The organism is Streptomyces sp. NPDC050560, from assembly GCF_044457285.1.
GTDB lineage: Bacteria > Actinomycetota > Actinomycetes > Streptomycetales > Streptomycetaceae > Streptomyces.
In genome coordinates, this window is the sequence record NZ_JBITGT010000017.1 from 115,344 (window position 1) to 173,014 (window position 57,671).

49 protein-coding genes (2 of these 49 cut by a window edge) are annotated in these 57,671 nt (G+C 73.0%); 40 read left to right on the forward strand and 9 right to left on the reverse strand.

Annotation, left to right across the window (positions count from 1 at the left end):
* The 5 genes from ACIBIW_RS31325 to ACIBIW_RS31345 form a co-directional block, all read left to right on the forward strand.
* Positions 1-393 carry the final stretch of an ABC transporter substrate-binding protein gene (locus tag ACIBIW_RS31325; RefSeq protein ID WP_399340977.1) on the forward strand. It extends 1,386 nt beyond the left edge of the window, so only the last 393 of its 1,779 coding nucleotides appear in the window; its start codon lies off the left edge, out of view; it ends in the stop codon at positions 391-393.
* Positions 394-530: 137 nt separating this feature from the next.
* Entirely contained in the window at positions 531-1,529 is a 999-nt protein-coding gene (locus ACIBIW_RS31330) for an ABC transporter permease (protein ID WP_399340979.1), read from the forward strand.
* Positions 1,526-2,626: an ABC transporter ATP-binding protein gene (locus ACIBIW_RS31335; protein ID WP_399340981.1), complete on the forward strand. Its 1,101-nt coding sequence runs from the start codon at positions 1,526-1,528 to the stop codon at positions 2,624-2,626. Before ACIBIW_RS31330 ends, ACIBIW_RS31335 begins: the two co-directional genes overlap by 4 nt.
* A gap of 224 nt (positions 2,627-2,850) precedes the next feature.
* A complete protein-coding gene (locus ACIBIW_RS31340) occupies positions 2,851-4,206 on the forward strand; it encodes an ABC transporter ATP-binding protein (protein ID WP_399341084.1) in 1,356 nt (451 codons plus the stop codon).
* A 403-nt stretch (positions 4,207-4,609) separates the two neighbouring features.
* Positions 4,610-5,488 carry a thioesterase family protein gene (locus ACIBIW_RS31345; RefSeq protein ID WP_399340982.1) on the forward strand — a complete coding sequence of 293 codons (879 nt, stop codon included), beginning with the start codon at positions 4,610-4,612 and terminating at the stop codon, positions 5,486-5,488.
* A gap of 57 nt (positions 5,489-5,545) precedes the next feature.
* On the opposite strand, the gene ACIBIW_RS31350 is transcribed toward ACIBIW_RS31345, so the two are convergent.
* Positions 5,546-6,490 carry a helix-turn-helix domain-containing protein gene (locus ACIBIW_RS31350; protein ID WP_399340984.1) on the reverse strand — a complete coding sequence of 315 codons (945 nt, stop codon included), beginning with the start codon at positions 6,488-6,490 and terminating at the stop codon, positions 5,546-5,548.
* Between the two features lie 130 nt (positions 6,491-6,620).
* On the opposite strand from ACIBIW_RS31350, the gene ACIBIW_RS31355 reads away from it, so the two are divergent.
* Entirely contained in the window at positions 6,621-7,427 is an 807-nt protein-coding gene (locus tag ACIBIW_RS31355) for an NAD(P)H-dependent oxidoreductase (protein WP_399340986.1), read from the forward strand.
* 78 nt (positions 7,428-7,505) lie between these two features.
* Here ACIBIW_RS31355 and ACIBIW_RS31360 read toward each other — a convergent pair whose 3' ends face one another.
* On the reverse strand, positions 7,506-8,150 hold the full coding sequence (locus tag ACIBIW_RS31360) for a TetR family transcriptional regulator (RefSeq protein WP_399340987.1): 645 nt from the start codon (positions 8,148-8,150) through the stop codon (positions 7,506-7,508).
* Positions 8,151-8,363: 213 nt separating this feature from the next.
* Between ACIBIW_RS31360 and ACIBIW_RS31365 the strand changes: the two genes are divergently transcribed.
* The 3 genes from ACIBIW_RS31365 (at position 8,364) to ACIBIW_RS31375 (ending at position 10,065) form a co-directional block, all read left to right on the forward strand.
* Complete coding sequence (locus ACIBIW_RS31365; RefSeq protein ID WP_399340988.1) at positions 8,364-8,513, forward strand: hypothetical protein; 150 nt, start codon at positions 8,364-8,366, stop codon at positions 8,511-8,513.
* Between the two features lie 61 nt (positions 8,514-8,574).
* Positions 8,575-8,853, forward strand: a complete 279-nt coding sequence (locus ACIBIW_RS31370; protein ID WP_399340991.1) for a DUF4190 domain-containing protein — start codon at positions 8,575-8,577, stop codon at positions 8,851-8,853.
* A gap of 48 nt (positions 8,854-8,901) precedes the next feature.
* On the forward strand, positions 8,902-10,065 hold the full coding sequence (locus ACIBIW_RS31375) for a cysteine desulfurase family protein (RefSeq protein WP_399340993.1): 1,164 nt from the start codon (positions 8,902-8,904) through the stop codon (positions 10,063-10,065).
* Positions 10,066-10,245: 180 nt separating this feature from the next.
* On the opposite strand, the gene ACIBIW_RS31380 is transcribed toward ACIBIW_RS31375, so the two are convergent.
* Positions 10,246-10,923: an N-acetylmuramoyl-L-alanine amidase gene (locus ACIBIW_RS31380; protein WP_399340994.1), complete on the reverse strand. Its 678-nt coding sequence runs from the start codon at positions 10,921-10,923 to the stop codon at positions 10,246-10,248.
* A gap of 194 nt (positions 10,924-11,117) precedes the next feature.
* Here ACIBIW_RS31380 and mnmA point away from each other — a divergent pair, with 194 nt between their 5' ends.
* Positions 11,118-12,257: a tRNA 2-thiouridine(34) synthase MnmA gene (mnmA, locus tag ACIBIW_RS31385; RefSeq protein WP_399340996.1), complete on the forward strand. Its 1,140-nt coding sequence runs from the start codon at positions 11,118-11,120 to the stop codon at positions 12,255-12,257.
* A 111-nt stretch (positions 12,258-12,368) separates the two neighbouring features.
* Here mnmA and ACIBIW_RS31390 read toward each other — a convergent pair whose 3' ends face one another.
* The gene (locus tag ACIBIW_RS31390; RefSeq protein WP_399340998.1) at positions 12,369-12,710 is read right to left on the reverse strand and encodes a DUF427 domain-containing protein; all 342 of its coding nucleotides are present in this window, start codon (positions 12,708-12,710) and stop codon (positions 12,369-12,371) included.
* Positions 12,711-12,761: 51 nt separating this feature from the next.
* Here ACIBIW_RS31390 and ACIBIW_RS31395 point away from each other — a divergent pair, with 51 nt between their 5' ends.
* The 9 genes from ACIBIW_RS31395 (at position 12,762) to gatB (ending at position 23,720) form a co-directional block, all read left to right on the forward strand.
* Positions 12,762-13,301: a TIGR00730 family Rossman fold protein gene (locus tag ACIBIW_RS31395; RefSeq protein WP_399340999.1), complete on the forward strand. Its 540-nt coding sequence runs from the start codon at positions 12,762-12,764 to the stop codon at positions 13,299-13,301.
* Positions 13,302-13,361: 60 nt separating this feature from the next.
* The gene (locus ACIBIW_RS31400) at positions 13,362-14,060 is read left to right on the forward strand and encodes an SDR family oxidoreductase (RefSeq protein WP_399341001.1); all 699 of its coding nucleotides are present in this window, start codon (positions 13,362-13,364) and stop codon (positions 14,058-14,060) included.
* Positions 14,061-14,106: 46 nt separating this feature from the next.
* Entirely contained in the window at positions 14,107-15,162 is a 1,056-nt protein-coding gene (locus tag ACIBIW_RS31405) for a methionine synthase (protein ID WP_399341003.1), read from the forward strand.
* Positions 15,163-15,176: 14 nt separating this feature from the next.
* Entirely contained in the window at positions 15,177-17,369 is a 2,193-nt protein-coding gene (ligA, locus tag ACIBIW_RS31410; protein WP_399341005.1) for an NAD-dependent DNA ligase LigA, read from the forward strand.
* A 226-nt stretch (positions 17,370-17,595) separates the two neighbouring features.
* Complete coding sequence (locus tag ACIBIW_RS31415) at positions 17,596-19,953, forward strand: putative bifunctional diguanylate cyclase/phosphodiesterase (RefSeq protein WP_399341007.1); 2,358 nt, start codon at positions 17,596-17,598, stop codon at positions 19,951-19,953.
* A gap of 206 nt (positions 19,954-20,159) precedes the next feature.
* The gene (gatC, locus tag ACIBIW_RS31420; protein WP_399341009.1) at positions 20,160-20,456 is read left to right on the forward strand and encodes an Asp-tRNA(Asn)/Glu-tRNA(Gln) amidotransferase subunit GatC; all 297 of its coding nucleotides are present in this window, start codon (positions 20,160-20,162) and stop codon (positions 20,454-20,456) included.
* Between the two features lie 4 nt (positions 20,457-20,460).
* Positions 20,461-21,954, forward strand: coding sequence for an Asp-tRNA(Asn)/Glu-tRNA(Gln) amidotransferase subunit GatA (gene gatA, locus ACIBIW_RS31425; RefSeq protein ID WP_399341011.1), 1,494 nt, complete (start codon positions 20,461-20,463; stop codon positions 21,952-21,954).
* A gap of 5 nt (positions 21,955-21,959) precedes the next feature.
* Positions 21,960-22,190 carry a hypothetical protein gene (locus tag ACIBIW_RS31430; protein WP_399341085.1) on the forward strand — a complete coding sequence of 77 codons (231 nt, stop codon included), beginning with the start codon at positions 21,960-21,962 and terminating at the stop codon, positions 22,188-22,190.
* Between the two features lie 15 nt (positions 22,191-22,205).
* The gene (gene gatB / locus ACIBIW_RS31435) at positions 22,206-23,720 is read left to right on the forward strand and encodes an Asp-tRNA(Asn)/Glu-tRNA(Gln) amidotransferase subunit GatB (RefSeq protein WP_399341014.1); all 1,515 of its coding nucleotides are present in this window, start codon (positions 22,206-22,208) and stop codon (positions 23,718-23,720) included.
* Between the two features lie 204 nt (positions 23,721-23,924).
* Here the strand turns inward: gatB and ACIBIW_RS31440 are convergent, their stop codons facing one another.
* Positions 23,925-24,770, reverse strand: a complete 846-nt coding sequence (locus tag ACIBIW_RS31440) for an oxidoreductase (RefSeq protein WP_399341016.1) — start codon at positions 24,768-24,770, stop codon at positions 23,925-23,927.
* A 232-nt stretch (positions 24,771-25,002) separates the two neighbouring features.
* Here ACIBIW_RS31440 and ACIBIW_RS31445 point away from each other — a divergent pair, with 232 nt between their 5' ends.
* From ACIBIW_RS31445 to ACIBIW_RS31465, 5 genes are all read left to right on the forward strand, one after another.
* Positions 25,003-25,608 (forward strand): TetR family transcriptional regulator, encoded by a 606-nt coding sequence (locus ACIBIW_RS31445; RefSeq protein WP_399341018.1) that lies wholly within the window; start codon positions 25,003-25,005, stop codon positions 25,606-25,608.
* Positions 25,609-25,723: 115 nt separating this feature from the next.
* A complete protein-coding gene (locus ACIBIW_RS31450; RefSeq protein WP_399341020.1) occupies positions 25,724-26,344 on the forward strand; it encodes a hypothetical protein in 621 nt (206 codons plus the stop codon).
* Between the two features lie 266 nt (positions 26,345-26,610).
* The gene (locus ACIBIW_RS31455; protein WP_399341022.1) at positions 26,611-26,784 is read left to right on the forward strand and encodes a hypothetical protein; all 174 of its coding nucleotides are present in this window, start codon (positions 26,611-26,613) and stop codon (positions 26,782-26,784) included.
* 126 nt (positions 26,785-26,910) lie between these two features.
* The gene (locus ACIBIW_RS31460) at positions 26,911-29,955 is read left to right on the forward strand and encodes an AAA family ATPase (RefSeq protein WP_399341024.1); all 3,045 of its coding nucleotides are present in this window, start codon (positions 26,911-26,913) and stop codon (positions 29,953-29,955) included.
* A gap of 89 nt (positions 29,956-30,044) precedes the next feature.
* Entirely contained in the window at positions 30,045-30,254 is a 210-nt protein-coding gene (locus ACIBIW_RS31465) for a DUF6191 domain-containing protein (protein WP_399341026.1), read from the forward strand.
* A 108-nt stretch (positions 30,255-30,362) separates the two neighbouring features.
* Here the strand turns inward: ACIBIW_RS31465 and ACIBIW_RS31470 are convergent, their stop codons facing one another.
* Positions 30,363-31,499: a PQQ-dependent sugar dehydrogenase gene (locus ACIBIW_RS31470; protein WP_399341028.1), complete on the reverse strand. Its 1,137-nt coding sequence runs from the start codon at positions 31,497-31,499 to the stop codon at positions 30,363-30,365.
* Positions 31,500-31,699: 200 nt separating this feature from the next.
* Between ACIBIW_RS31470 and ACIBIW_RS31475 the strand changes: the two genes are divergently transcribed.
* The 6 genes from ACIBIW_RS31475 (at position 31,700) to serA (ending at position 41,814) form a co-directional block, all read left to right on the forward strand.
* On the forward strand, positions 31,700-32,674 hold the full coding sequence (locus tag ACIBIW_RS31475; protein ID WP_399341030.1) for a 2-hydroxyacid dehydrogenase: 975 nt from the start codon (positions 31,700-31,702) through the stop codon (positions 32,672-32,674).
* Positions 32,675-33,168: 494 nt separating this feature from the next.
* On the forward strand, positions 33,169-36,021 hold the full coding sequence (locus ACIBIW_RS31480; protein WP_399341087.1) for a putative bifunctional diguanylate cyclase/phosphodiesterase: 2,853 nt from the start codon (positions 33,169-33,171) through the stop codon (positions 36,019-36,021).
* A gap of 229 nt (positions 36,022-36,250) precedes the next feature.
* Entirely contained in the window at positions 36,251-38,104 is a 1,854-nt protein-coding gene (locus ACIBIW_RS31485) for an acetolactate synthase large subunit (protein ID WP_399341032.1), read from the forward strand.
* 30 nt (positions 38,105-38,134) lie between these two features.
* On the forward strand, positions 38,135-38,659 hold the full coding sequence (gene ilvN / locus ACIBIW_RS31490; protein ID WP_399341034.1) for an acetolactate synthase small subunit: 525 nt from the start codon (positions 38,135-38,137) through the stop codon (positions 38,657-38,659).
* A gap of 243 nt (positions 38,660-38,902) precedes the next feature.
* Entirely contained in the window at positions 38,903-39,901 is a 999-nt protein-coding gene (ilvC, locus tag ACIBIW_RS31495) for a ketol-acid reductoisomerase (RefSeq protein ID WP_399341036.1), read from the forward strand.
* A 311-nt stretch (positions 39,902-40,212) separates the two neighbouring features.
* The gene (gene serA / locus ACIBIW_RS31500; protein WP_399341038.1) at positions 40,213-41,814 is read left to right on the forward strand and encodes a phosphoglycerate dehydrogenase; all 1,602 of its coding nucleotides are present in this window, start codon (positions 40,213-40,215) and stop codon (positions 41,812-41,814) included.
* A gap of 110 nt (positions 41,815-41,924) precedes the next feature.
* Here the strand turns inward: serA and ACIBIW_RS31505 are convergent, their stop codons facing one another.
* Positions 41,925-43,388 carry an MFS transporter gene (locus ACIBIW_RS31505; protein ID WP_399341089.1) on the reverse strand — a complete coding sequence of 488 codons (1,464 nt, stop codon included), beginning with the start codon at positions 43,386-43,388 and terminating at the stop codon, positions 41,925-41,927.
* Between the two features lie 249 nt (positions 43,389-43,637).
* Here ACIBIW_RS31505 and ACIBIW_RS31510 point away from each other — a divergent pair, with 249 nt between their 5' ends.
* Positions 43,638-44,231 carry a TetR/AcrR family transcriptional regulator gene (locus tag ACIBIW_RS31510; RefSeq protein ID WP_399341040.1) on the forward strand — a complete coding sequence of 198 codons (594 nt, stop codon included), beginning with the start codon at positions 43,638-43,640 and terminating at the stop codon, positions 44,229-44,231.
* Positions 44,232-44,443: 212 nt separating this feature from the next.
* Here the strand turns inward: ACIBIW_RS31510 and ACIBIW_RS31515 are convergent, their stop codons facing one another.
* Positions 44,444-45,625 carry a PucR family transcriptional regulator gene (locus ACIBIW_RS31515; protein WP_399341042.1) on the reverse strand — a complete coding sequence of 394 codons (1,182 nt, stop codon included), beginning with the start codon at positions 45,623-45,625 and terminating at the stop codon, positions 44,444-44,446.
* A 210-nt stretch (positions 45,626-45,835) separates the two neighbouring features.
* Here ACIBIW_RS31515 and ACIBIW_RS31520 point away from each other — a divergent pair, with 210 nt between their 5' ends.
* The 7 genes from ACIBIW_RS31520 (at position 45,836) to ACIBIW_RS31550 (ending at position 55,376) form a co-directional block, all read left to right on the forward strand.
* Positions 45,836-46,762 (forward strand): proline dehydrogenase family protein, encoded by a 927-nt coding sequence (locus ACIBIW_RS31520; RefSeq protein WP_399341044.1) that lies wholly within the window; start codon positions 45,836-45,838, stop codon positions 46,760-46,762.
* 28 nt (positions 46,763-46,790) lie between these two features.
* Positions 46,791-48,431, forward strand: a complete 1,641-nt coding sequence (gene pruA / locus ACIBIW_RS31525; protein WP_399341046.1) for an L-glutamate gamma-semialdehyde dehydrogenase — start codon at positions 46,791-46,793, stop codon at positions 48,429-48,431.
* A gap of 681 nt (positions 48,432-49,112) precedes the next feature.
* Positions 49,113-49,259, forward strand: a complete 147-nt coding sequence (locus ACIBIW_RS31530; RefSeq protein WP_399341047.1) for a hypothetical protein — start codon at positions 49,113-49,115, stop codon at positions 49,257-49,259.
* A 90-nt stretch (positions 49,260-49,349) separates the two neighbouring features.
* The gene (locus tag ACIBIW_RS31535; protein ID WP_399341049.1) at positions 49,350-50,387 is read left to right on the forward strand and encodes a 3-isopropylmalate dehydrogenase; all 1,038 of its coding nucleotides are present in this window, start codon (positions 49,350-49,352) and stop codon (positions 50,385-50,387) included.
* A gap of 272 nt (positions 50,388-50,659) precedes the next feature.
* A complete protein-coding gene (locus tag ACIBIW_RS31540) occupies positions 50,660-51,745 on the forward strand; it encodes a branched-chain amino acid aminotransferase (protein ID WP_399341051.1) in 1,086 nt (361 codons plus the stop codon).
* A 467-nt stretch (positions 51,746-52,212) separates the two neighbouring features.
* Positions 52,213-53,820, forward strand: coding sequence for a citramalate synthase (cimA, locus tag ACIBIW_RS31545; RefSeq protein WP_399341054.1), 1,608 nt, complete (start codon positions 52,213-52,215; stop codon positions 53,818-53,820).
* A 131-nt stretch (positions 53,821-53,951) separates the two neighbouring features.
* Complete coding sequence (locus ACIBIW_RS31550) at positions 53,952-55,376, forward strand: hypothetical protein (protein ID WP_399341056.1); 1,425 nt, start codon at positions 53,952-53,954, stop codon at positions 55,374-55,376.
* 276 nt (positions 55,377-55,652) lie between these two features.
* Here the strand turns inward: ACIBIW_RS31550 and ACIBIW_RS31555 are convergent, their stop codons facing one another.
* Complete coding sequence (locus ACIBIW_RS31555) at positions 55,653-56,267, reverse strand: YceI family protein (protein WP_399341058.1); 615 nt, start codon at positions 56,265-56,267, stop codon at positions 55,653-55,655.
* A gap of 244 nt (positions 56,268-56,511) precedes the next feature.
* On the opposite strand from ACIBIW_RS31555, the gene ACIBIW_RS31560 reads away from it, so the two are divergent.
* Together ACIBIW_RS31560 and ACIBIW_RS31565 are read left to right on the forward strand one after the other, a co-directional pair.
* Entirely contained in the window at positions 56,512-57,060 is a 549-nt protein-coding gene (locus ACIBIW_RS31560) for a hypothetical protein (protein WP_399341060.1), read from the forward strand.
* 250 nt (positions 57,061-57,310) lie between these two features.
* On the forward strand, positions 57,311-57,671 hold the 5' portion of the coding sequence (locus tag ACIBIW_RS31565; RefSeq protein WP_399341062.1) for an acyl-CoA carboxylase subunit beta. It continues 1,232 nt past the right edge of the window; only the first 361 of its 1,593 coding nucleotides appear in the window; its start codon is at positions 57,311-57,313; the stop codon falls past the right edge of the window.

The following is a 57,671-nucleotide window of genomic DNA, read 5'->3' on the forward strand; positions in this document are numbered from 1 at the left end:
CAGACGGCCGGCATCATCGGCAACCCGAAGGTCGTCAAGCAGAAGAACTACGGCATCATCATCATGGGCTGGGGCCCGGACTTCCCGTCCGTCCAGGGCTACGGGCTGCCGCTGTGGGGCAGCAAGTACATCCTCGACAGCGGCAACAACAACTACGCCATGATCAAGGACAAGACGATCGACAGCGCCTTCACGCAGTTCGTCGGCGAGCAGGACGACGCGAAGAAGGCCGAGATCGCCACGTCCATCAACCACAAGGTGATGGAGGGCGCGTACTACCTCCCCTTCACCTTCGAGCGGACCATCAACTGGCGTTCGGACCGGCTGACCAACGTGTACACGACCAACGCGTACTCGGGTCAGTACGACTTCATCAGCCTGGGTCTCAAGTAAACCGGCCCGGCGCACCCGCCATACGGCACGAAAGGCAGGTGAAGGCCGAGGCGGCGTGAACGCGGAAGGCACGGGGCCCTCCCGGCACAGGCCGGGAGGGCCCCGGGGCCCCGCGGGGCGCCGACGGGCCGTAAGCCGTGGTCACATTCCTCCTCAGGCGGCTGATGGCCGTCGTCGTGATGCTCGTGGTCATCGTCGTGGTGGTCTTCGGCATCTTCTTCCTCATCCCGAAGTGGACGGGCGTCGACGTCGCCACCATGTACGTCGGCAAGACGTCGAGCGCGGAGGCGCTCCAGGGCGTCCGGGAGAAGCTCCAGCTCGACGACCCGATCTGGACGCAGGTCCTGGAGTTCTTCAAGGGCATCTTCGCGGGCCGCACCTACTCGGGCGGCGGCGACGTCACCCACTGCGCCGCGCCCTGCTTCGGCTACTCGTTCAAGAACGAGCAGGCGATCTGGCCCGTGCTCACCGACCGCCTCCCGGTGACGGTGTCGCTGGCCGTCGGCGCGGCCATCCTGTGGCTGCTGTTCGGCGTCGCCGCCGGCGTCCTGTCCGCGCTCAGGCGCGGCAGCCTGTGGGACCGCTCCGCGATGGTGGTGGCGCTCTCCGGGGTGTCGCTGCCGATCTTCTTCACCGCGATGCTGTCGCTGGCGATCTTCGACTACGGGCTCGGGTGGATCAACTCCGGCTACCACTCCTTCGGCGACAGCCCGGGCGGCTGGTTCCAGGGCATGCTGCTGCCGTGGATCACCCTGGCGTTCCTGTACGCCGCGATGTACGCGCGCATCACCCGGGCCACCATGCTCGAAGTGCTCGGCGAGGACTACATCCGCACGGCCCGCGCCAAGGGCCTCGGCGAGCGCGTGGTGATCGGCAAGCACGCCATGCGCTCCACCATGACCCCCCTGCTGACCATGCTCGGCATGGACCTCGGCGCCCTCGTCGGCGGCGCGATCCTCACCGAGACCGCGTTCAGCCTCCCCGGCCTCGGCCAGGCGGTGCTGAAGGCGATCAGCGACCGCGACCTGCCCGTCATCCTCGGCGTCGTCATGATCACCTCGATCGCGGTGATCCTCGCCAACCTCGTCGTGGACATCCTGTACGCCGTGATCGACCCCCGAGTGAGGCTCGCATGACCGACCTCAGCAAGACCGGCGCGGCGCTGGGCGAGCCCGTACCGTCCCCCTCCACCGCCCCCTCCGCGTTCCTCGAAGTACGCGACCTCAAGGTGCACTTCCCCACCGACGACGGCCTGGTGAAGTCCGTCGACGGCCTCAGCTTCCAGTTGGAGAAGGGCCGCACCCTCGGCATCGTCGGCGAGTCGGGCTCCGGCAAGTCCGTCACCTCGCTCGGCATCATGGGCCTGCACAGCATCGGGCAGTACGGCAAGCGCAAGCCGCAGCTCTCCGGCGAGATCTGGCTGGACGGCAGGGAGCTGCTGAGCGCGCCCCAGGACGACGTGCGCCGGATGCGCGGCCGGGACATGGCCATGATCTTCCAGGACCCGCTGTCCGCACTGCACCCGTACTACACCGTCGGCAAGCAGATCGTGGAGGCGTACCAGGTCCACCACACCGTCGACAAGAAGACCGCCCGCCGCCGCGCGATCGAGATGCTCGACCGGGTGGGCATCCCGCAGCCTGACAGGCGGATCGACAGCTATCCGCACGAGTTCTCCGGCGGCATGCGCCAGCGCGTCATGATCGCGATGTCGCTGGTCAACAACCCCGAACTGCTCATCGCCGACGAGCCGACGACGGCCCTCGACGTCACCGTGCAGGCCCAGATCCTCGACCTGATCAGGGACCTCCAGAAGGAGTTCGGCTCCGCGGTCATCATCATCACCCACGACCTCGGGGTGGTGGCGGAGCTGGCCGACGACATCCTCGTGATGTACGGCGGGCGCTGCGTGGAGCGCGGCCCCGCGGAGAAGGTGTTCTACGAGCCGCGCCACCCCTACACCTGGGGCCTGCTGGGCTCCATGCCGCGCCTCGACCGGGAGCAGACCGACCGCCTCGTGCCGGTGAAGGGCTCCCCGCCCTCCCTGATCAACGTGCCGTCCGGCTGCGCCTTCAACCCGCGCTGCCCCTACGCGGACCTGCCGAAGGACAACCTCACGCGCACCGTGCGGCCCGAGCTGACGGAGATCACCGGCAGGCACTGGGCGGCCTGCCACCTGACGCAGGAGCAGCGGGAGCGTATCTGGACCGAAGAGATTGCGCCGAAGCTGTGAGCGACGACACCCAGAACACCCCAGACACCCCAGACACCCCGGACAGCCAGGACGGCCAGGCCGCTGACAGCCAGACCGCTCAGGGCCCTCAGGGCGCCCAGGGCGCCCAGGGCGCCCAGGGCGCCCAGGGCGCCCAGGACACAGGGAAGACCGGCAGGGCCGGGAAGGACGTCGGCGCCGCGGGCGCGGGGCGGGCCGGGAGCCTCCGGAAGGCGGAGGGCGCGGTGCGCGCCGCCGGGCACGGTGAGACCCTGCTGCGGGTCTCCGGGCTCCAGAAGCACTTCCCCATCAGGAAGGGCCTGTTGCAGCGCCAGGTCGGCGCCGTGAAGGCCGTCGACGGCATCGACTTCGAGGTGCGCGCGGGCGAGACCCTGGGCGTGGTCGGCGAGTCGGGCTGCGGCAAGTCCACCATGGGACGGCTGATCACCCGGCTGCTCGAACCCACCGCGGGCCGCGTCGAGTTCGAGGGCACGGACATCACCCACCTCGGGGTCGGCGGCATGCGCCCGCTGCGCCGCGACGTCCAGATGATCTTCCAGGACCCGTACTCGTCGCTGAACCCCCGGCATACCATCGGCACCATCGTGGGCGCCCCGTTCCGGCTCCAGGGGGTCACCCCCGAGGGCGGGATCAAGAAGGAGGTGCAGCGGCTGCTGGAGACCGTGGGGCTCAACCCCGAGCACTACAACCGGTATCCGCATGAGTTCTCCGGCGGCCAGCGCCAGCGCATCGGCATCGCCCGCGCGCTCGCCCTCAAGCCCCGCCTGGTGGTCGCCGACGAGCCGGTCTCCGCGCTCGACGTCTCCATCCAGGCCCAGGTCGTCAACCTCCTCGACGACCTCCAGGACGAACTCGGCCTCACCTACGTGATCATCGCCCACGACCTGTCGGTGGTACGGCACGTCTCGGACCGCATCGCGGTGATGTACCTGGGCAAGATCGTGGAGCTGGCCGACCGCAGCAGCCTCTACAACACGCCGCTGCACCCGTACACCAAGGCGCTGCTGTCCGCCGTGCCGATCCCCGACCCGCGGCGCCGCAACGCGCGCAGCGGGCGCATCCTGCTCAAGGGCGACGTGCCGTCGCCGATCGCCCCGCCGAGCGGCTGCCGCTTCCACACCCGGTGCTGGAAGGCGACCAAGATCTGCACCACACAGGAGCCCCCGCTGCTCGAACTGCGCCCGCACCAGGTCGTCGCCTGCCACCACCCGGAGAACGCGCCCGACCAGGCCCCCGAGGACACGGAGCTGCTCTCCGCGGCCGTCGAGGCGGTCGAACTGGTCACGGTCGGCGCGGACGAGTCGCCGGTCGGGGCATCGGCCCCGGAGAAGCCGGCCGCCGTGACTCCGGCGGGGACGCCGGGGGAGGCCGACGCCGCGGGGGAGCCCGATGCCGCGGGAAAGCCCGACGCCGCGGGGAAGGCCGACGCTGCGGGAAAGCCCGACGGCGCGGGAAAGGCCGCGGCTGCGGAGTCGGCCGAGGCTCCCGCGCGGGCCGACGCCGAGTCCCCGGCGGACGACGCCGAGCCCTCGGGGGACGGCGCGGGCAAGGGCGCTGCGGGGCCGTCGGGCGAGGAGTGACAGGCCCCCCTGGGCGGCGCCGCAACGGGGCGGCGCCCAGGGGTGTTTACGGCGTACGCGTGCGTGAAGGCGTACGCGTACGTGGGGCGCGAGGCGCGGGCAGGGGCGCGTTGCGCGCGTGCGCGCGTGGTGGGCGACTTGGGGCTACGTACTGGCTCGGGGGGCGCTACGTCCCCCCGGCGGCGGCGCTACGTCGCCTCCCCCCCGGCTACGTCCTGCCCCCACGTCGCGGCGACTTGCCCATGAGGCGCGCGTACGCGCATAGGCGTGTTTTTCAGGCGCCCGCGCGGCGCCCCGCCCCCGCGACCTCCCCGCCCCGGCGCCGTCCCGGCGCCCCCGGGCGTGATCCACACCGCACCGATGAAGCTACCGCTCAGTAGTCGGCGGGAGGTACGGTCGTGCCATGGCAGACGCGGCACCGCAGCGGGCCGCCGGGGGTCCTGAACCCCGGGGCGGCACCATCGGCGACAGCGAGTTCGACCGGGACACCGCCGTCACCCCACGCTCCCCGGGTGAGTACGGCGCCGAACTCTCCGGCAACTGGTCGGTGTTGGGAGCGGTCAACGGCGGCTACCTCCTCGCCGTCGCCGCCCGCGCCCTCGGCGACGCCCTGCCGCACCGGGACCCGTTCACCATCACCGCGCACTATCTGACCGCCTCGCGCCCCGGACCCGCCGTGATCCGCACGGAGCGGGTCCGCGCGGGCCGCACCCTCTCCACCGGCACCGCCTCGCTGCTCCAGTACGACGAGGGCGGAGCCGAGGTCGAGCGCATCAGGCTGCTCGCCTCCTACGGCGACCTCGACGCCCTCGGCCCCGACGTCGGCACCCTCGCCAAGCCGCCCACCCTGCCGCCCCCCGAACGGTGCGTGGGCCCCGACGACATGCCGGAGGAGTGGGCCGCGTTCGAGTCGACGATGGCGCAGCGGCTGTGGGCCAAGGCCGACCCCGCCACCCTCGGCTGGGTGCGCGGCGCCCCCTCGGGCCGCGCGGAGACGCGCGCCTGGATGGCGCTCGCCGACGGCCGCGCCCCCGACCCGCTCTCGCTGCTGCTCGCCGTCGACACCCTGCCGCCCACCGCCTTCGACCTCGGGCACCAGGGCTGGGTCCCCACCGTGGAACTCACCGTGCACGTACGGGCCCGCCCCGTCCCCGGGCCGCTGCGGGTCGCCATCCGCACCCTCAACCCCGCGGGCGGCTACCTGGAGGAGGACGCCGAGGTCTGGGACTCGGCCGACCGCCTGGTCGCGCAGTCCAGGCAACTGGCCCGTATGGAGCGCTGACCACACGTCGCCCCGGGGCCGCCTCCCGCGCGTGTGCGTGTCCGATGCCGCCCGGCGCTACGTGACGGGCGGCGCCGCCATGAGGCGTTCGATCGCCGCCGCCTCCGCGCTGCCCTCGACGGCGCTGAACACGTGCATCTGAAGCCCCGTCCCACCGGTCGCGGCCGGAACTCCCAGCGTCTGATAGTCCAGTTCGAGCACCCCCGCCACCGGGTGCCGCAGCCTCTTGCGCCCTGCCGCGCAGCGCAGCACCTCGCCGGTGGCCCAGATCGTACGGAACAGCTCGCTGTGCACGGACAGTTCGGCGACCAGCGCCTTCAGCGCGGCGTCGTCCGGATAGCGCCCCGCCGACACCCGCAACTGGCCCGCGGCCTCCGCCGCCCGCGTCTCCCGGTCGGGGAAGACGTCCTCCGCGGCGGGGTCGAGGAAGAGATAGCGCGCGTTGTTGAGGTCACGGCGCGACGGGTCGCCGAGGCCGCCGAGGAGTTCGGTGGCGGGCGCGTTCCACGCCACCACGTCGAGGCGGTGGTCGCAGGCGAACGCGGGGAAGGGCGCTGCGGCGTCCAGGATGCGCTGCAACAGCGGGCCGACGCGGACCCGGGGCGCGGGGGAGTGCCGGGGCGCGGCCAGCGTCGCCAGGTGCCCGCGCTCCGTCGCGCCGAGGCCGAGCGCCCCGGCCAGCGCGTCGAGCACCTCGGCGGACGGCTGTGTGGCACGCCCCTGTTCGAGGCGCACGTAGTAGTCCACGCTGATCCCGGCGAGCTGCGCCAGCTCCTCCCTGCGCAGCCCCCGCACCCGCCTGCGCCGCCCGCCGCTCAGCCCCACGTGTTCCGGCGCGACCCGCTCCCTGCGGGCCCGCAGAAAGCCTCCCAGGGCCCTGCGCGAGGCATCGTGGCCCGCGCCGCCGCCGGTCGTCCCCGCGTCGCCGCCAGGGCCCGCCGCGCCGCCGGCCGGCCCCGCCCCGGCACCGTCCACGCGCTCCGTGCTCCCCACGCCGTCCATGCGACCAGTATGCGGGCCGCCGACCGGCGCCACCCCGGCCCCGAGGCTGGTCCTCGCAGTACCAGGAACGCGGTGCCCACGGCAGAAGGGGGCACTGGCTGCGCGCCCGCGCGTGAGCGAGCGTTGCCGCATGAACGAAGCCACGCCCCCGGCGCGCAGCACCGTCCTCGTCGTCACCGCCCACCCCGAGCCCCGCTCCCTCAACGCCTCCCTGGCCGCCCTCGCGGTCGACGAGCTGCGCGCCGCCGGGCACGAGGTGCTGGTGTCCGACCTGTACGCGATGGGGTGGCGCGCCACCGTGGAGGCCGCCGACTTCCCCGACGAGGAGGACTGCTCCCGGCTCCATGTGATGGACGCCTCGCAGCGCGCCACCCTCGCGGGACGGCTCGCCCCGGAGATCGCCGCCGAGCAGGAGAAGATCCGCCGCTGCGACGCACTGATCCTGCACTTCCCGATGTGGTGGTTCTCGGTCCCCGCGATCCTCAAGGGCTGGATCGACCGCGTGTTCACCGCCGGGTTCGGCTACGGCCCCGAGGTGCCCCCGCCGTACGGCCCCGACGGTCCGCTCGCGGGACGCCGCGCGCTGCTGTCGGTGACGGTGGGCGCCCGCGCGGGCGCGTTCTCCGACCGGGGCGCCCACGGCAGCCTCGTCGACGTCCTGCACCCCTTGCAGCACGGGCTGTTCTGGTTCACCGGCATGGCACCGCTCGAACCCTTCGCGGTCCACGGCACGAACGGCGTGAGCGAGGAGCGCTTCGCGCAGGTGCGGGACGCGTACCGGAGCCGTCTCGCGGGCCTCTTCACGGACGAGCCGGTCCCGTACCGCTCCCTCACCGGCGGCGACTACGACCACGACATGCGCCTGCGCCCCGATGTCGCCCCCGGCGTCCAGGGCCTCGACATGCACCTGCGCCCCCGCGCGGCCCGCGACGCGTGACACCGCGCCGCCACCGCGCGGGCCCCCGCGCGCGTACCGCCGTCCCCGCACCCGCGCGTACGGCGCCCGCCGCCGGGGCTACCCCTCCAGCCAGTGGCGGCGCCCGAGCCTGATCAGCCGGAGCCTGCGGCGCGCCAGCTCCGCCACCTCCTCGCGGGACCTGGTGCCCGGTGCGCCGTCGCCGCCCGGCACCGTGTCGAGGAACGCCGCCGCGGTCACCACCATGTGCTCCACATAGAGCCCCGCCAGCATCAGCACGTCCTCCTGCGGCCACCCCGCCGACTCCGGCTGCCGCGCCAGCTCGGCGCCCACCTCCACCGCGAAGGTGTCCAACTGCCGCGCGATCTCCTCACGCACCGGCCGCACCCCGCCGTACCGCTCCCTCGCCAGGAACCGCACATGCGAGGGATGCCGCCTGACGTGCCCGGCTATCAGGTCCACGGCCGCCGTGATCCGGTCGTCGGGGCCGCCCGCGGCCGCCAGGGTGGTGCCGATCATGGCGTGCAGACTGCCGAGCGCCTCGTCCACCAGCGCCACGCCCAGCTCCTCCGTGCTGCCGAAGTGCCGGTAGAACGCGGTCGGCGCGAGGCCCACCGCGCGCGTGACCTCCCGCAGCCCGAGGCTGCTCAGGCTCTGGTCCTCAAGCAGCACCAGCGCGGCCTCCAGCAGCGCCCTGCGGGTCTTCTCCTTCTGCGCCTGCCGGGTGCCGACGGTGTGAGTCATGCCATGCAGTCAACAGCCCTTCCCGGCTCCGGCAAAGCGGGGACAGGCGCTAGACTCGATTTCAGTGAACAGTCGTACACGGAACTGCGGCGCGCCACGCCGCGGCCACCCGTACGGAACCCGCCAGGGACGGCGCCCCCACGGCGCCCCGTCCGAGCCCGGGCCCACCGCCCGGAACCGAACCGGAATGGAACCGGAAAGAAAGGTGAAGCCGTGCTCTTCCTCGTCGCGGCCCTGCTGCTCTTCGGCCTCGTCGTCGGCGCCGTGGCCCACGCGTCGGTCGCCGTCAGCGCCGTCGCCGCTGCGGTCATCGCGGTCTGGCTCGTGGTCTTCGCGGTACGGGAGCGCCACCGCGCCCGCTGACCGGCGCCCCCGCCCCCCCTCCCGCACACCGCCCGCCCATCCCCCCCCAAGGAGTGAACCCATGGACATCGCACCGCCCCGCCCCCTGCGGCACGGCATCGCCGCCCGGGACGCCGACGGCATGGCCGTCGCCTCCTTCGTCCTCGGACTGCCGGGGCTGCTGGTCCTCAACGTCTTCCTCGGCCCCCTCGCCATCGTGCTCGCCACGCTCGCCCTGGCCCGGGGCACCGCACGCCGCGGACGCGCCCTGCTCGGGCTCGCGCTCGGCGCCGCCGACCTGCTCGTCCTCCTCGTCGTCACGCTCCAGGACCACACCCTGTCGTGGAGCATGCCCGGCTGACCCCCGCGCCCCCGTACACCCCCGGCGGGGCCCGTAGAATCGGCACTCATGGTGTACCTCGACCACGCAGCGACCACGCCGATGCTCCCCGAAGCGGTCGAGGCGATGACCGCGCACCTCACGGCCACCGGCAACGCGTCCTCGCTGCACGCCGCCGGGCGCAGAGCGCGTCGCACCGTCGAGGAGGCCAGGGAGTCCCTCGCCGAGGCGCTCGGCGCCCGCCCGAGCGAGGTGGTGTTCACCGCGGGCGGCACCGAGGCGGACAACCTCGCCGTCAAGGGCCTGTACTGGGCCCGCCGCGAGGAGGACCCCGCCCGCACCCGGGTACTGGCCAGCCCCGTGGAGCACCACGCCGTCCTCGACACCGTCGACTGGCTCGGCGAGCACGAGGGCGCCACCGTCGAGTACCTGCCCGTCGACCGGTACGGCCGCGTCACCCCCGACGCCCTGCGCGCCGCCGTCGAGCGCGACCCGGACGACGTCGCCCTCGCCACCGTCATGTGGGCCAACAACGAGATCGGCACCGTGCTGCCGGTCCCCGAACTGGCCGCCGTCGCCGCCGAGTACGGCATCCCGCTGCACTCCGACGCGGTCCAGGCGTTCGGCCAGCTCCCGCTCGACTTCGGCGCCTCAGGGCTCGCCGCGATGACCGTGACGGGACACAAGATCGGCGGCCCCTACGGCGTCGGCGCGCTGCTGCTCTCCCGCGACCTCACCCCCGTGCCCGTGCTGCACGGCGGCGGCCAGGAGCGCCGGGTGCGCTCGGGCACCCTCGACGTCCCCGCGATCGCCGCCCTCGGCGTCGCGGGCCGGCTCGCGGCCGAGCGGCGCGCCGCGTTCGCGCGCGAGGCCGGAGCGCTGCGCGACGCCCTGATCGACGCCGTACGGGAGGCCGTGCCCGACGCCCTCCTCGGCGGCGACCCCGAGGACCGCCTGCCGGGCAACGCGCACTTCACCTTCCCCGGCTGCGAGGGCGACTCCCTGCTGCTGCTCCTCGACGCCCAGGGCATCGAGTGCTCCACCGGCTCCGCGTGCACCGCGGGCATCGCCCAGCCGAGCCACGTCCTGCTCGCCACCGGCGCCCCCGCCGACCTCGCCCGCGGCACCCTGCGCTTCTCCCTCGGACACACCTCGACCACCGACGACGTCACCGCCCTCGCCAAGGCGATAGGCCCTGCGGTGGAACGCGCCAGGGCAGCGGGCCTGAGCTGACCCGGCCCTGCCCGTCGGCGTGACCCCGGTCGATCCCGTCTGGGCGCCCCCTGGCGGCCCCGTCGGCGCTGCTCCCGCCCGTCGGTGGCCCGGAGCGCCCCCCGGCCACCTGAAGCCGCCTGACGGCCGTCAGCGGCCCCGCTCCCACCGCAAGCCGCCCGAGGGCCGTCACCGGCCCGCTCAGCCCTTCGGTCGGCCCCCGTGCGCCCCGTCCCCGTCGTGCTCCCCGGCCGCCTGCGCCGTCCGCGCGCGCCGTACGAGCGCGAGGTAGCGGGGCCAGTCCCAGAAGCGTCCCGGGTCGGTGTGGTCTGTGCCCGGCACCTCCACATGGCCGATGATGTGCTCCCGGTCCACCGGTATCCCGTAGCGCCCGCACACGCGCGCGGTCAGCCGCGCCGACGCCTCGTACATCGCCCGCGTGAACGACTCGGGGCGCTCCACCCAGCCCTCGTGCTCGATGCCGACACTGCGCTCGTTGTACGCGCGGTTGCCCGCGTGGAACGCGACGTCCAGCTCCCGGATCATCTGGGTGACCCGCCCGTCCTTGCCGACGACGTAGTGCGACGCGGCCCGGTGCTCCGGGTCCTTGAACAGCCGCACCGCCTCGTCGAAGGAGCACTGGGTGACATGGACGACGACCCGGTCGACCCGGTAGTCGTACGGGCGGTCGGCCCGCCGCCAGTTCGCCGGGGACGCCGCCGTCCGCCGCGCGCCCGCGAAGTCCACCGCGCCCGGCTCGCGGGGCCTGTCCACCCCCGGTGTGCGCCACCACAGCCGCGACAGCTCGTCCCAGGCCAGCCCCACGCCGCCGCCGACCACCGCCACCCCGCCGCCGACCAGCACCGCCCTCCGGCTCACCCGCGGGCCCCGCCCCGACCGCCCCGCACGCGCGCGCTCGCGCCACCGCGCGAAACCGCTCCGCTCCACCGCACCTCTCCTCGCCTGCCACCGGCCACGGCACCCGGCTCACCCCGAAATCGCCCGGGTCGTCCCCTGCCTCAACGGATATCGCCGTGCCCGCGGTTCCCGGCGGCCCTTACCCTGAAGGGGTTATGACTCATACCGCGCAGCCCGCCCCGGCCGACCAGAGGCCCCTCCGCGTCCTCGCCGCCATGTCGGGCGGCGTCGACTCCGCCGTCGCCGCCGCCCGCGCCGCGGAGGCGGGGCACGACGTGACGGGGGTGCACCTGGCGCTCTCCGCGAACCCCCAGTCGTTCCGCACCGGCGCCCGCGGCTGCTGCACCATCGAGGACTCCCGCGACGCGCGCCGCGCGGCCGACGTCATCGGCATCCCGTTCTACGTGTGGGACCTCGCCGAGCGGTTCCGCGAGGACGTCGTCGACGACTTCGTCGCCGAGTACCGCGCGGGCCGCACCCCCAACCCCTGCCTGCGCTGCAACGAGAAGATCAAGTTCGCCGCGCTCCTCGACCGCGCCCTCGCCCTCGGCTTCGACGCCGTCTGCACGGGGCACTACGCGCGCGTGGCCACCCGCCCCGACGGCGCCCGCGAGCTGCACCGCGCCTCCGACCTCGCCAAGGACCAGTCGTACGTCCTCGGCGTCCTCGACGGGCGGCAGCTCGCCCACGCGATGTTCCCCCTCGGCGACACCGTCACCACCAAGGACGAGATCCGCGCGGAGGCCGAGCGGCGCGGCCTCGCGGTCGCCCGCAAGCCCGACAGCCACGACATCTGCTTCATCGCCGACGGCGACACCCAGGGCTTCCTCGCCGACCGGCTCGGCCGCGCCGACGGCGACATCGTCGACGAGTCCGGCACCAGGCTCGGCACCCACCAGGGCGCCTACGGCTTCACCATCGGCCAGCGCAAGGGCCTTCGGATCGGCACCCCCGCGCCGGACGGCAAGCCGCGCTACGTGCTGGACATCTCCCCGGTGGACAACACCGTCACCGTCGGACCCGCGGACGCCCTCGACGTCTCGGCGCTGACCGCCGTCAGGCCCCGCTGGTGCGGCCCCGCGCCCACCGCGCCCGCCCGCTACACCGCCCAGATGCGGGCCCACGGCGGCGAGGCCGACGTCACCGCCGTCCCCTCGGACGACGGCCTCGCGGTCCGCTTCGACGCGCCCGTGCGCGGCATCGCGCCGGGACAGGCCATCGTCCTGTACGACGGCAGCCGCGTCGTCGGCTCCGCCACCATCGCCGCCACCGAGCGCACCCCCGCCACGGTCTGACCCCGGCGCCCACCGCCGGGGCACGCGCGCGGGACACCGCGTCGCCGGGCATGCGCACGTGAACCCCGGCGGCCGTACGCGCGTCACGGCCGCCGGGGACCCGCGCGGGTGCTACGCCCCGACCACCTCCGTCTCGTAGAAGCAGAAGTGGTCCCTGATCCGCGCCACGTTCTCCTTCGGTTCCTGGTACGCCCACACGATGTCGGCGGCACCTGAGACGTCGGAGGCCACCGACCAGTACGAGGCGTCGCCCTTGAAAGGACAGTGCGTGCGGGTGTCCGACGGCGCCAGCAGATCCGTCCTCACGTCCTCGGGCGGCAGGTAGTACCGCGGCGGGCAGCCCGTCTCGCGCAGCACGAGCGGCCTGCTGCTCTCCGCGAGCACCGTGCCGCCGTGCACCGCGCGCACGTGCTGCGCGCCCTGTTCGACCGTGATGATGTGTCCTTCAGCCATACCTGGTACAGCGCCGTACCCGCCCCGCTTCTTCCCCGTACCGTGAGCGGCATGAACATCTGCGTCTTCCTCTCCGCCGCCGACCTGCCCGAGCGCTACACACGCCCCGCGCGCGAGTTCGCGGAACTCGTCGGCAAGGGCGGCCACACCCTGGTGTGGGGCGGCTCCGACGTCGGTCTCATGAAGGTCGTCGCGGACGGCGTGGAGAAGGCGGGCGGGCGCCTCGTCGGCGTCTCCGTGGACTTCCTCGCCGACGTCGCGCGGCCCGCCGCCGACGAGATGCACGTCGCCCGCGACCTCGCCGAGCGCAAGGCCCTGCTGCTCGCCGAGTCCGACGCCGTCGTGATCATGGTGGGCGGCACCGGCACCCTCGACGAGGCCACCGAGATCCTCGAACTGAAGAAGCACGGCAAGCACACCAAGCCGGTGGTCCTGCTGAACGCCGCCGGGTTCTACGACGGCCTCAAGGAGCAGTTCCACCGCATGGAGGCCGAGGGGTTCCTCCCGCTGCCCCTCACCGACCTGGTCTTCTTCGCCGAGGAACCGGTCGGCGCCATGGCCTACCTCGAAGAGTCCATGGGCACCGTCTGACCCGGCGGCCCCCGCCGCCGAGGGGGGCGGTCGCACCGCGCCGCGGCCCCTGGTGCGAGCATGGTGCGCATGCCCACCCATGTGATCACCGGCGCAGGCTCCGGCATCGGCGCGGCCGTCGCCGGGCGGCTGAGCGCCCGCGGCGACGATCTCGTGCTGCTCGCCAGGGACGCGGCGCGCGCCGCGGAACTCGCCGGCCGCTTCCCCGGCGCCCGCACCCTCGTCGGGGACCTCGCCGACCCCGACCGGCTCTCCTGGGCCTTCTCCCACCAGAGCCAGCCGGAGCGCGTCGACACCCTGGTGCACAGCGCCGGAGTCGTCGACCTCGCCCCCGTCGGCGACCTCACCCCCCGCGCCTGGCACCATCAGCTCAACGTCAACCTGGTCGCGCCCGCCGAGCTGACCAGGCTCCTGCTGCCCCAACTGCGCGCCGCCCGCGGCCAGATCGTCTTCGTCAACTCGGGCTCCGGCCTCAACACCGCCCCCGAGTGGTCCGCCTACGGCGCCTCCAAGGCCGGTCTGAAGGCCCTCGCGGACGCCCTGCGCGGCGAGGAGCGCCCCGCGGGCGTCCGGGTCACCTCGGTCTACCCTGGCCGCACCAGGAGCCCCATGCAGGCCAGGGTCCACCAGCAGGAGGGCGCCCCGTACGACCCGGGCCGCTGGATCGACCCCGAATCCGTCGCCACCACCGTCGTCGCCGCCCTCGACCTCCCGCGCGACGCCGAGATCCACGACGTCACGGTGCGGCCGGGGCAGTGACCGGGACGGTGCGGGCCCCCGCCGCGGCGCTGCGTACCCTTCCGGGGTGAGTGAAGACAGCGACACAAGCCCTCTCGGCGCCACCGGCGTCGGCTCGATGCCCGGCACCGACGCCCGGGAGGCCGTCAAGACCGTGATCGGCAGTTTCGAGTCGGGACAGGGCGTCCCCCACCTGCCGGAACTGCCCGCCCGCGGCCCCGGCGCCGACATGGTCGGCCGCACCGCCGGGCTCCTCGTCGAGCTGTACGCGCGCGTGGAGCCCAGCGGCTGGCGCCTCGGCGACCGGCCGGGCCGCGACACCCGCAGGGCGCGCTCCCTGCTCGGCGAGGACCTCGACGCCCTGGAGGAGCACGCCCAGGGCCACACCGGGCCCCTCAAGGTGCAGGCGGTCGGCCCCTGGACCCTCGCCGCGCAACTGGAACTGAGGAACGGCGAGGCGGTGCTCTCCGACCCCGGCGCCGTCCGCGACCTCGCCGTCTCCCTCACGGAGGGCCTGCGCGCCCACACCGCGGCCGTACGCGCGCGCGTGCCGGGCGCCCGCGTCGTCGTCCAGCTCGACGAGCCCGTCCTCACCGCCGTACTCCTCGGCCGCGTGCCCTCCGCCAGCGGCTACCGCACCCACGCCGCCCCCGACCGCCAACTCGTCGAGTCCACCCTCCGCGACGTCGTCGAGGGCCAGCGCCGCGACGTGCCCGCCGCCGCAGCCACCGGCACCTGGGCCGACGGCGCCGTCGTCGTCCACAGTTGCGCCCCCGGCGTGCCCTTCGCGCTCCTGCGGCGCGCCGGAGCCGCCGGGATCTCCTTCGACACCGCACTGCTCACCGAACGTGACGACGACGCGCTCGGGGAGACCGTCGAGAACGGGGTCACACTCCTGACGGGCGTGGTCCCCGGCACGGACGGCCCGTTGTCAGACCCGGCAGGTAGCGTTTCCGGTGTCAGGACGCTGTGGCGCAGGCTGGGGCTTGCGCCGGGGCTCCTCGCGCGCTCCGTCGCGGTCACCCCCGCGTGCGGGCTCGCGGGCGCCTCACCGCAGTACGCGCGCCGGGCTCTGGCCCACTGCGTCCAGGCGGCGAGATCCCTCGCGGACAACCCTGAGTAACGGGAGGATGAGACGTGGCCGGCGAACAGCAGGTACAGCCCGCCGAGGTGCCCGCCGAGGCGCGGGAGCAGCACGCCCGGCTCGCCGAGCAGATCGAGGAGCACCGCTTTCGGTACTACGTGAAGGACCAGCCCGTCGTCACCGACGCCGAGTTCGACCGCCTGATGCGCTCCCTGGAGGACCTGGAGGAGCGCCACCCCGAGCTGCGCACCCCCGACTCGCCCACCCAGAAGGTGTCGGGCGCCTACGAGACCGACCTCGCCGAGGTCCAGCACCGCGAGCGGATGCTCTCGCTGGACAACGCCTTCGACGACGAGGAGCTGACCACCTGGGCCGACCGCATCGCCAAGGACGTCGGCACCCCCGACTACCACTTCCTGTGCGAGCTGAAGGTCGACGGCCTCGCGGTCAACCTGACGTACGAGAAGGGCCGCCTCACCCGCGCCGCCACCCGCGGCGACGGCCGCACCGGCGAGGACATCACGCCCAACGTCCGCACCATCGCCGAGATCCCCGACCGCCTCGCGGGCGACCGCGTCCCCGATCTTGTCGAGATCCGCGGCGAGGTCTACTTCCCGATGGACGCCTTCCAGGAGCTGAACGCCCGCCGCGTCGAGGCGGGCGAGAAGCCCTACGCCAATCCCCGCAACTCCGCCTCGGGCTCCCTGCGCCAGAAGAACCCCAAGGTCACCGCCACCCTCCCGCTGCACATGGTGGTCCACGGCATCGGCGCGCGCGAGGGCTTCGACATCGACTGCCTGTCCCACGCGTACGACCTGCTGCGCGAGTGGGGCCTGCCGACCACCAAGTACGGCAAGGTCGTCGGCTCCATCGAGGAGGTGCGCGAGTACATCGCCCACTTCGGCGCCAACCGCCACTCGGTGGAGCACGAGATCGACGGTGTGGTCGTCAAGCTCGACGAGATCCCCCTCCAGGGCCGCCTCGGCTCCACCTCGCGCGCACCGCGCTGGGCCATCGCCTGGAAGTACGCGCCCGAGGAGGTCAACAGCAAGCTCCTCGCCATCCACGTGGGCGTCGGACGCACCGGCCGCGTCACACCGTACGCGCAGGTCGAGCCGGTCACCGTCGCCGGCAGCGAGGTCGAGTTCGCCACCCTGCACAACCAGGACGTGGTGAAGGCCAAGGGCGTCCTCGTCGGCGACACCGTCGTGCTGCGCAAGGCGGGCGACGTCATCCCCGAGATCCTCGGCCCCGTCGCCGACCTGCGCGACGGCAGCGAGCACCCGTTCGTGATGCCCGCCGAGTGCCCCGAGTGCGGCACACCCCTGCGCCCCATGAAGGAGGGCGACGTCGACCTGCGCTGCCCCAACGCGGAGGGCTGCCCCGCCCAGTTGCGCGAGCGCCTGTTCTACATCGCGGGCCGCAAGTCCCTCGACATCGAGAACTTCGGCTACGTCGTCGCCACCGCCCTCACCCAGCCCCTGGAGCCGCCCACCCCCCCGCTGGCCAACGAGGGCGACCTCTTCGACCTCACCCTCGACCAGCTCCTGCCCATCCGCGCGTACGTCCTCGACCAGGACAGCGGGCTGCCCAAGCGCGACTCCACGACCGGCGAGAAGAAGATCGCCACCGTCTTCGCCAACCAGCAGGGCGAGCCCAAGAAGAACACCCTGGCGATGCTCGACAACATCGCCGCGGCGAAGGAGCGCCCCCTCGACCGCATCCTCACCGGCCTGTCCATCCGCCACGTGGGTCCCGTCGCCGCACGCGCACTCGCCCGCGAGTTCCGCTCGATCGAGCGGATCGAACAGGCCACAGAAGAGGAGCTGTCGGAGACCGACGGAGTGGGTCCCATCATCGCCGCATCCCTCACACAGTGGTTCGAGGTGGACTGGCACCGCGAGATCCTGCGCAAGTGGCGCGCCGCCGGTGTGCGCCTCGAAGCCGAGGACGCGGGTGAGGAGGAGGGCCCGCGCCCGCTGCACGGGCTCACCGTGGTGGTCACCGGCACCCTGGAGCACCACACCCGCGACGGGGCCAAAGAGGCACTTCAGGACCAGGGTGCCAAGGTGACCGGGGCGGTGTCGAAGAAGACCGCCTTCGTGATCGTGGGTGACAATCCCGGCTCCAAATACGACAAGGCGATGCAGCTCAAGGTTCCCGTACTGAACGAGGAGGGCTTCACCGTCCTCCTCGAACAGGGCCCGGAGGCGGCGGCGGAAATCGCACTGCCGACCGAGGAGTAGAGATTGAAGTCCACCCGTTCGGCGCATATCAGATGCATACGGGTGGCCGGGGCGTATTGGGCAACCGCCGTCGACCGCTGCCCCTGGGAGCCTTCTGCGGCCTACTGTTGAGGTGTGCGCCTTCCCGCCCAGCCGTTTGACGGGGAATCAGGCGCGCAGCCGAAGCCGGTGGTCATCGGCCTCGGGCCGTGTGGCGAGGGCACCGCCGGCTGTGAGAGGGACGGGAATGGAACCGACCGAGAGCGCCGCTCCCGAGGAGCGCCGGCCGCGGCGTGGACCGGGAGCCTGGGTGAGCGGCCGACGGGCGGCGCGGCCGACGGGCCGCGGCATGAGACTGCCCGGCACCGCGGACCGTGCGCCCGGCGCCAGGGCCGGGCGACAGGAGCACGGGGAGGCCCCGACGGGCAGCGGGCGCCTCCCCCGCATCGGCGCGCCCGCGGCAGCCGCCGCGGCCGACGGCGTCGCGGCCAGAGCCGTGCGCGGCGGGTCCCGCGGCCCCACCACGGGCGCCGCCGTCCCCGCCACCGGGCAGCCGGGCGGCGGCCCCGGGCGGCAGGGCGCGAGCACCGTGCTCGCCGCCGTGGTCGTCCCGCTCGCCGTGCTGGTGCTCGGCGGGGGTGTCTTCGGCGCCCTCGACGCACACCGCGCGCTCTTCCCCTCCGGCGCGGTCGGCTGGTCCCTCGCGGTCCTCACCGGCCTCATCGTCGGCCACCTCGTGGCGCTCGGCCGCGACCGCTGGGTGCGCGGCATGGGCTCGGGCGCCGCCCTCGTCCTCGCCGTGCTGCTGCTGTACGGGTGGGTGCCCGCCGCGATGGTCGGCATCATCGCGCTGGTGCTCGTCGGCGCCGCACGACCGCACAGTTGGCGCCAGGGCGTGCTGCACGGCGCCGCCGACGTCCTCGGCACCGGCGCCGCCGCCCTCGCGCTGTGGGCCTGCGGCCGGGTGCCCACCGTCGAGTCGCCGTGGAAGCCCACCTCGTGGGACGCGCTCACGGTGCCCGAGGTGGTGCTCGCCGCGGCCGCCTACGTCGGTGTGACCCGGCTGGTGCTCTGGTGCACCGGCGCACCCACCTCCGGGCTGCCCACCGCGGTGCGCACCGCCCTCGTGCGGCAGGGCCTCATCGGGGTGGCGCTGCTCGGCATCGCCCCGCTGATCGCCGTCGTCGCCGTCACCGTGCCGGTGCTGCTGCCGCTGTTCGCGGTCCCGCTGATCGCCCTCGACTCCACCCTGTGGATCGCCAGGGCACGCGCGGAGGAGCAACTGCGCGACCCGCTCACCGGGCTGCCCAACCGGCAGTGGCTGCTGGAGCGCACCTGGACCGCCCTCGACGAGGCCGACCGCCTCGACAAGAGGACGGCACTGGTCCTGATCGACCTCGACCGCTTCCGCTCCGTCAATGACACCCTCGGGCATCTGGCGGGCGACCGGCTGCTCATCCAGATCGCGGAGCGCCTCGGCGCCGCCCTCCCGCGCGGGGCGGAGGCCGCGCGCCTGGGCGGCGACGAGTTCGCCGTGCTGCTGCCGGTCGCCGACTCCACCACGTCGGCCGCCCGTATCGCCCGCAGGCTCGTCGCCGAACTCGGCTCCCCGCTCGACCTCGACGGGCTCACCCTGGTCCTGGAGGCCAGCGCGGGCGTCGCTGTCTTCCCCGACCACGCGCTCGACGCCGAGGGGCTGCTCCAGCGCGCCGACGTCGCCATGTACCAGGCCAAGCGGGACCGCACGGGCGTCGAGGTGTACGAGTCCAAGCGCGACTCCAACACCCCCGACAGGCTCGGCCTCCTCGGCGACCTGCGGCGCGCCCTCGACGCCCACGAGGTCGAACTGCACTACCAGCCCAAGGTCCGCTTCGACGGCGAGGTCGCCGGCCTTGAGGCCCTGGTGCGGTGGGTGCACCCGGAGCGCGGCAAGGTGCCCCCTGACGAGTTCATAGCGATCGCGGAGTCGTCAGGTCTGATGCCCCATCTGACCGAGTACGTGCTGGACACCGCCCTGGCGCAGGTCGCGCGCTGGCGCGAGCAGGGCCTCAGGGTGCCGGTCGCCGTCAACGTCTCCCCGCGCGACGTCCACACCCCGGGGTTCGCCGGCTCCGTCGCCGCCCGCCTCGCCCGGCACGGGGTGCCGCCCGGCGCGCTCCAGTTGGAGATCACCGAGCATGTCCTGCTGGAGGACCCCCAGCGGGCCGCCGACACCCTCGCCGGGCTCACCGGGCACGGCGTCAAGATGTCCCTCGACGACTTCGGCACCGGCTACTCCTCGCTCGTGCACCTGCGGCGGCTGCCGGTCAGCGAGCTGAAGATCGACCGCTCGTTCGTGGCCAGGCTCGCCGTGGACACCGAGGACGCCGAGATCGTCCGCTGCACCGTGGACCTCGCGCACTCACTGGGGCTCGTCGTGGTCGCCGAGGGCGTCGAGGACGACGAGACCTGGCACCGGCTGCGGCAGCTCGGCTGCGACGCGGTGCAGGGCTGGCTGGTGGCGGCGGCCATGCCCGCCTCCCAGGCCACCGGCTGGCTGCGGGCGCACGCCGCCGCCGGGCTGCCCGCGGCCCTGCCGAGCGGCGCGGAGGCGTCCCCCAACTGAAGCCGGGCCCGCCCCGGCCACCGGCGCGGTCCGCCCCTCCCGGCGGGCCGCGCTGCCGCACGCCCGCGTGCGCGCCGTCGAAACGCCGTCGAGAGCGCCGCGCGGTTCCCCATAGGATTGGGGCGCTGAAGGAAACAGCCGAAGGAAACGTCGGAACCCGCAGAGCAACGAGATTCCGCCACCGCACTCACCCAGAGGATCGCCCCATGCCCGGCATCACGCGCGAGGAGGTCGCCCACCTCGCCCGTCTGGCACGTCTGGAGCTGAAGGCAGAAGAACTCGACCACTTCGCCGCCCAGCTCGACGACATCATCGGCGCGGTCGCCCGCGTCTCCGAGGTCGCCGGACAAGACGTACCACCGACCTCCCACCCGCTGCCGCTGACGAACGTCATGCGCCCCGACGAGGTCCGCCCGTCCCTCACCCCCGCGCAGGCGCTCTCCGGCGCCCCCGCGCGGGAGCAGCAGCGTTTCAAGGTCCCGCAGATCCTGGGGGAGGAGTGATCCGATGACGGACATCACCAGGCTCACCGCCGCCGAGATCGCCGCGAGGATCGCCTCGGGCGAGCTGACCGCCGTCGCGGTCACCGAGGCCCACCTCGACCGCATCGGCGCGGTCGACGAGAAGGTCCACGCCTTCCTGCACATCGACCGGGAGGGCGCGCTCGCCCAGGCCCGCGCCGTCGACGCCAAGCGCGCCGCGGGCGAGAAGCTCGGACCGCTCGCCGGCGTCCCGCTCGCCCTGAAGGACATCTTCACCACCGAGGGCGTGCCCACGACCTGCGGCTCCAAGATCCTCGAAGGGTGGATTCCGCCCTACGACGCCACCGTGACCCGCCGCCTCAGGGCCGCCGACGTCGTCATCCTCGGCAAGACCAACATGGACGAGTTCGCCATGGGCTCCTCCACCGAGAACAGCGCCTACGGCCACACCGGCAACCCCTGGGACCTCACCCGTATCCCCGGCGGCTCGGGCGGCGGTTCGAGCGCCGCCCTCGCCGCCTACGAGGCGCCCCTCGCCATCGGCACCGACACCGGCGGCTCCATCCGGCAGCCCGCCTCCGTCACCGGCACCGTCGGGGTCAAGCCGACGTACGGCGGCGTCTCCCGGTACGGCATGATCGCGTTCTCCAGCTCGCTCGACCAGGGCGGCCCCTGCGCGCGCACGGTGCTCGACGCGGCCCTGCTGCACGAGGTCATCGGCGGCCACGACCCGCTGGACTCGACCTCCATCGACGCCCCCGTGCCCCCGGTCGTCGAGGCCGCGCGGGGCGGCGGCGTGGCGGGCATGCGGGTCGGCGTCGTGCGGCAGTTCAGCGGCGAGCACTACCAGGCGGGCGTGCTCCAGCGGTTCGAGGAGTCGGTGGAGCTGCTGCGCGGCCTCGGCGCCGAGATCGTCCCGCTCGACTGCCCCTCGTTCGACCTCGCGCTCTCCGCGTACTACCTGATCGCGCCGAGCGAGTGCTCGTCCAACCTGGCCCGCTTCGACGCCATGCGCTACGGCCTGCGCACCGGCGACGACGGCAGCCACTCCGCCGAGGAGGTCACCGCCCTCACCCGCGAGGCAGGCTTCGGCGACGAGGTCAAGCGCCGCATCATGCTGGGCACCTACGCGCTCAGCGCGGGCTACTACGACGCGTACTACGGCAGCGCCCAGAAGGTGCGCACGCTCATCAAGCGCGACTTCGACGCCGCGTTCGGGCAGGTCGACGTGGTGGTCTCGCCGACCACCCCGACCACTGCCTTCCCGATCGGGGAGCGCGCCGACGACCCGGTGGCGATGTACCTCGCCGACCTGTGCACCATCCCGGTCAGCCTGTCGGGCAACGCCGCCATGTCCCTGCCCTGCGGTCTGGCGCCCGAGGACGGGCTGCCGGTGGGGTTGCAGATCATCGCCCCCGCCACCAAGGACGACCGGCTGTACAAGGTCGGTGCCGCCGTCGAGGCCGCCTTCGTGGAACGCTGGGGCCACCCGCTTCTGGAGGAGGCACCGTCACTGTGAGCGCAATGGCAAAGGCGAAGAACTTCAAGCAGACCAAGTCCGGCATGTACGTGTCGATGGCGTCGACCGCGTTCGGCGCCATCACCGTCGCCAAGAAGGCGAAGAAGGCACGGCGCGAGAACGACACCCTGAGGCTCGTGGACGCCGCGGTCTCCGCCGTGTCCATCGTCACCGGGCTCGCCCTGCTCTACCGCGAGCTGAAGCGGCTCGGCGACGACGACGTGCTGCTGGGCTGAGGAGAGAGTTTCACCGTGACTGTCACCACAGAACTGGTGCCCTACGAGGACGCGCTCGCGTCCTTCGACCCCGTCATGGGCCTTGAGGTCCATGTCGAGCTGGGCACCAGGACCAAGATGTTCTGCGGCTGCTCCACCGCGCTCGGCGCCGAGCCCAACTCGCAGACCTGCCCCACCTGCCTCGGCCTGCCCGGCGCGCTGCCGGTGGTCAACGCCTCCGCCGTGGAGTCCGCGATCAAGATCGGCCTGGCGCTGCACTGCGAGATCGCCGAGTGGTGCCGCTTCGCCCGGAAGAACTACTTCTATCCGGACATGCCGAAGAACTTCCAGACCTCCCAGTACGACGAGCCGATCGCCTTCGACGGCTACCTCGACGTCGAGCTGGAGGACGGCACCACCTTCCGTGTCGAGATCGAGCGCGCCCACATGGAGGAGGACACCGGCAAGTCCCTCCACGTCGGCGGCGCGACGGGCCGTATCCACGGCGCCTCGCACTCCCTGCTCGACTACAACCGCGCGGGCATCCCCCTCATCGAGATCGTCACCAAGCCCATCGTGGGCGCCGGTGAGCGCGCCCCCGAGGTGGCGCGGGCCTACGTCGCCGAGCTGCGCGAGCTGATCAAGGCGCTCGGCGTCTCCGACGCGCGGATGGAAATGGGCCAGATGCGCTGCGACGTCAATCTCTCCCTGATGCCCAAGGGCGCGCAGAAGTTCGGCACCCGCAGCGAGACCAAGAACGTCAACTCGCTGCGCAGCGTCGAGCGCGCCGCCCGCTTCGAGGTCCAGCGGCACGCCGCCGTGCTCTCGTCGGGCGGCACGATCGTCCAGGAGACCCGGCACTTCCACGAGGAGGACGGCTCCACGACCTCGGGCAGGACCAAGGAGGAGGCCGAGGACTACCGGTACTTCCCCGAGCCCGACCTGGTGCCGGTCGCGCCCGCGCGCGCGTGGGTCGACGAGCTGCGCACCGTCCTGCCCGAGCAGCCGCTGGCCCGCAGGGGCCGGCTGCGCGCCGAGTGGGACGTCTCCGCGCACGACATGCGCTCGATCCTCAACGCGGGCGCCATCGACCTGATCGTCGCCACCATCGACGCGGGCGCCGACGCCACGGCGGCCCGCAAGTGGTGGATGGGCGAGCTGGCCCGCCGCGCCAACGAGGAGGCGGTGGAGCTGTCCGCGCTGCCGATCACGCCCGCCGACGTCGCCAGGGTGGCCGCCCTGGTCAAGGAGGGCTCCCTCAACGACAAGCTGGCCCGGCAGGTCATCGAGGGCGTCCTCGCGGGCGAGGGCGCCCCGGACGAGGTCGTCGAGGCCCGCGGCCTGAAGGTCGTCTCCGACGAGGGTGCGCTGACCGCCGCGGTCGACGACGCCATCGCGGGCAATCCTGCCGTCGCGGACAAGGTGCGCGGCGGCAAGGTGGCCGCGGCGGGCGCCCTGGTCGGCGCCGTCATGAAGGCCACGAAGGGGCAGGCCGACGCGGCGAGGGTCAAGGAGCTGATCCTCGACAGGCTGGGCGCCTCCGGCTCCTGAGGCCCCCGGGACAGCCCGTGAGGCGGCGCCACGGTCCACGTGGCGCCGCCTCACGTCGTAGCGCCCCCACCCCGGTCTCCGGCCGCCCCTTCTCCGATACGGGCCCCTGCGGGGCCGTGGGCGAGGCCCGCCGAGACCCCGGGGCCGCGCCGTGCGCACCGCGCTCCCCGCGCGCGTGGGTGCGCATCGCGCTCCTCGCGCGCGTTACGCGTCGAACGCGATGGACTCGCTCAGGTGGCGCCAGCGCGCGTCCGACTCGGCACGCTCCCGCTCCGCCGCGGTCACGTACTCGTACGCGTCCGAGCCCAGCAGCAGGTGCAGCGGGGGCTCGGGCAGCTCGGGCAGGCCCACGACGACCCGCGCGGCCTTCGCCGGGTCGCCGCTCTGCTTGCCGTCCATGGAGCGGGTCAGCTCCACCGACCTGCCCACGGTCTCCCGGTACGGCTCGCTGACCGGCGCCACCGTCATCGACGAGCCGGCCCAGTCCGTGCGCAGCCCGCCGGGCTCCACGATGGTCACCTTGATGCCGAGCGGCGCGACCTCCTTCCCCAGCACCTCGGAGAAGCCCCCGACGGCCCACTTCGCCGACTGGTAGGCGCCGAGCCCCGCGCGCGTGATGCGGCCGCCGCTCGACGAGATCTGGATGACGTGTCCCGCGCCCTGCTCCCGCAGGAACGGCAGTGCCGCCCTCGTGACGTGGAAGACGCCGTAGAAGTTGGTGTCGATCTGGGCGCGGAACGCCTCGTCCGAGGCGTCCTCGATGGCGGCCATGTCGCCGTAGCCCGCGTTGTTGACCACGACGTCGAGCCGTCCGAACGCCCGCGCGGCCTCCGCCACCGCGGCGTACACCGCGTCCCGGTCGGTCACGTCGAGCGGCACGGCGCGCACCCGCTCGCTCCCGTGACGCTCGACCAGGTCGGCGAGCTGCTCCGGTTTGCGGGCGGTCGCCGTCACCCGGTGCCCGGCGTCGAGCGCCGCCTCGACGAGCGCGCGGCCGAGGCCGCGGGAGCTGCCGGTGATGAACCAGGTCCGTGAGGTGTTGTCAGGCATGGGGACTCCAGCGAGTGAGGAGGGGCGGAGGGCCGCGGCCGTGGGGAGCGCGCCCGGCTGCCGGGCGGCGCCGCGAGGGAGCGGCCGTAAAGTAACTGACTATTCGGTTACTTACGTGACCGTACTCCGCGCATGATGCCCACGCAAACATCCCTGGACAGGCCCTATAGAGAAGTAACCGTCTGTTCAGTTACCTGGTGTCCGAGGCGCCCGAGTGGCCTACGATGGGGCCATGCCCAGAGACTCCCGAGCGACCAAGGCCCGGCTGCTGAAGGCGGCCACCGGGGAATTCGCCGCGCACGGCATCGCGGGCGCGCGCGTGGACCGCATCGCCGAGTCCGCGGGCTGCAACAAGAACCTGATCTACGTGCACTTCGGCAGCAAGGAGGGCCTGTTCGACGCCGTCTTCGCGGTGGCCGTCGGCGAACTCCTCACCACCGTCCCCATCGACGCCGACGACCTCCCCGGCTACGCGGGCGCCCTCCACGACTTCTACCGCGCCCACCCCGAGCACATGAGGCTGGCCCGCTGGCACAGCCTGGAGCGCCCGGGGGCCGCCGCGCTGCTGCCCGTCGTCGTGGAGTCGGGCGCCGCCAAGCTGAAGGCGATCGCGGCCGCCCAGGCCGACGGCAGGGTCGACGCGGGCCTGCCGCCGCACGCCCTGCTCGCGCTGCTGCTCTCCCTCTCCGCGACGTGGAGCGCCGGGAGCCCCGAGGCGATGGGCCAGGACGGCGCGGACGGCGGCGAGGGCGAGGACGCCGAGGCCCTCGCGGCCCTGCGGCACGCGGTCGTCGTCGCGGCGGGGCGCCTCACCCGCCCCCGTACCGCCGACTCCTGACCCCGCGGCCCGGGCACCGCCCGGAGGGCGGGGCTCCGGATGTGTGCGCGACACGTCGTCCCGGCGTCGACGATCATTAAGGAACTTCTCAGACTCCGTCCGTACGGTGCGCGGCATGGAACCCAAGACGATTGACGAAGCCGCGGCCGAGGCCGGGTCCACGGACCGGGAGACGGGCACGGACGAGGCCGTACAGAAGGAGGGCGACAGCTTCCCCGCGGCGCGCGCCGCCACCCCCGCCGAGTCCCCCGGGGCCCCCACGGACGGCGACGGCGCCGACCGGCCCGCCGACCCCGCGGGACAGGGCGGCCCCGAGGCCCACGGCGACGGCGAGAAGCCGCCGTCCGGCGTCGGCCAGGGCGCAGGTGCCGTGATCTCCGCCGCGCTCGGCGTGGTGTCGCTCAGCGGCAGTTGGCTCGGCACCGTCGCGGGCGCGCGCGAGTCGCTGATCGGACAGCTCAACACGGTGGACTCCGCGGGCGTCGCGAAGAAGATCCAGGAGGTCTACGGTGACCAGTGGCACGCCATCGCCCTCGTCGGCGGCGTCTTCGCGCTGATCGGCCTGATCGTCGGCGTCGGCGTACTGGCCAGGCCCGCCTTCGGGGTGCCGGGCCCGCCCCAGCCGGTCTGGATCAAGTCCGTCGCCTGGGGCGGCGTCGCCCTCGGCGTCCTCGGACTGCTCCTCGCGATCATGAAGCTCACGGACATCCTGCTCGGGCTGCCATCGGCCTCCTAGAGCGCGTCGCGCGCCCGCGCGTGTTCCGTCCGCGCCCGCGCGGCGCGCCGGGAGCGGCGGGACCGGGGTCGTCTGAGGCCCCCTGAGGCGCGCGTACGCGCGCGCCGGGCGCCGCCCCGCCCGTCTAAGCAGGGTCGGACGGCCCCCTAAGGCGCCGCGCCGCCCGCGAGATGCGGCACTCTCCCGATGTGCGGGACCCCCCTCGGAGACGAACCTTGAATCCGTCGCGAACGGCGACGGCACAGTGATTCCGAGGGGGACAAGACATGTTCAGCTACCAGATGCACCAACTCCGCCAGGCCGAGCTGATCCGGGCCGCCGAGCACCACCGCCTCGTGCGCGAGGCGCGCGAGGCCCGGCGGGCGCGGCGCCGCGGCGGGCCGCAGGCGCCGGAACGGCGCGGCGGGCCACGGCACGACTCGTACGCGAAGGCGGCCTGAGACTTGGCGGCCCGTACCGCGGCCGAGGGCCGGGGCACCCGCCCGGCCTCCGGTGCGCGGGGCACGGGGCGCCCGGCCGCCGGGCCCCGCGCGATAACCGGTGCCGCGTTGTCGGACCCCTGTGCGATGCTCGGGGACGTGGAAGCAACCAGGTCCGTGAGCCCCGTCTTCGTCGGCCGCGCCGGCGAACTCGCCGCGCTGGACGACGCCCTCGTCCGCGCCACGGCGGGCGACCCGCAGGCCCTGCTCGTCGGCGGCGAGGCGGGCGTCGGAAAGACCCGCCTCGTCGAGGAGTTCGCCGCGAGGGCACGCGCGGCGGGCGCCGTCGTCGCCGTCGGCGGCTGTGTCGAGATGGGCGCGGAAGGGCTCCCGTTCGCCCCGTTCTCCACGGCCCTGCGCGCGCTGCGCGCCCAGCTCCCCGACGAGATGGCCGAGGCCGTCGCGGGCCAGGAGGAGCTGGCGAGGCTCCTGCCCGAGCTGGGCGAGGCCCCCAGGCTCCACCCCGGCGACGAGGACAGCACGGCCCGCCTCTTCGGCCTCACCGCCCGCCTGCTCGAACGGCTCTCCGGCGACCGCACCCTGGTCGTCGCCCTTGAGGACCTGCACTGGGCCGACGCCTCCACCCGCCACCTCCTCGGCTACCTCTTCCGCACCCTGCGCACCTCCCGCCTCGTCGTCGTCGCCACCTACCGCACCGACGACATCCACCGCCGCCACCCCCTGCGCCCCCTGCTGGCCGAGCTGGACCGGCTGCGCACCGTGCGCCGCGTGGAGCTGAGCCGCTTCAGCCGGGACGAGGTCGGCCGCCAGGTCGCCGGCATCCTCGCGCGCGAGCCCGAGCCCTCCCAGGTCGACGACATCTTCGAGCGCTCCGACGGCAATGCGTTCTTCGTCGAGGAACTGGCCGTGGCCACCGTCCGCTGCGACTGCTCGCCCGGCCTCACCGACACCCTGCGCGACCTGCTGCTCGTACGCGTGGAGCGGCTCCCGGAGCCCGCCCAGCGCGCCGTCAGGATCGCCGCGGAGGGCGGCAGCACCGTCGAGTACCCGCTCCTCGCCGCCGCCTCGGGGCTCGCCGAGGACGACCTCATCGAGGCCATGCGCGCCGCCGTGGGAGCCAGCATCCTCATCGCCACCGCCGACGGCGACGGCTTCCGCTTCCGCCACTCCCTGGTCCGCGAGGCCGTCAGCGACGACCTGCTGCCCGGCGAGCGCGCCCGCGTCAACCGCCGCTTCGCCGTCGCCCTCGAAGCCGACCCCGGGCTCGTCCCGCGCGAGGCCCGCGCCACCCGCCTCGCCAGCTACTGGTACCACGCGCACGACGCCGACAAGGCGCTCCCCGCGGTGCTGCACGCCTCCGTCGAGGCCCGCAGGCGCAACGCGTACGCGGAACAGCTCCGGCTCCTTGAGCGCGCCATGGAGCTGTGGGACGCCGCGAGCGAGGCCACCAGGGGCGAGCTGCGCCCCGTCGACTTCGTGGAGGTCTACCCGCCCTGTGGCTGCGACCCCGCCAGCACCCCGCTCGGCTTCATCGACCTGCTCGCCGAGGCCGCCGTCGCGGGTCGCCTCTGCGGCGAGCGCGACCGCGCACTGAAGATCACCAAGCGCGCCCTGGCGCTCCTGGAGAGCGACCGCGACCCGCTGCGCTCCGCGTGGTTCTACGTGCAGCGCTCCCGCCTCGTCCAGGGGCTCGCGCGCGGCGACGGCTGGCAGGAGCTGGGCACCGCCCAGGACCTGGTGCGCGGCCTGCCGCCCTCCGAGGTCCACGCCGAGGTGCTGTCGCGCGCCGCCGCCTGGGGCATGCTCCGCGAGCCCGGCCACGGGAGCCTGGCCGCCGCAGAGCGCGCCGTCGAGTACGCGCGCATGGTCGGCGCCCGCGAGATCGAGATGGACGCGCGCGTCACCCTCGCCACCCTGAAGGTCGACGCGGGCGACGTCGAGGCGGGCCTCGCCGACATGTACGAGGCCAGGACGGCCATGACGGAGCTGGGCGGCATCGCCTCCCTCGGCCGCTGCCATGTGAACCTGCCCTCGGCCCTCGAAGGCGTCGGCCGCTCCCACGAGGCCGTCGCCGCCCTCAAGGAAGGGCTCGCGTACTGCCGCGGCCACGGCCTGGTCGACCTGGAGTGCTGGGTACTCGGCAACTTCTCCGAGTCCCTGTTCTCCGTCGGCAGATGGGACGAGGCCGCCGAGTCCGCGTCGAGCGCCCTCGGTGTGCGCACCCGCGGCAAGCCACGCTGCTGGGCCTCCACCATGCTGGCCTTCCTCGCCCTGGAGCGCGGCGAGAGCGCCGAGGCCGCCCGCCACCTCGCGGACGCCAGGAAGCACTACGGCCACCACGACGTCGTCCCCCAGCACGCCATCCCCCTCGCCCGCGGCTCCCTCACCCTCGCCGCCACCGAGGGCCGCCTCCTCGACGCCCGCGCGGAACTCGAAACGGCCGTGGGATGCGGCTTCCAGCCCGGCACCCAGCGCTACGCCTGGCCGATGCTGCTCGCCGCCGCCGCCGCGGAGGCCGACGCGCGCGCCGTGCCCGCTGCGGAGCCCGGGCGCGCCGACACCCTGCGCCTCATCCGGGACAGCGCCAAGACCCTCGTCACCGGCGTGCCCCTGTGGCACGCCCATGAGCAGTGGCTGCGCGCGGAGCTGCGCCGCGCCGAGGGCGCCGACACCGAGGACGACTGGCTGGCGGCCGTCGCCGCCTTCGGCCCCCTGGAGCGCCCCTACGACCTCGCCAGGGTCAGGCACCGGCTCGCCGAGCGCCTGCTCGCGGCCCCCGGCGCCGGTGAGGACGCGCGCGAGCGCGCGGCGGAGCTGCTGCGCCAGGCCGGGGCCGTCGCCCGGCACCTCGGCGCCCGCCCCCTCGGCGACGCGGTGCGCGCACTCGGCCAGCGCGGCAGGCTCGCCCTCGGCCGCCCGGCCGCCGACACCCCCGCCGACCCGGTGGCCGCCCTCGGCCTCACCAGCCGCGAACGCGACGTGCTGCGCCTTGTCGCCGCGGGCCGCAGCAACCGGCAGATAGCGGGGGAGCTGTTCATCTCGCCGAAGACCGCCAGCGTCCACGTCTCGAACATCCTCGCCAAGCTGGGCGTCTCCGGCCGCGGCGAGGCGGCGGCCCTCGCCCACCAGCGCGGCCTGTTCGCCGAGGAAGCAGCCACCCACACCGGATGATCTTCGGCGTCCCGGTGTGAGACGGCCGACACCGGGCAATTCGCCGCCCCGGGCGTACGCTGGAGGTCTCAGCGGCCTCGGGAGGCAGCGTGTTCAACCTGATCGAGCAGCTCTTCGCGCCAGGCCGCAAGCACACCGACGACGAGCACAAGAGGCTCGAACTGACCCGCGTCGACCTCAACGACGGCGACCCGGGCCGTGGCCCGATAGACCTGGAGTCCGGCTCGGTGGTCGTACGGCTGCCGTCGCAGAAGCAGCCCGCCGCAGAGCCCGCGGCCGCGGAGGGCACGCCCACATAGCTCCCGCGAAATCCCGACTCCCGCGAAATCCCCGCGAATCGGCGGCGCAGCGCCGACAAGCGCACCGGAAAGGGCCGACCGTGAATACACGGGCCGGCCCCGCGGTCCTCAGCTCACCTGGATTTCCAGCAGCCGGTCGTCGCCCTTCTCCGGGGTCCCCCGGGAATCCGTCTCATTGGTGAGCAGCCACAGTTTGTCGCCGCCCGCCGGGACCACCGTCCGCAGCCGCCCGTACTTCTTGGTGAGGAACGCCTGCGGCTCGGCCGACACCTTGGTGCCCCGCAGCGGCACTCGCCACAGCCGTTCCCCGCGCAGCGCCGCGAGCCAGACGCTGCCGCGCGCGTAGGCGATTCCGCTCGGCGACGCCTCCGAGGTCTTCCACTGCGCCACCGGATCGTGGAATCCGGGCTTTCCCTTCTTGCCCTCCACCGTCGGCCAGCCGTAATTGTCGCCCGGCTTGATGAGGTTCAACTCGTCCCAGGTGTCCTGCCCGAACTCGGAGGCCCAGAGGTTCTTGTGGTCGTCCCAGGCGAGCCCCTGCACATTCCTGTGGCCATAGGAATACACATCGGAGTCGTCCCCGAAAGGGTTTCCCGGCGCGGGATCGCCCTCGGGGGTCAGCCGGAGGATCTTCCCGCCCAGCGCCTTCTTGTCCTGCGCCTGCTCGCCCTCGCCCGTCTCGCCCGTGGTCACGTACAGCATGCGGTCCGGGCCGAAGGCGATACGGCCGCCGTTGTGGATGGTGCCCTTCGGAATGCCGCGCAGCAATGTGTCGGGGGCGCCCAACTGCTCGCCCTCCGGCTTCTTGTCGTCGTACTCCATCCGCACCACGCGGTTGTCCGACGCGGTCGTGACATACGCGTACACCATGTGGTCGGAGGCGTACGCGGGCGACAGGGCGATGCCGAGCAGCCCGCCCTCCCCGGCCGCCGACGCCCCCGGCACCGAGCCGATCGCCGTCTTGCCGCCGGTGCGCTCGTCGATCCGGGTGATCGTGCCCTCGTCGCGCGAGGAGACCAGCAGGCCGCCCTGCGGCAGCGGGGCGAGGCCCCACGGCGACTTCAGGTCCTTGGCGACCGTCCGCAGCACCTTCACGGAGCCCTTCGCCGGCGGCGCCTGCTCCGTCACCGACGCCGAGGGGGCGGGCTTCGTGGTCGCGGGGGAGCGGTCGGGGGAGTCCCCGTCCCCGCCCCCCGACGAGCAGCCCGCGGCGCACAGGAGGGCGGCGGCCAACAGGGCCGTCACGGCTGGACGTTGCACGATGGGGTTCCCTTCGAAGACACGGCATCGGCGGCTGTGCCCTTCCTACACCGCCTGCCCCTCCTGGTTCCCCGTCCCGGCCGGTTCCCCACGGGGCGATTCCCCGAACACCCGAACGCGGCCGCCCCGGCCCGGCGCCGACCGGGGCCCAGGCCCCCCGAAGCCCGGGGCATAGCCTCCTGGCCATGAGCGCAACAGATGTCTGGCTGGCCATTCCCGAAGCGGAGATCGACGGGCTCCCCGGGAACCTCACCTACCACTTCTGGGACGGCGGCCCCGACGCCTCGGGCCCCGACGCCGCCCCCGACTACCCCGCCGACCCGGCGAACTGCGCCTTCTACGTCGTCCCGTACATGAAGCCCGCCCCCGCCAGGACCGGGCCGCTGCCCCTGATGAAGCACCTCGACGTCGTCCAGACCCTCACCGCGGGCGTCGACGACATGCTTCCGCACCTGGCCTCCCTGCCGCCCGGCGTGCGCCTGTGCAACGCCCGCGGCGTCCACGAGACCAGCACCGCGGAACTGGCCCTCACCCTGATACTCGCCTCGCTGCGCGGCATCCCCGGCTTCGTCCGCGACCAGGACGCCGGGCGCTGGCCCACCGGCGTCTTCCGGCCCGCGCTCGCCGACAGGACCGTCCTGATCGTCGGCTACGGCGCCATCGGCTCCGCCGTCGAGGACCGGCTCGTGCCCTTCGAGGTCGCGCCGGTCCTGCGCGTCGCGCGCTCCGCGCGCACCACGACGCGCGGCCCCGTGCACCAACTCTCCGATCTTCCCGACCTCCTGCCCCGCGCCGACGTCGTCGTCCTCACCACGCCCCTCGACGACTCCACCCGCGGCCTGGTCGACGCGGACTTCCTCGCCCGCATGAAGGACGGCGCGCTCCTCGTCAACGTCGCGCGCGGGGGCGTCGTCGACACCGCCGCCCTGCTCGGCGAGTTGGAGAGCGGCAGGATCACCGCCGCCCTCGACGTCACCGACCCCGAGCCGCTGCCGCCAGGGCACCCCCTCTGGAGCGCCCCCGGCGCCCTCGTCAGCCCCCATGTCGGCGGCCCGAGCACGGCGTTCGCACCCCGCGCGAGGCGGCTGCTCGCCGACCAGCTCACCCGCTGGGCCGAGGGGCGCCCGCTGCGCAACGTGGTGGCGACCGCCGGGCGCTGAGACACGGCGGGCGGGGCCCCTTACCCCGCCCGCCGCGCCCCGGAACCCGAACGGAAAAACCCGAAAGTGAGCCCCCTCGGAGGCGTACCGCACCGCCAGGACGGAAAAAAATCCGACGAGTTTTCCGCCACTGGCGACACACCCGACACGGTGTGCGTTCCCTCGAATGCGCGGCGTGTTCATATGGCCCTGGTTGGTCACACAGAGTAGAGGGGCTATGTCGCTGAGTGACGAACCTGGTGTATCGTCCCCGTCAGGGGGCTGCGCCGAGCACATCCGGCGCCGGGGACAAGGCACCCAGACCTGCGAGGGGGGCGACGGGCGATGCACGACCCAGGGACGAGGATTTCGATGCGGCGAAGCCGCCGAGGGGGGCCCTTAGCCACCCCGGCGATCTTCAACAGCCGCCCGCGCACGACCACATCCGCCCGCCGCGAGGCGGCGCCCGACCGAGGAGCGGGGCGGTGAGTTCGCCCGCGCTGCCCGCCCGCCGGATGATGACCGGCCAGGGGCGCGGCCTGTTCTCACAGATGGCGCTCGTCCTCGTCTGCGGCGGCTACGCGATCGGCGCCGCCCTCGGCTGGGGCTCGAACCGCCTGGCCCTGATCATGGGCGACTTCGGGCTGAGCCTCGCCGCGATCACCGCGGCGGTCTCCTGCTTCCTGTACGGGCGCTCCCGCCAGAGCCGCTTCCGCTCGGCCTGGCTGCTGTTCGCGTTCTCCGCCCTGATGGCCTCGCTCGGCAACGGCGTCTGGGGATGGTATGAGGTGGTGCTCCAGCGCCCCGTCCCCAGCCCGAGCTGCGCCGACCTGTTCTTCCTCTGCTTCGCGCCACCGGCCATCGTCGGCCTGCTCGTCCTCGCCAAACGGCCCCTGACCAAGGCCGGATGGACCTGCCTCGCCCTCGACGCCTGGCTCATCGGCGGCTCTCTGCTCACGCTCTCCTGGAGCCTCGCCCTGGCCCGCACCGCGCGCGTCAGCGGCCAGAGCGTCCGCGACGCGGCGCTCTCCCTCGCCTATCCGCTGCTGGACATCGTCCTCGTCAGCATGGTGCTCGTGCTCCACTTCAGGCGCTCCTCGGTGAACCGCTCCGCGGTCAACGCCGCCATCGGCGCCCTCGCTCTGACCGTCCTGTCCGACGCGCTGTTCACCTCCCCGCTCATGCACACCAGCTACCGCTCAGGCCAGTTGCTCGACGCCGGCTGGTTCGCGGGCTCCCTGCTGCTGGCCTACGCGCCCTGGGCCGCCGCCCGGCAGCCCGAGCCCAGGCCCCCCGCCGACCCCGAGCAGCACGAGTCCGACGACCCGCTCGACGACAGGGCCCCCGGCGGGCAGGCGCAGGGCCGCTACCCGTACACCCGGCCCATCGCGGGCCCGCTCGCCGCCCTCGCGCCCTACCTGGCCGCCGCCGTCTGCACCCTGGGCATCCTGTGCAACGTCCTGGACGGCCGCAGCGTCGACCGCGTCGTGCTCTTCACCGCCTGCACCGTCGTCCTCGCCCTGGTCGTCAGGCAGGGCATCATGCTCGTCGACAACATCGCCCTCACCCAGGAACTGGCCCAGAAGGAGAACCACTTCCGCTCCCTGGTCCAGGGTTCGAGCGACGTCATCATGATCGCCGCACCCGACGGGGTGCTCCAGTACGTCAGCCCCGCCGCCGCCGGGGTCTACGGGCGCGGCGCCGAGGAACTCGTCGGCTCCGAACTGTCCGCCCTCATCCACCCCGACGACCTCGGCGGCGTCCTCCACGAGGTCCGCCGCTTCCTGACCGCGAGGCCGCACCAGGAGCCCACCACCCGTATCGAGTGCCGCTTCAGGTCGGGCGACGGCCAGTGGCTCAACGTGGAGTCCACCGTCAACCGCCACCAGGGCGGCCTCATCCTCAACAGCCGCGACGTCACCGAGCGCGTCAGGCTCCAGGCCCAGCTCCAGCACAGCGCCGAGCACGACGCGCTCACCGACCTGCCCAACCGCGCCCTGTTCACCCGCCGCGTCGGCCTCGCCCTCGGCGGTCGGCGCACCACGGACCGCGGCACCGCCGTCCTCTTCATCGACCTCGACGGCTTCAAGGGCGTCAACGACTCCATCGGCCACCAGGCCGGGGACGAACTCCTCGTCCAGGCCGCCCGCCGCCTCCAGGAGGCCGTGCGCCAGGGCGACACCGCCGCCCGCCTCGGCGGCGACGAGTTCGCCGCCCTCGTACTCGGCGACGGCAGCAGCGACCACACCTCCCGCGAACAGCACATCTACGAGCTGGCCGACCGGCTGCGCGCCGCGCTCTCCCGCCCGTACAGCATCGGAGGCAACGACGTACGTGTCGCCGCCTCCATCGGCGTAGCCTTCGCCGAGCCCGGCCTCACCGCCGGGGAACTGCTGCGCAACGCCGACCTCGCCATGTACCGCGCCAAGGCCGCGGGCAAGGGCCGCGTCGAGCTGTACGCGCCCCAGATGCAGGCCGACGTCGTCCGCAAGGCCCAGCTCGCGGGGCGGCTGCGCAGTGCCCTCCAGGACGGCGAGTTCACCCTGCTCCACCAGCCCATGGTCAGCCTCACCAGCGGCAGCATCGTCTCCGTCAGCGCCCAGGCGCGCTGGCGCTCGGCCCAGGGCGTCCTGTTCACCCCCACCGAGTTCCTGCGCGTCGCCGACGACAGCGACCGCGCCGTCGAGATCAGCCGCTGGCTGCTCGAACAGGCCACGGAGCAGGCCGCCGAGCGCGCCAGCACCGGACACGCGGTGCCCGTCGTCGTCAACATGAGCGCCCGCCGCCTCCTCGACCGCGGCCTCCCGCTCTCCGGCATCGAGGCCCTGCTCACCCGCCACGGCCTGCCGCCCGGCGCCCTCGTCGTCGAGGTCTCCTGCGCCGAGCCCGGGCTCCCCCTCGACGAACTCGAACGCCGCCTCACCGCGCTGCGCCGCCTCGGCGTCCGTATCGCCCTCGAAGGCTTCGGCAACGGCTACGCGGCGCTCACCATGCTCCGCAGACTCCCCGTCGACTGGCTCACCCTCGACCGCGACCTCGTCGAGGGCGTCGTCGAGTCACCCCGGCTGCACAAGATCACCAGCGGGCTGCTGCGCATGGCCGACGACCTCGGACTGCGCTCCGTCGCCCACGGCGTCGACCACCATCAGCAGGCACGCGTCCTGCGCGACATGGGCTGCACCCACGCCCAGGGCATGGCCTTCTCGGGGCCCCTCGACGAGTACCGGCTGCGCAGAGCCCTCGCCACCGGCCATTTCCCCGTCCCCCGCACCCCCGCAGAGCCCGTCCTCGCCGTCGGCGCCCTGCCCGTCTACACAGGACACAGCACCGGACTCTCACACAGTGAGACGCCCGTCCCACCTCCTTGACACGTGAAGCGCGCCGGGGGGAAGCTCTGAGCCATGCGCACCCGAATTCTCGTACTTGGACAGCGCGTCGGTTGAGCCGGGCCTCTGAGACCCCGCGAATCGCACCGGCGCGCTCCCCTCGCTTGCCTCCTGGCACGAGGGGTTTTTTGTTGCATACGCACCCCCCGTACGCCGCCCTTTCCCGCACAGCCACAGCACCGCCCACTTCAGCATCGAGAAGAGAATGCCGATGACCGAGCAGGCTTCTGGAGCCCACCATCCGCAGCCGCGGCCACGTTCCTCTGGTCAGTCCCCCGCCCCCGTCGAGCACGTGACCGGCGCGCAGGCCCTCATCCGCTCTCTCGAAGAAGTAGGCGCCGACACCGTCTTCGGCATCCCAGGCGGCGCCATCCTCCCCGCCTACGACCCGCTGATGGACTCCAGCCGCGTCCGGCACATCCTGGTCCGCCACGAGCAGGGCGCGGGCCACGCCGCCACCGGCTACGCCCAGGCCACCGGCAAGGTCGGCGTCTGCATGGCCACCTCGGGTCCCGGCGCCACCAACCTGGTCACCCCCATCGCCGACGCCAACCTCGACTCCGTCCCGCTCGTCGCCATCACAGGACAGGTCGCCACCAACCTGATCGGCACCGACGGCTTCCAGGAAGCCGACATCGTCGGCATCACCATGCCGATCACCAAGCACAACTGGCTGGTCAAGGAAGCGGCGGACATCCCGAGGACCATCGCGGAGGCGTTCCACATCGCCTCCACGGGACGCCCGGGCCCCGTCCTCGTCGACATCGCCAAGGACGCCCTCCAGGCACAGACCACGTTCTCCTGGCCGCCCGCACTCGACCTGCCCGGCTACCGCCCGGTCACCAAGCCGCACGCCAAGCAGATCCGCGAGGCCGCCCGGCTGATCACCCAGGCCAGGCGGCCCGTGCTCTACGTCGGCGGCGGCGTCCTGAAGGCCGGCGCCACCGCGGAGCTGAAGGTCCTCGCCGAGCTGACCGGCGCGCCCGTCACCACCACCCTGATGGCGCTCGGCGCGTTCCCCGACAGCCACCCGCTGCACGTCGGCATGCCCGGGATGCACGGCTCCGTCACCGCCGTCACCGCCCTCCAGAAGTCCGACCTGATCATCGCCCTCGGCGCCCGCTTCGACGACCGCGTCACCGGCAAGCTCGACGGCTTCGCCCCGTACGCCAAGGTCGTCCACGCCGACGTCGACCCCGCCGAGATCGGCAAGAACCGCGCGGTCGACGTGCCGATCGTCGGCGACGCGCGCGAGGTCATCGCCGACCTGGTGCAGGCCGTCCAGCGCGAGCACAGCGAGGGCCGCACCGGCGACTACAGCGCCTGGTGGAAGGACATCGGCCGCTGGCGCGACACCTACCCGCTGGGCTACGAGCACCCCGCCGACGGCTCCCTCGCCCCCCAGCAGGTCATCGAGCGCATCGGCCGGCTCGCGCCCGAGGGCACGATCTTCGCCGCGGGCGTCGGCCAGCACCAGATGTGGGCCGCCCACTTCATCGACTACGAGCGGCCCGCGACGTGGCTCAACTCCGGCGGCGCCGGCACCATGGGCTACGCCGTCCCCGCCGCCATGGGCGCCAAGGCGGGCCGCCCCGAGCGCGCCGTCTGGGCCATCGACGGCGACGGCTGCTTCCAGATGACCAACCAGGAACTCACCACCTGCGCCCTCAACAACATCCCGATCAAGGTCGCCATCATCAACAACGGCAGCCTCGGCATGGTGCGCCAGTGGCAGGCGCTCTTCTACAACCAGCGCTACTCCAACACCGTCCTGCACAGCGGCCCCGAGCACGACGGCATCGCCCCGAGCAGCGGCACCCGTATCCCGGACTTCGTGCGGCTCTCCCAGGCCATGGGGTGCGTGGCGATGCGCTGCGAGCGCCCCGAGGACCTCGACAAGGTCATCGCCGAGGCCAACGCGATCAACGACCGCCCCGTGGTGGTCGACTTCATCGTCCACCAGGACGCCCAGGTCTGGCCCATGGTCGCCGCCGGCACCTCCAACGACGAGATCATGGCCGCCCGCGACGTCCGCCCCGACTTCGGCGACAGCGCCGACGACTGACACGACGAGAGCGAAAGAGAGCCACATCCCATGTCCAAGCACACGCTCTCCGTGCTGGTCGAGAACACCCCGGGCGTCCTCGCCAGGATCACCGCCCTGTTCTCCCGCCGCGGCTTCAACATCGACTCGCTCGCGGTGGGCACCACCGAGCACCCCGACATCTCCCGCATCACCATCGTGGTGACCGTGGAGGACCTGCCGCTCGAACAGGTCACCAAGCAGCTCAACAAGCTCGTCAACGTCCTCAAGATCGTCGAGCTGGAGCCGGGCTCCGCCGTGCAGTTGGAACTGGTCCTGGTCAAGGTCAGGGCGGACAACGAGACCAGGTCCCAGATCGTCGAGATCGTCCGGCTCTTCCGGGCGCGTACGGTGGACGTGTCGCCCGAGGCCATCACCATCGAGGCGACGGGATCGAGCGACAAGCTGGAGGCCATGCTCAAGATGCTGGAGGGCTTCGGCATCAAGGAGCTGGTCCAGTCCGGCACCATCGCGATCGGCCGCGGCGCCCGCTCGATCACCGACCGCAGTCTGCGCGCGCTCGACCGCAGCGCCTGACCGCGCACGCCGATGGCCGGTGGCCGCCGCCCGGGGGCGGCCACCGGCCGCCGCGGCACTAGCCTGGTGCCCGGCCGCGGCGCCGCCCCATCGGGCGGCCCGGCCGGGCGAGAGCCGCGCGGAGGAACCCACAGGACCTCGCTCCGCGCCGCCGCCGCGCCGCCCCCGCAGCACCACCCCGAGCCATCCCCCGACCCCGCCGTACGGCGGGACGCGACACCAGCAACTGAGGAGAGTCCCAAAGTGGCCGAGCTGTTCTACGACGACGACGCCGACCTGTCCATCATCCAGAGCCGCAAGGTCGCGGTCATCGGCTACGGGAGCCAGGGCCACGCGCACGCGCTGTCGCTGCGCGACTCCGGTGTCGACGTCCGCGTCGGCCTGCACGAGGGCTCGAAGTCCAGGGTCAAGGCCGAGGAGCAGGGCCTGCGCGTCGTCACCCCCGCCGAGGCCGCCGCCGAGGCCGACGTGATCATGATCCTGGTGCCCGACCCGATCCAGGGCCGCGTCTACGAGGAGTCCATCGCGGCCCACCTCGACGACGGCGACGCGATCTTCTTCGGACACGGCCTCAACATCCGCTTCGGCTTCGTCAAGCCCCCGGCCAACGTCGACGTCTGCATGGTCGCCCCCAAGGGCCCGGGCCACCTGGTGCGCCGCCAGTACGAGGAGGGCCGCGGCGTGCCGTGTATCGCGGCCGTCGAGCAGGACGCCAGCGGGAACGCCTTCCCGCTCGCCCTGTCCTACGCGAAGGCCATCGGCGGCACCCGCGCCGGCGTGATCAAGACGACCTTCACCGAGGAGACGGAGACCGACCTCTTCGGCGAGCAGGCCGTGCTCTGCGGCGGCACCTCCGCCCTGGTCAAGGCCGGTTTCGAGACCCTGGTCGAGGCGGGCTACCAGCCCGAGATCGCCTACTTCGAGTGCCTCCACGAGCTGAAGCTGATCGTCGACCTCATGTACGAGGGCGGCCTGGAGAAGATGCGCTGGTCGGTCTCCGAGACCGCCGAGTGGGGCGACTACGTCTCGGGCCCGCGCATCATCAACGACAACACCAAGGCCGAGATGAAGAAGATCCTCGGCGAGATCCAGGACGGCAGCTTCGCCACCACCTGGATGAAGGAGTACGAGTCCGGCCTGCCGAAGTACAACGAGTACAAGAAGGCCGACGAGGAGAGCCTCATCGAGACCACGGGCAAGCGCCTGCGCAAGCTCATGAGCTGGGTCGACGAGGAGAACTAGCCGAGAAGCGGCACCCAGGGGCCGGGGAGCCCGCCCGCGCGGGAGGCTCCCCGGCGCCCCCGCGCCCGCGGGGGCCCTGACCCCTCTGCCTCGAACGGGTGATCCTTCCGCAACCGCGGATGCGCCGTCCAGATGAGCACTAGACTGCTCACCACATACGCGTCAGGCCCACAGCGTCGTGCGTCTTCCACGCGGCCAGGTGCCGCCGCTTGGCCCGTCGCGGGCCGCGAAGATCCAAGCGGCAGGACCTTCACCCTCCACCGCATGCGGCCGTCGGGACGGCCGTCCGCAAGGGACTTGTGAGGACTCACGTGAGCACTGCGTCTCAGAAACCGGTCGTACTCATCGCGGAAGAGCTGTCGCCCGCCACCGTCGACGCTCTCGGCCCCGACTTCGAGATCCGCCATTGCAACGGCGCCGACCGGGCCGAACTGCTCCCCGCCATCGCCGACGTCGACGCCATACTGATCCGCTCCGCCACCAAGGTCGACGCCGAGGCCGTGGCCGCCTCCCGCCGCCTGAAGGTCGTCGCCCGCGCCGGTGTCGGCCTCGACAACGTCGACGTGGCCGCCGCCACCAAGGCCGGCGTGATGGTCGTCAACGCCCCGACGTCCAACATCGTCACCGCCGCCGAACTGGCCTGCGGCCTCATCATCTCCACCGCGCGCAACATCCCCCAGGCCAACGGCGCGCTGAAGAACGGCGAGTGGAAGCGCTCCAAGTACACCGGCGTGGAGCTGGCCGAGAAGACCCTCGGCGTGGTCGGCCTCGGCCGCATCGGCGCCCTCGTCACCCAGCGGATGGCCGCCTTCGGCATGAAGGTCGTCGCCTACGACCCCTATGTGCAGCCCGCGCGCGCCGCGCAGATGGGCGTCAAGGTCGTCTCCCTCGACGAACTGCTCCAGGTCTCCGACTTCATCACCGTGCACCTCCCGAAGACCCCCGAGACCCTCGGCCTCATCGGGGACGAGGCGCTGCACAAGGTGAAGCCCTCCGTCCGTATCGTCAACGCCGCCCGCGGCGGCATCGTCGACGAGGAGGCGCTGTACTCGGCCCTCAAGGAGGGCCGCGTGGCCGGCGTCGGCCTCGACGTGTACGCGAAGGAGCCCTGCACGGACTCCCCGCTCTTCCAGTTCGACCAGGTCGTCTGCACGCCCCACCTCGGCGCCTCCACCGACGAGGCCCAGGAGAAGGCTGGCATCGCCGTCGCCAAGTCCGTACGGCTCGCCCTCGCCGGGGAACTCGTCCCCGACGCCGTGAACGTCCAGGGCGGCGTCATCGCCGAGGACGTGCGCCCCGGGCTGCCGCTCGCCGAGAAGCTCGGCCGGATCTTCACCGCCCTCGCGGGCGAGGTCGCCGCCCGGCTCGACGTCGAGGTCTACGGCGAGATCACCCAGCACGACGTCAAGGTGCTCGAACTCTCCGCCCTCAAGGGCGTCTTCGAGGACGTCGTCGACGAGACGGTCTCCTACGTCAACGCCCCGCTGTTCGCCCAGGAGCGCGGCGTCGAGGTCCGCCTGACCACCAGCAGCGAGTCCCCCAACCACCGCAACGTGGTCACCGTCCGCGGCACCCTCGCCGACGGCCAGGAGGTCTCCGTCTCCGGCACGCTCAGCGGCCCCAAGAACAACCAGAAGATCGTCGCCATCGGCGACCACGACCTGGACCTGGCGCTCGCCGACCACATGATCGTGCTGAGCTACGAGGACCGGCCCGGCGTCGTCGGCGCCGTGGGCCGCGTCCTCGGCGAGGGCGACATCAACATCGCCGGAATGCAGGTGTCCCGCTCCGGCCAGGGCGGCGAGGCGCTCGCCGTGCTGACCGTCGACGACACCGTCGCCCAGCCCGTGGTGACCGAACTCGCCAGCGAGATCGGCGCCACCTCCGCCCGCTCCGTCAACCTGACGGACTGAGGCCGAGGCAGCCAGCGGCAGAGCGCGCCCCGCGGAGAACACGGGGCGCGCAGCCATGACAGCGGCGCGCACGGCACGGCCCCGAGCGGGGCGCGCACACCGGCGCCCGCTCACTCGCCCGCTTCGGAATCGGCCCTGGTGCGCTCGGAGCGCCGTTCCCGCAGGGCCCGTACGGAGGAGAGCGCCGCGGCCAGCAGCAGCACCGCGCCCGCGGCGGCCCCCGCGTTCATGCCGTCGGTGAAGGCGCCGCGCGCCACGTCGGCCAGCGCGCCCCCGGCGGCCGAGGGCAGCTCCCTGACGACGGCGAGCGCCCCGCCGAGGGTCTCGCGCGCCGGAGCGGGCGCGTCCCCCGGAATCCGGTGGTGGTAGACGGCGGTGCCGATCGAGCCGAGCACCGCCATCCCCAGCGCGCCGCCGAACTCCTGCCCGGTCTCCAGCAGCGACGACGCGCTGCCCGCGCGCTCCACCGGCACGAGGCCCAGCGCCAGATCCGTCATCTGCGACATCACGGTCACGATCCCGGCCGCCAGCACCCCCGCGCCGCCGAGCACCGTCCACAGCGAGTCGGCGCCCGCGAGCGCCAGCAGCGCGTACCCGGCGGCGGCCACCGCGAAGCCCGCGGTGACCACGTGCCCGCGCGGGACGCCGCGCTGCACCAGGGCGCCCGACGTCGGCGCCGCGATCCCGACCAGTACCGACGGCACCAGTGACCACAGGGCGGCCTCCATGGGGCTCTTGCCGAGCACCGACTGGAGGTACTGCGTCGTGAAGTACGCGGAGCCCATCATCGCGAACGACGCCACCAGGTTCAGCGACAGCGCCGAGCCGAAGCCCCGCGACCGGAACAGCGACGGGTCGACCATGGGCGAGGCGGCCGTGCGCTGACGGCGCACGAACAGCAGCAGGAACACCAGCCCGGCGACCAGCGACAGCACGTACCGCGTCTGGAAGCCCTCGGACGGTATCTCCTTGAGCCCGTACACGAGCGGCAGTACGGCGGCCATCGACAGCGGCACGCTCACCAGGTCGAACCGGCCCGGGCGCGCGCTCCGCGACGCGGGCAGCAGCAGCGGTCCGAGCACCAGCAGCAGCGCCATCGCGGGCAGGTTGACCAGGAACACCGAGCCCCACCAGAAGTGCTCCACCAGCACCCCGCTGAGCACCGAGCCGAAGGCGACGCCCCCGGCCATCACCGCCGACCAGATCCCGATGGCCCGGGCGCGCTGGCGGGCGTCGCGGAACATGGTGCGCACCAGGGCCATCGTGGACGGCATCAGGGTGGCGCCGCCGACGCCCAGCACCGCGCGGGCCGCGATCAGCGCCTCGGGGGTACGCGCGTACGCCGCCGCCACCGAGGCCGCGCCGAACGCCGCCGCGCCCGCGAGCAGCAGCCTGCGCCGCCCGAAGCGGTCGCCGAGCGCCCCCATGGTCATCAGCAGCCCGGACAGCACGAAGCCGTACACGTCGAAGATCCACAGTTGCTGGACGCCGCTCGGCTCCAGGTCGGCGCTGATCGCGGGCACCGCGAAGTACAGCACCGAGACGTCCATGGAGACCAGCAGCAGCGGGAGCATCAGCACCGCGAGCGCGATCCACTCCCGCCGCCCGGCACGCGGCCGGTCGGACTGCGGGTCCTGCTCGGCCGTCGCCGGGGGCTCCGAGGGGCCGGGGGGAGGCGCGTGGGTCGTCCTGTGGTGCTCGCCGCTGGGCGTCGTCGCGTTCGTCATGGGCAGGAATATACGCACGTATAAAACGCTTGTCTATGACACTTGTTTAAAACGTCCGTATAAGACGATCGTGTGAGACGGCGGTAGGGTGCTGCCATGGGACATCGCGAGGATCTGCTCGAAGGCGCGAAACGGTGCCTGCTCGACAAGGGGTTCGCCCGCACCACGGCGCGCGACATCGTGCGGGAGTCGGGCACGAACCTGGCGTCGATCGGCTACCACTACGGCTCCAAGGACGCCCTGCTCGCCAAGGCGTGCATCTCCCTCGTCGAGGAGATCGGCGCCAGCTTCGCGCCCGGCGAGACCGTCACCAGCGAGCACGCGCCGGGGTCGGCCGAGCGCTTCCAGGAGATGTGGGACCGCGTCCTGCACTCCTTCACCGACGAGCGGATGCGGGCGATCTGGATGCTCTCCCTCGCGGTCACCACCGAGATCGACCGGATGCCCGAGGTGCGGCGGCTGCTGGGGGAGGCGCAGCGTGACGCCCGCTCGGGCCTGGTGCCGATGTTCAGCGGCGTCGCCGAGGGCGACCTCGACGAGGAGACCGTCGAGACCGAGGGCCGCCTCTACATCACCCTCCTCAACGGCCTGATGGTCCAGTGGCTCTTCGACGAGAACTCCGCCACCACCGCGGAACAGCTCACCGCGGGCATGCGGCGGATCGCGGGGGCGATGACCGGGCAGACCTGACCGGCCCGACCGGCCGCCTCCTGCCACGCGGGCCCGCACCGTTTCGCTACGTGGCCCGCACCATCGCCGCTACGTGGCCCCGCGCCGCCGCGCTCCGCAGCCCCGCACCGTCCCCGCTACGTCCCTCCCCACGTCGCGCTACGTCGCCGCACCCCGACGTCGCCGCCACGCAGCCCCCCTGCCACGTAGCCACGCCGCCGCAGGCGCGCCGTTCACAGCCGTGCCCGCTTCAATGCCATGTGCAGCAGCAGGCGGTCCTCGCCCTCGTTCAGGTCGAGGCCCGTCAACTGCTCGACGCGGGAGAGGCGGTAGTAGAGCGTCTGGCGGTGGATGCCGAGGGCGGCGGCCGAGCGGCCCGCCTGCCCGGCGCAGTCCAGGTAGACCTCCGCCGTGCGGGCCAGGTCGCCGTGTGCGGGCTCCAGCAGCCCGCGCACCGCCTCGTCGTCCTCCAGGGTGCCCGGCAGCGCCGTCAGCAGCCGGTACGGGCCGATCTCCGCCCACCGCGCCACCGGCCAGAACCGGTCCTCTGCCAGCGCGGCCCGCGCCGCCGCCACCGCCTCGCGCCAGGTGTCGCCGAGCCCGGCGAGCCCCGCGCGCGCCGCGCCGATCCCGGCCGCTACGTGGCCGGCGTCGCGCCGCCCCGCGCCGCCGCCCGGCGCCGCGGCCCGCAGCCGCTCCGCCGCCGTCACCGCGGGCGCCAGCACCTCGTGCCCCGGCAGCCGCATCAGCACCGCGAGGCCCTGCCGCGCCACGCCCCACGGCACCGTGCACAGCGCCGCCGCCCCCGGCACCGTACGCACCGACGGCGCGTCGCCCGGGTCGGCCGAGGGCCACGGCACCACGCACAGCAGTGTGTGCGGGCCCTCCGCGCCGGGACCGAGCCCGGTGCGCAGCGCCGCAAGCTCCATGTCCTGGCGCCACCCGGGCTCCGCCGTCAGCACCGCGCGCAGTTCCCTGCTCAGGTCGGCGCCCGCGCGCTCCTCGTCGGCCAGCAGCGTCCCGATGCGCCCGGCCACCTCCATCGCCTCGGAGAGCTGCCCCGCGGTGGGCCCCGGATCGCCGTCCAGCAGCCACACGTAGCCGAGCACGACACCCCCATGGCGTACCGGCAGGCAGATCCTTCCGCGGTTCACCCCGGTCTCGGGGCCGGGCGGGATGCGCACCGGGCCCGTCGCGCGCGCGATGCCGAAGCCCTCGAACCAGGCGCGTACGTCCGCCGTGGAGCGCCGGGTCAGGATGGAGCGGGTGCGCACCGGGTCGAGCGCGGCGCCTGCCTCGTCGATGTCCTGGGCGCCGAAGGCGATCAGCCCGAAGTCGCGGTTCTCCAGCGTCGCCGGGGCGCCGATCAGCGCCGAGATCTCGTCGACAAGCTCCTGGTAGTCACCCTGCACCATGCCGCCCTCGCTCGCTCGCCCCCGCGGGCCCATTCTCCACCAGGAACCGCGGTCTTCATACAGATGTCTGAGATCTGGGCCACGGATGCGTGACAGGTGTCGCTGGCGGGCCCCGCGGAAGATCAATAGCCTTCTGTACAGCAGCTTTCCCACCGGGACCCGGCGGTTTCGCCGTCCCCGTGGGAGATCTACCTCGCAGTGGAGGCGCCCATGTTCGGCCCCGTGATCCTCGCCGCGGCACGCAGCGGCGGCATGCGCAGGCTGGTCTCGTCCGCCCCCGTCACCCGGCCCGTGGTCGACCGGTTCGTGGCGGGGGAGTCCGTGGCCGCCGTGCTCCCCGCCGTCAAGGAGATGACGGGCCAGGGCCTCGACGTCACCCTCGACGTGCTCGGCGAGGACGTCACGTCGCCCGCCGAGGCGACACGCGCGCGTGACGCCTATCTGCGCCTCGTCGACGCCCTCGGACCGCTCGGCCTCAAGACGCGCGCCGAGATGTCCGTCAAACTCTCCTCCTTCGGCCAGGCGCTCCCCGGCGGCCACGACATCGCCCTCGGCCACGCCACCGACGTCGCGGAGGCCGCCGAGGCCATCGGCACGGTCCTCACCCTCGACATGGAGGACCACACCACCACCGACTCCACGCTCGCCGTCCACACATCGCTGCGCGAGCGCTTCCCCGGCACCGGCGCCGTCGTGCAGTCGTACCTCTTCCGCACCGAGGACGACTGCCGCGACCTGGCGCGCTCCGGCGCCCGCGTCCGCCTCGTCAAGGGCGCCTACCGTGAGCCCGCCGACGTCGCGTACCAGGAGCGCGCCGACGTCGACCGCGCGTACATTCGCTGCCTGCGCATCCTCATGGAGGGCGACGGCACCCCCATGGTCGGCACCCACGACCCCCGCCTGATCTCCATCGCCCAGGAGCTGGCACGCCGCGCGGGACGCACCCCCGACCAGTACGAGTTCCAGATGCTGTACGGCATACGGAGCGACGAGCACCGCAGACTTGCCGCCGCCGGGCACCGCATGCGCGTCTACACCGCCTTCGGCACCGACTGGTACGGCTACTTCATGCGCCGCCTCGCCGAGCGCCCGGCCAACCTCGCATTCTTCCTGCGCAGCCTCACCGGCCGCGGCTGAACCCGAACGAGAAGGAGCTACGGCACCCATGGACGCTGTGACCCAGGTCCCCGCGCCGGTCAACGAGCCGGTCCACGGCTACGCCCCCGGCAGCCCCGAGCGCGCCCGCCTCGAAGCCAAGCTCAAGGAGCTGGCCGAGAACCCGACCGACCTGGTCATGACCATCGGCGGCGAGAAGCGCCTCGGCGGCGGCGAGCCCTTCCAGGTCGTCCAGCCGCACCGCCACAAGGCCGTCCTGGGCACCGGCGGAAACGCCACCCACCAGGACGCCAGGGACGCCGTGGAAGCCGCTCTCGCGGCCGCCCAGGGCTGGCGCGACACCTCCTTCGACGACCGGGCCGCGATCCTGCTGCGCGCCGCCGACCTGATGTCCGGGCCCTGGCGCGAGACCATCGCGGCCGCCACCATGCTCGGCCAGTCCAAGACCGCGCAGCAGGCGGAGATCGACGCCCCCTGCGAACTGGTCGACTTCTGGCGCTTCAACGTCAGCTACGCCCGCGACCTCCTCGCCGAGCAGCCCGTCGCCCACGCGCGCGGGGTGTGGAACCAGCTCGACCACCGGCCCCTCGAAGGCTTCGTCTACGCCATCACCCCGTTCAACTTCTCCGCCATCGCGGGCAACCTGCCGACCGCGCCCGCGCTCATGGGCAACGTCGTCGTCTGGAAGCCGTCACCGACCCAGACCCTCGCCGCCGTCCTCGTGATGCGGGTCCTGGAGGAGGCCGGCCTGCCGAAGGGCGTCATCAACCTGGTCACCGGCGACGGCGTCGCCGTGTCCGAGGTGGCGCTGACCCACCGCGACCTGGCGGGCATCCACTTCACCGGCTCCACGCGGACCTTCAAGTACCTGTGGAAGACCGTCGGCGAGAACATCGACACCTACCGCACGTACCCGCGCATGGTCGGCGAGACCGGCGGCAAGGACTTCGTCGTCGCCCACCCCAGCGCCGACCCCGCGGTCCTCAAGACGGTGCTGACCCGGGGCGCGTTCGAGTACCAGGGGCAGAAGTGCTCGGCGACGTCGCGCGCGTACGTCCCCGCGTCGCTGTGGAACTCCGGCTTCAAGGAGGCGTTCACCGCCGAGGTCGAGGGCATCCCCATGGGCGACGTCACCGACCTGTCGAACTTCGTCGGCGCCGTCATCGACGAGCGCGCCTTCGCCAAGAACAAGGCCGCCATCGACCGCGCCGCCGCCGACCCCACGTGCACCGTCGTCGCGGGGGGCGGCTGCGACGACACCGTCGGCTACTTCGTGCGGCCCACCGTCATCGAGTGCACCGACCCCGGCAACGAGGTCTTCACCACCGAGTACTTCGGGCCCATCCTCGCCGTGCACGTGTACGACGACAGCGCCCCGGGCGCCTACGAGGCCATGCTCGACCAGATGGAGTCCGCCGCCGAGTACGCGCTCACCGGCTCCGTCGTCGCGACCGACCGCGCCGCCATCGCCCTCACCCGCGACCGGCTCCGCTACGCCGCGGGCAACTTCTACATCAACGACAAGTCCACCGGCGCCGTCGTCGGCCAGCAGCCCTTCGGCGGCGGCCGGGCCTCCGGCACCAACGACAAGGCGGGCGCCCCGCAGAACCTGATGCGCTGGACCCTCACCCGGTCCATCAAGGAGGCCCTGCTCCCGCCGACCGAGTACACCTACCCGCACATGGGCTGACCTTGGCCCCGGCGCGTGTTCACCCCCGTCGCGCACCGGGGCGGCCGCCCCCCACCCGAACCGCCCCCGGCCATGGTCCCCCTCCCCGGCCGGGGGCGGTTTCGGCCGCACAGGGCCTTGGGTAGCCCCCTGTCCGGGGAACCACACGATCGCAGCACGCGCGTATGCCACCGATACACAGCACGCGCGTATGCCACCGATACGCAGCACGCGCGCGTGCCACCGATTTCGGCCAGTCCCAGTCGGGTTTCGCCGCCTTACGAGGGGCCCCCGCGCCCCGCGCCGGACCTCGCCGCCGCCCGTGCCAGCCCCGCGCCCGACCCCGCCCCCCGGCACCCGCAGCCGCCCCGGAGCCCTTGAGCCTGCGGCCCGCCGTCGGCCCCCGCGCCCCTGCCGCCACGCCCTGGTGCCGCACCCCGCCCCGCACCTCCAGCCCCCCGTTTCACTCCGGTGAGTGGCGCTCGTCTCAGATAGTAGGATGTCCGAGTAATTGTGGAGACAGCGAGAGCGATCTCCCTTAGCTTTGTAGAAGCCGAACCCTCGCTCCATCCAGCGAACGCGGTTGTGAGCCCGTGCCTAGCGCAGGCGACCCCTGCGGCACCAGCTCCCCGCCCCTTTGGCGTCTCGTAACTCCCTCGACTTCCCACACCGCGCCCCGCGCTGTCCAAGGAGACGATCCCCATGGCCGAGACGACCGCCCGCCGCCGCACCCGCCGCGGCCCCCGCCCCAGCGACGCCGACCGCTCCGTACGGCAGAACGCCGCCGCCGCCCTCCAGCGCGCCCTCGACCGCCGCGACAACGGCGGCACCTGGGGCCACTCGCGCTGATCCCGGCGCCGCCAGGCCCGCGCACCCCTGCCGCTGTCCGCATCCTGGACGTCCGGTGTCATCACCTGGGACGAGCGGTAGGGTGCGCGCATGTCTCGCACCATCAAGCTCGCAGTGATCCCCGGCGACGGAATCGGCCAGGAAGTCGTCGCCCAGGGGCTCAAGGTCCTCCGCGCCGCGCTCCCGCAGGACGTCAAGCTGGAGACCACGGAGTACGATCTCGGCGCCCGCCGGTGGCACCGTACCGGCGAGACTCTCCCGGACGGTGAGCTGGAGGCCCTGGCGCAGCACGACGCCATCCTCCTCGGCGCCATCGGAGACCCCTCCGTGCCGTCCGGGGTGCTGGAGCGCGGGCTGCTGCTCAAGCTGCGGTTCGCCTTCGACCACTTCATCAACCTCAGGCCGAGCAGGCTCTTCCCCAACACGGACACCCCGCTCGCGGGCCGCCCCGACATCGACTTCGTCGTCGTCCGCGAGGGCACCGAAGGCCCCTACACGGGCAACGGCGGCTCCCTGCGCACCGGCACACCCGCCGAGGTCGCCACCGAGGTCAGCCTCAACACCGCCTACGGCGTCGAGCGCGTCATCAGGGACGCCTTCGCGCGCGCCCAGGCGCGGCCCCGCAAGAAGCTGACGCTCGTGCACAAGAACAACGTGCTCGTGTACGCGGGCCACCTGTGGAAGAACACCTTCGACCGGGTCGCCCAGGAGTTCCCCGAGGTCACCACCGACTACCTGCACGTCGACGCCGCGACGATCTTCCTCGTCACCCAGCCCGAGCGCTTCGACGTGATCGTCACCGACAACCTCTTCGGCGACATCCTCACCGACCTCGCCGCCGCCGTCTCCGGCGGCATCGGCCTGGCCGCCTCCGGGAACATCAACCCCACGGGCGCCTTCCCCTCCATGTTCGAGCCCGTCCACGGCTCCGCCCCCGACATCGCCGGGCAGGGCAAGGCCGACCCGACCGCGACGATCCTCTCCGTCGCCCTCCTGCTGCGCCACCTCGGCCACGACGCCGAGGCGGCCCGTATCGAGGACGCCGTCTCCGCCGACCTCGCGGAGCGCGACGGCACCCGCAGCACCGACGAGACCGGCGACGCCCTCGCCGCGCGAGTATCCGCCTGACCCGGCGGACCCACTCCAAGCCGCCGGAGCCCGAGGGCACCCGGCGGCTTCTCATGTGCGGCCGCCGGGTGTGACCATCAACCCAGGCCGCACACGCCGGGCACGACCACCACCCCGCAGCGCGATAATCGGACGCAGGATCGCTGTATGCGCGGAAGGTTGGACGTCCTACTAGTAGGGGCGGGTCCGGAGCCTCCGGCACCCTGAAGAGCCAGACACCGCCGAACGGCGTGCAAGCGGTCCGATGCACTCAGAGTGAAGGACAACGACCCATGACGACGCCCACGATCGAGCTGAAGCCCTCGTCGAGTCTGACCCCCGCGGCCGACCGCGAGCGGATTCTCGCCAACCCCGGCTTCGGCCGGTATTTCACCGACCACATGGTCACGGTCCGCTGGACGGAGGGCAGGGGCTGGCACGACGCGGAACTGGTCCCCTACGCGCCGCTGTCCATGGACCCGGCCAACATGACCCTCCACTACGCCCAGACGATCTTCGAAGGGCTCAAGGCGTACCGCAGGACGGACGGCACCATCGCCACCTTCCGCCCCGAGCAGAACGCCCGCCGCTTCCAGCGCTCCGCGCGCCGCCTCGCGATGCCCGAGGTCCCCGAGGACCTCTTCCTCGGCGCCGTCGACGCGCTCGTGCGCCAGGACGGCGCCTGGGTGCCGCCCGCGGGCGAGGAGAGCCTCTACATCAGGCCCTTCATGTTCGCCACCGAGGTCGGCCTCGGGGTGCACCCGGCGGGCGAGTTCCTCTTCATGGTCATCGCCTCGCCCGCCGGCGCCTACTTCAAGGGCGGCGTGAAGCCCGTCTCCGTCTGGGTCTCCGAGGACTACGTGCGGGCCGCGCCCGGCGGCACCGGGGAGGCCAAGGCGGGCGGCAACTACGCCTCCTCGCTGCTCGCCCAGGCCGAGGCCACCGCCCGCGGCTGCGACCAGGTCGTCTGGCTCGACGGCCTGGAGCGCCGCTACATCGAGGAGATGGGCACCAACAACCTCTTCTTCGTGTACGGCGACCGCGTCGTCACCCCGTCCTTCTCCGGCTCCCTGCTCGCCGGGGTCACCCGCGACTCGGTCCTCGCCATCGCCGCCGACCTCGGCTACGAGGTCGCCGAGGAGCGCATCTCCCTCGACGACTGGCGCCGCGCGAGCGAGGACGGCAGCCTCACCGAGGTCTTCGGCTGCGGCACCGCCGCCGTGATCACCCCGGTCGGCGAGGTCCACTCGGCGCGCGGTAGCTGGAAGGTCGCCGGAGGGGAGTCGGGCGAGGCCACCATGAAGATCCGGTCGGCCCTGCTGGACATCCAGACCGGCGCCGCCCCCGACACCCACGGCTGGATGCGCCCCCTGGACTGAGCGCCGCCCGGCGCCGTACCCGCGTGACCACGTCCTTCGCGGCCCCCGCCCCGCGCCCCCGCGCCCCGCGTGCCCCCCCCGGCGGGCACCGTACGGCGCGGGGCGCGTACGGGGCGGGCGCACGGGGTCCGGGAGCGCCCCGGGCGACGACGCGGATGCCCAGCGGGGCCGCGGCGGCCGGATGCTGAGACGCCCCACCCAGTATCCGGTCGGTGTGGTTGACTTACCGCGTGCCCTCGTACGCCATGATTATCGGCAGCAGGCGCGCCGGTCCACAGTGATCGCCGACTTGGATGACATTCCGCGGCGGCGACACCGTGCCCCAGACCCGCGCGCAGACCTCTCGCACCCGCGAGAGGTTTTTTCGTTTCCCGGCCCGACCAGGACCGGAACGGAGTGCACGCGCCGACGGGGGCAAGTGGAGCCATCAGTGACGGAGCCACTCTTCCGACAGGAGCCACACAGCCATGAACAGCCCGAGCCGGCCAGACGATGACAGCTTCCACGTGTTCGACACCACCCTGCGCGACGGCGCGCAGCGCGAGGGCATCAACCTGACGGTGGCGGACAAGCTGGCCATCGCCCGCCACCTGGACGACTTCGGCGTGGGATTCATCGAGGGCGGCTGGCCGGGCGCCAACCCCAGGGACACCGAGTTCTTCTCCCGCGCGGCCGAAGAGGTCGACCTGCACAACGCCCAGCTCGTGGCGTTCGGCGCGACCCGCAGGCCCGGCGCGAAGGCCGCGGACGACCCCCAGGTCAAGGCGCTCCTCGAGTCGGGCGCCCCGGTGATCACCCTGGTCGCCAAGTCCCACGACCGGCACGTGGAACTCGCGCTTCGCACCACCCTGGAGGAGAACCTGGAGATGGTCCGCGACACCGTCTCCCACCTGCGCGACCAGGGCCGTCGGGTGTTCGTCGACTGCGAGCACTTCTTCGACGGCCACCGCGCCAACCCCGAGTACGCCACCGCCGTCGTACGCGCCGCCCACGAGGCCGGTGCCTCCGTCGTGGTGCTCTGCGACACCAACGGCGGCATGCTGCCCGCCCAGATCGGCGCCACCGTCACCGCCGTCCTCGCGGACACCGGCGCCCGGCTCGGCATCCACGCCCAGGACGACGGCGGCTGCGCCGTCGCCAACACGCTGTCCGCCGTGGACGCGGGCGCCACCCACGTGCAGTGCACCGCCAACGGCTACGGCGAGCGCGTCGGCAACGCCAACCTGTTCCCCGTCGTCGCCGCACTGGAGCTGAAGTACGACAAGAAGGTGCTGCCCGAGGGCAACCTGCGCGAGATGACCCGCGTCTCGCACGCCATCGCCGAGATCGTCAACATCGCCCCCTCCACCCACCAGCCCTACGTCGGCGTCTCCGCCTTCGCGCACAAGGCCGGGCTCCACGCCTCCGCGATCAAGGTCGACCCGGACCTCTACCAGCACATCGACCCCGAGCTGGTCGGCAACAGGCTGCGCATGCTGGTCTCCGACATGGCGGGCCGGGCCTCCGTCGAGCTGAAGGGCAAGGAGCTGGGCGTCGACCTCGGCGGCGACCGTGCGCTGATCGGCCGCGTCGTGGAGCGCGTCAAGGAGCGCGAACTGCGCGGCTACTCCTACGAGGCCGCGGACGCCTCCTTCGAACTGCTGCTGCGCGAGGAGGCCGAGGGCCGCAGGCGCAGCTACTTCCGCACCGAGTCCTGGCGCACCATCGCCGAGGACCGCCCCGACGGCATCCACGCCAACGAGGCCACCGTGAAGCTCCTGGTGAAGGACGAGCGCATCGTCGCCACCGCCGAGGGCAACGGCCCCGTCAACGCCCTCGACAACACCCTGCGCGGCGCCCTCGAACGGTTCTACCCCCAGCTCGACAAGCTGGAGCTGATCGACTACAAGGTGCGCACCCTGGAGGGCGGCATCGGCACCGGCTCCACCACCCGCGTCCTCATCGTCACCTCCGACGGCTCGGCGGAGTGGTCCACGGTCGGCGTCGGCGAGAACGTCATCGCCGCCACCTGGGAGGCCCTGAACGACGCCTACACCTACGGCCTGCTGCGCGCGGGCGTCGCACCGCTGGAGTGAGGGACCGGGGCCGGAACGGGGAGGCGCCGGGCGGGGCCGGGCGGGGGCGTGCGGCCCTCCGGGCTGTGCGGCCGGGTGAGGCAAAGAGCGGTAAATCGGGTATTCCGCACAATTCGGGGTAGCCCGAAGGTATGCACCGTAAGGCGCTCTCCCCGCACCGGCTGCTGACCCTCCTGGTCGCGGCCCTGCTCGCCGTGCTCGCCGTCCTCGGCACGTCCGCCGCCGCGGGCGCCGGGCAGGCCCCCGCCGCCCCCGCCCGCCACGCGGCTCCCGCCGCCGCTACCGCGGCCCCCGCGGACGTCTCCGACGCCGCGGACGCGCTGCGCCAGGGGCCCGTGTACGTGGACCCGGCGGCGCGCGGACAGCTCTCGGACTCCGACGCCGCCACCCTGGCGAAGAAGATCAAGGACGCCGACAAGCCGATCATGGTCGCGGTGCTCCCCGACGGGTTCCCCACCCAGAACCTCTTCCGCGACCTGCGCACCGAGACCGGCGTCACCGGGCTCTACACGATCCGCCTCGGCGACGCCTTCGACGCCCGCGCCGACCGCAGCGTGCTGCCGGGCCGCGCCGTGCAGAACCTGACGGCGTCCGTACGGGGCCAGGACGCCGCCACCCAGCTCGACTCCTTCGTCGACCAGGCCGAGCGCCAGGTGCGCGGCGACGCGCCGTCGTCCTGGGGCGTCGGCGACGGCGGCGGCTTCTCCGCGGCCGGGTTCATCGTCGCCGCGGCGGTCATCGTGGGCCTCGGCCTGGTCTCGTACACCGTGGTGCGCCGCGGCAGGAACGTACGCGAGCGCGAGCAGCGGGCCGCGCTGGAGAAGCTGCGGGTCGTCGTGGACGAGGACATCACCACGTACGGCGAGGAGCTGGACAGGCTCGACTTCGACCCCCGCGAGCAGGGCGCGGACGACGCGATGCGCACGGACTACGAGCGCGCGCTCGACGCCTACGAGGAGGCGAAGTCCCGCATGGCCGCCGCGCGCCGCCCCGAGGACGTCAGGGGCGTCACGGAGGAGCTTGAGGACGGCAGGTTCTCGCTGGCGCGGCTCGACGCGCGGCGCTCGGGGCGCCCGCTGCCCGAGCGGCGCCCGCCGTGCTTCTTTGACCCCCGGCACGGGCCCTCTGTCGCCGACGTGCGCTGGGCACCGCCCTCGGGGGCCGAGCGCGAGGTGCCGGTGTGCGCGGCCGACGAGCGTCGGCTGCGGGAGGGCGAGGAGCCCCTGGTGCGCACCGTGGCGACCGGCGACGGCCGCAGGCCCTACTGGGAGGCCGGCCCCGCCTACGGGCCCTGGGCGGGCGGCTACTTCGGCGGCGGCCTGCTCCCCGGGCTGCTCGTCGGCACGATGCTCGGCGGCCTGATGTCCAGCCCCGGCTACGCGGCCGGGTACGGCAGCGGCTACGGCGACTTCGGCGGGGGCTTCGACGGCGGCGACTTCTCGGGTGGCGACTTCGACCCCGGCGACTTCGGCGGCGGTTTCGGCGACGGCGGAGGCTTCGGCGGCGGGGGCGGTTTCGGCGACGGCGGCGGCTTCGGGGGCGGGTTCGGCAACTGACGCGGGCGACGTCGCCGTCCGGCGCGGCGGCGGGGGAGCGGTGGCTGTGTGCGTCGGCCTGCACGCGCGCGAGACGCCGCGACGTAGCCCTGGGGCGGGGGCCTGCACGCGCGCGCGAGGAGCCGCGACGTAGCCGAAGGGCGGGCCGTCACGCGCGGGCGCGCGCGAGGCGCTGAGGCGCGGGATGATGGAGGGACCCGCGAGGGGAGTACGGGAGCCGTGTCAGGCTCCCGTACCCATGTCCCGCCGGTCCCGGTGGTGCGGCGGCGCCCCGGCTCAGTCGGTCTTCTTGATCGCGGAGATGTCGAAGGTGAGCTTGATGCGGTCGGACACCAGCACGCCGCCGGTCTCCAGGGTGGCGTTCCAGGTCAGGCCCCACTCGGAGCGCAGCAGCTCGCTCTTGCCCTCGAAGCCGACGCGCTCGTTGCCGAACGGGTCCTTGGCGTAGCCGCCGAGTTCCAGGTCGATGGCGAGCGGCCTGGTGGTGCCGAGGACGGAGAGGTCGCCGGTGATGCGGTACTCGCCGTCGCCCAGGGCCTCGGCCTTGGTGGAGCGGAACGTCATCGTCGGGTGCGTCTCGATGTCGAAGAAGTCCGCGCTCTTGAGGTGTCCGTCGCGGTCGGGGGAGCCGGTGTCGATGCTCTCCATCTTGATGTCCAGGGAGGCGGTCGACTTCGTCGGGTCCGCACCGTCGAGGTGGAGGGTGCCCTCGAAGTCGAGGAAGCTCCCCTTGACGTTGGTGACCATGGCGTGCCGCGCCGTGAAGCCGAGCGTGGAGTGCGAGGGGTCGATCGTGTAGTCGCCGGTCAGGTCGGTGAGGTCGGGGCCCGGCGAGGTCCCGGCGTCCGGCGTGGCTGCGGCTTCCTCGCTCTTGCGGCCGAAGAGTGCCATGACGTGCTCCTTGGGGTGGATGGCGGCGCTTGACCAATCTGTTGAACGTTCAACGAGGCTCACCCTAGGCGTATTCCCCCCGGGCTTCAACGGCCGTGCGCGAGTGTCGGCCGGGCGCGGTGCGAAGCGGTCCCGTCCCGTCCTCTGGTCACCGCGCCCGGTGTCGGGCACCATCTCCTGTGCTCCACCTGCCGCACCGCCGAATCCTTGTCCGACAGTGGTATTCGCAGGGAGGAACCCCCACGTGAACCAGAACGCAACCCTCCGCTCCCGCCCCGCCCTCCGGGCGGCACTCGGCGTGCTCGCGCTGCTGCTCGCAGCGCTGTTCGCACCGGGAGTCGGCGTGATCGGCGGCGCCGGCGACGCGGCGGCGTCGGCCCAGGTGACGAAGATCAGCCACGCCCAGGCGACCTCGATGTTCTCCTCGTCGGGCATCACCTGGTCGTCCTCGGGCGGCTGCTCCGACCGCAACACCTCCACCTGCACCTCGTTCGACCAGCTCAACCTCACGACCGCGCAGGGCGCCCAGACGCTCAAGTCGGCCTCCGGCTGCGCCCTGAACATCACCGGGGGCACCGAGACCGGGCACGCCTCCGGGACGTACTCGCACTGGAACGGCTACAAGCTCGACTTCGGCAAGAACACCTGCATCACCAACTACGTCAAGAGCGCGTTCACGTACATCGGCCTGCGCGGCGACGGCTATCCCCAGTGGGAAGCCGCGTCCGGCAACCTCTACGCGGACGAGGGCAGCCACTGGGACGCGACGTACTACAACTGCGGCGGCTGCTGAGGCCGCGGCGGCGGGTCGACGGCCCACCCTGGACCCCGCGCCTACACCCCTTGGCCTACGCTTGGGTGAACGTTGCCCGACCAGCGGCTGATACGGGGCTGTTTGTGCGACCCCAACAACGCAACGGGGTCCTGAGCAGTCGACTCGTGACTATCCCGGGCCCCTGCTGTTAGGGCCTGCCAGGAAAACGGGCCGGAGACTGTGCAGAGTCTACGGCCCGTTTTTCCTCGGGACTTCGTAGAGTCACTACATGACCGTTATGGACGAGACCGCTTCCCCGGGGGGCGAGCCCGCGGATGCGCGAGGCCGCGTGGCGGAGCTGAAGGCCATTCGCGCTCAGGTGCTGCACGGCCCCAGCGACAAGGCGACGGAGGCCCAGCACGCCAAGGGCAAGCTGACTTCGCGCGAGCGTATCGAACTGCTGCTCGACCCCGGCTCGTTCCACGAGGTCGAACAGCTCCGCAGGCACCGGGCGACCGGTTTCGGCCTGGAGTCCAAGAAGCCGTACACGGACGGTGTGATCACCGGCTGGGGCACCGTCGAGGGCCGCACGGTCTTCGTGTACGCACATGACTTCCGGATCTTCGGAGGCGCCCTGGGCGAGGCCCACG

Coding starts and splice junctions, on each gene's coding strand:
- ACIBIW_RS31335 (WP_399340981.1), top strand. CDS start 1,526: ATGACCGACCTCAGCAAGACCGGCGCGGCGCTGGGCGAGCCCGTACCG.
- ACIBIW_RS31345 (WP_399340982.1), top strand. CDS start 4,610: ATGGCAGACGCGGCACCGCAGCGGGCCGCCGGGGGTCCTGAACCCCGG.
- ACIBIW_RS31350 (WP_399340984.1), bottom strand. CDS start 6,490: ATGGACGGCGTGGGGAGCACGGAGCGCGTGGACGGTGCCGGGGCGGGG.
- ACIBIW_RS31355 (WP_399340986.1), top strand. CDS start 6,621: ATGAACGAAGCCACGCCCCCGGCGCGCAGCACCGTCCTCGTCGTCACC.
- ACIBIW_RS31360 (WP_399340987.1), bottom strand. CDS start 8,150: ATGACTCACACCGTCGGCACCCGGCAGGCGCAGAAGGAGAAGACCCGC.
- ACIBIW_RS31370 (WP_399340991.1), top strand. CDS start 8,575: ATGGACATCGCACCGCCCCGCCCCCTGCGGCACGGCATCGCCGCCCGG.
- ACIBIW_RS31375 (WP_399340993.1), top strand. CDS start 8,902: ATGGTGTACCTCGACCACGCAGCGACCACGCCGATGCTCCCCGAAGCG.
- mnmA (WP_399340996.1), top strand. CDS start 11,118: ATGACTCATACCGCGCAGCCCGCCCCGGCCGACCAGAGGCCCCTCCGC.
- ACIBIW_RS31390 (WP_399340998.1), bottom strand. CDS start 12,710: ATGGCTGAAGGACACATCATCACGGTCGAACAGGGCGCGCAGCACGTG.
- ACIBIW_RS31395 (WP_399340999.1), top strand. CDS start 12,762: ATGAACATCTGCGTCTTCCTCTCCGCCGCCGACCTGCCCGAGCGCTAC.
- ACIBIW_RS31400 (WP_399341001.1), top strand. CDS start 13,362: ATGGTGCGCATGCCCACCCATGTGATCACCGGCGCAGGCTCCGGCATC.
- ACIBIW_RS31415 (WP_399341007.1), top strand. CDS start 17,596: ATGGAACCGACCGAGAGCGCCGCTCCCGAGGAGCGCCGGCCGCGGCGT.
- gatC (WP_399341009.1), top strand. CDS start 20,160: ATGCCCGGCATCACGCGCGAGGAGGTCGCCCACCTCGCCCGTCTGGCA.
- gatA (WP_399341011.1), top strand. CDS start 20,461: ATGACGGACATCACCAGGCTCACCGCCGCCGAGATCGCCGCGAGGATC.
- ACIBIW_RS31430 (WP_399341085.1), top strand. CDS start 21,960: ATGGCAAAGGCGAAGAACTTCAAGCAGACCAAGTCCGGCATGTACGTG.
- ACIBIW_RS31440 (WP_399341016.1), bottom strand. CDS start 24,770: ATGCCTGACAACACCTCACGGACCTGGTTCATCACCGGCAGCTCCCGC.
- ACIBIW_RS31445 (WP_399341018.1), top strand. CDS start 25,003: ATGCCCAGAGACTCCCGAGCGACCAAGGCCCGGCTGCTGAAGGCGGCC.
- ACIBIW_RS31450 (WP_399341020.1), top strand. CDS start 25,724: ATGGAACCCAAGACGATTGACGAAGCCGCGGCCGAGGCCGGGTCCACG.
- ACIBIW_RS31455 (WP_399341022.1), top strand. CDS start 26,611: ATGTTCAGCTACCAGATGCACCAACTCCGCCAGGCCGAGCTGATCCGG.
- ACIBIW_RS31460 (WP_399341024.1), top strand. CDS start 26,911: ATGCTCGGGGACGTGGAAGCAACCAGGTCCGTGAGCCCCGTCTTCGTC.
- ACIBIW_RS31475 (WP_399341030.1), top strand. CDS start 31,700: ATGAGCGCAACAGATGTCTGGCTGGCCATTCCCGAAGCGGAGATCGAC.
- ACIBIW_RS31480 (WP_399341087.1), top strand. CDS start 33,169: ATGATGACCGGCCAGGGGCGCGGCCTGTTCTCACAGATGGCGCTCGTC.
- ACIBIW_RS31485 (WP_399341032.1), top strand. CDS start 36,251: ATGACCGAGCAGGCTTCTGGAGCCCACCATCCGCAGCCGCGGCCACGT.
- ilvN (WP_399341034.1), top strand. CDS start 38,135: ATGTCCAAGCACACGCTCTCCGTGCTGGTCGAGAACACCCCGGGCGTC.
- ACIBIW_RS31505 (WP_399341089.1), bottom strand. CDS start 43,388: ATGCTCCCGCTGCTGCTGGTCTCCATGGACGTCTCGGTGCTGTACTTC.
- ACIBIW_RS31510 (WP_399341040.1), top strand. CDS start 43,638: ATGGGACATCGCGAGGATCTGCTCGAAGGCGCGAAACGGTGCCTGCTC.
- ACIBIW_RS31515 (WP_399341042.1), bottom strand. CDS start 45,625: ATGGTGCAGGGTGACTACCAGGAGCTTGTCGACGAGATCTCGGCGCTG.
- ACIBIW_RS31520 (WP_399341044.1), top strand. CDS start 45,836: ATGTTCGGCCCCGTGATCCTCGCCGCGGCACGCAGCGGCGGCATGCGC.
- pruA (WP_399341046.1), top strand. CDS start 46,791: ATGGACGCTGTGACCCAGGTCCCCGCGCCGGTCAACGAGCCGGTCCAC.
- ACIBIW_RS31530 (WP_399341047.1), top strand. CDS start 49,113: ATGGCCGAGACGACCGCCCGCCGCCGCACCCGCCGCGGCCCCCGCCCC.
- ACIBIW_RS31535 (WP_399341049.1), top strand. CDS start 49,350: ATGTCTCGCACCATCAAGCTCGCAGTGATCCCCGGCGACGGAATCGGC.
- ACIBIW_RS31540 (WP_399341051.1), top strand. CDS start 50,660: ATGACGACGCCCACGATCGAGCTGAAGCCCTCGTCGAGTCTGACCCCC.
- cimA (WP_399341054.1), top strand. CDS start 52,213: ATGAACAGCCCGAGCCGGCCAGACGATGACAGCTTCCACGTGTTCGAC.
- ACIBIW_RS31550 (WP_399341056.1), top strand. CDS start 53,952: ATGCACCGTAAGGCGCTCTCCCCGCACCGGCTGCTGACCCTCCTGGTC.
- ACIBIW_RS31555 (WP_399341058.1), bottom strand. CDS start 56,267: ATGGCACTCTTCGGCCGCAAGAGCGAGGAAGCCGCAGCCACGCCGGAC.